The sequence below is a fragment of the Gordonibacter sp. An230 genome (assembly GCF_002159915.1).
Classification (GTDB): Bacteria; Actinomycetota; Coriobacteriia; order Coriobacteriales; family Eggerthellaceae; genus Rubneribacter.
The window spans coordinates 1-57,671 of record NZ_NFJP01000021.1; the positions used below are offsets into that span (position 1 = coordinate 1).

The following is a 57,671-nucleotide window of genomic DNA, read 5'->3' on the forward strand; positions in this document are numbered from 1 at the left end:
GCGGAGATGTGTATAAGAGACAGGGGGGACGGGGTCTTTCGTTCCACGTCATCAGCTCCGAAGGGAAGCGGGGGCCGTCGTCCGTTCTCGGGCGGGCCTTTCCCCCGGTGCGGGTTCCTTTGAAAGCGCATATATGATACTATCGGTGTAGCAATAATGAGGAGAAAGGGCTTTTCGATGGTCGATCGCGCTCTGTTCGCGCTCGAGGGCGTTCGCGCGGTGCTCGCGGCGCTGCTGGGGCTCGCGATTGCGCGCGCATTGCTCGCGGTGGGCCAGGCATGGACGCTTGCGAGCGCGGTCGTGGGCCTGTGGGCGGGTGAGCCGCTCGTCGACCAGGCGACGTTCGTCGCCTTGTTCCTCTTGTGCTTCGTAGGCGGGCAGGGGGTGCGCTGCGCCCAAGACGCCCTCCTTGCCCGCTACGCTCGAAAGCGCGTCGAGGATCTGCGGGACGGCCTTCTGGGGACGGTGTTCGAACAGGGTTCGCGGCTCGTGCAGAAGGAGGGCACCGGCAGCATCGCCGCGCTCGTGCTGGAGGGCGTCGACCAAGTGGAGACGTACTTGCGCCTCATCCTGCCGAAGACCGTGTGCGTGGCGGTCGTGCCGTTCGTCGTGCTCGTGTGCGTGTTCCCCGTCGATTGGGTGTCGGGCATCATCATGCTCGTGATGTATCCGGTCATCGTGTTCTACATGGGGCTCATCGGCTCGACGGCCAAAGCGGCGGCATCGCGGCAGCACGAGGAGTACCAACGGCTGTCCAACCACTTCATCGACTCGATACGCGGCATCGACACGCTCAAGCTGCTCGGCCGGGGCAAGGCCCACGGAGAGCGCATCTTCGAGGTGAGCGAGCGGTTCCGAGAGGCAACGGTGAGGACGCTGCGCATCGCAACGCTTTCCGGCTCGGTGCTCGACCTCATCTCCACGCTGTCGCTGGCCGCTGTGGCCATCATGCTGGGCTTCCGCCTGGTGGACGACTCGATATCCTTTTTCCCGGCGCTGTTCGTGCTCGTGCTCGTGCCCGAGTACTTCAAGCCCATCCGCGAGTTTGCGAGCGACTACCATGCGTCGCTGGACGGAAAGAACGCGCTCGCCTCCATCCAGGCGATCATCGCGTCGGCGCCGTCCGGCGAAAGCGGGCGCGTCTCGCGCGATGTTCCCGCATGGGGCGAGGACGCCGTCCTCGAGCTCGACGGCATCGGTTTCTCGTATCCCGAGCATGAGGCCCTGTCGGGCGTCTCGTTCGCCGTGCGGGGATTCGCGCGCATCGGCGTGATCGGTGCGAGCGGGTCGGGAAAGAGCACGCTCGTGAACCTGCTCGGCGGCTTCTCCGCGCCGAGCGCGGGCACGCTGCGTGCGGCGGGGTGCGAGCTCGGGGATCTGCGCGATCCCTCATGGCAGCGCCAAGTGCTCTACATCCCACAGGACCCCTACCTGTTCCACGGCACCCTGAGGGAGAACATCGTGTTCTACCGTCCGGATGCCGACGACGAGGACGTTGACAGGGCGGTGCGGGTCGTGGGGCTGGAGGAGCTCGTGTCCGAATTGCCCGAGGGCCTAAAGACGCTCGTGGGCGAAGGCGCCCGCGCGCTGTCGGGCGGTGAGAAGCAGCGCATCGCGTTGGCACGCGCGCTGCTCGACCGTTCGCGGCGGATCCTCCTGTTCGACGAGCCCACGGCCCATCTCGACATCGAGACCGAATTGGAGCTGAAGGAGCGCATGCTGCCGCTCATGGAGGGCCGCCTCGTGTTCTTCGCCACGCATCGGATGCACTGGGTGCACGATATGGACGCAGTGGTGGTCATGGAGGGCGGGCGCGCTGTGGAGTTCGGGACGCCGTCCGATCTTGCTGCCCGTGGCGGCGCTTTCGCGCGCTTGGCTGCGCAGGCGGAAGGAGGTTCCCGATGAGCCGCAAAGAGGGCTTGGCGGCCGCGCTGCGCCGCGACACCTGGGTGAGGCCGTTCTTCTTCCGATACCGCAAGGCGCTCGCGTTGGCGCTCCTGCTGGGACTGCTGACCTTCGGATTCGCCTCGGCGCTGATGGTGACTTCGGGATACCTCGTGAGCGCGTCGGCCGTGGTCGAGACCGTCCTGTTCCTGCACCTGCCGCTCATCTTTGTGCGCATCTTCGGCGTGGGAAAGCCCATCCTGCAGTATCTCGAACGTTTGACCAGCCATGACTGGGTTCTCCGCATGACGAGCGGCCTCAGGCTCAAACTGTACGGCGCCCTCGAGCGCGATGCGGTGTTCTTCCGCGCCACGCATCGCACGGGCGACGCGCTGGGACTGCTCGCCGAGGACATCGGCCATATCCAGAACCTGTATCTGCGCACCGTGTTCCCCACGGTGGTGGCATGGCTGCTCTACATTGCGCTTGTCGCGTGCCTGGGCTGGTTTTCGCTCTGGCTGGCGCTGGCGATGCTGCTCGTGCTGGGCGTGGCGGTGTTCCTCGTGCCGCTCGTGTCGGTGCTCGCCAACGCTGCGCGGCAAGCCCGCTGCAAGCAGATGAAGAACGAGCTGTACGCCGAGCTGGCCGACAACGTGCTGGGCGTGTCGGACTGGGTGTTCGCGGGCCGCGGCGACGAGTACCTTGAGCGCCACAAGGGGCGCGAGCGGGAGATGCGCTCGATCCAAGAGCGCATGGAGCGCTTCGGACGCCGCCGCGACCTTGTGCTGCAGGCCCTGTTCGGCGTGTGCGCGGTGCTGCTGCTCGTGTGGGCGGGCGGGCGTTTCGGGCCGGAGGGGGGAGATGCCGCCAACTGGATCGCCGCTTTCGTGATGGGCTTCTTCCCGCTCGTGGACGCGTTCGCGCCGTTGTCTTCGGCAGCGGTGGAGGCCGGTGCCTACCGCGACTCCATCGAGCGCCTGAACGACCTGCCGGCGCCTGCGGAGGACGCTTCGTCGGCGGTCGAGCCGCGCGCGCCCCTCGACGTGCGCGTCGAGCATGCGGCGTACCGGTACCCCGGTTCCGGGCGCGATGTGCTCGTAGACATGAGCCTGACGATCCCCCAGGGCCAGCGCGTCGCCGTGCTTGGCCGCAGCGGCGCGGGAAAGAGCACGCTCGCATCGCTTGTGCGCGGCGATGTGCGCCCGGATTCCGGCATCGTGACGCTCGGCGGCGCGCCGACCGCCGAGCTCGGGGACGGGGCGGCGAGGTGGATCGGGGTGATCCAGCAGCGCACGTACCTGTTCAACATGACGCTCCGCGACAACCTTCGCATCGGTCGCGAGGACGCCTCGGACGAGGAGGTGTGGAACGCGCTCGACAAGGTGGGGCTGAGGCCGTTGGTCGAACGTCTTCCGGATGGCCTCGACACGATGGTGGACGAAGCGGGCCTGCGCTTCTCGGGCGGCGAGCGGCATCGTGTCGCGCTCGCGCGCGTGCTGCTGCAGGACGTCCCCGTGGTCGTCCTCGACGAGCCCACGGTGGGCCTCGACCCCCTCACCGAGCGCGCGTTGCTCGACACCCTGTTCGAGGCGTTGGACGGCAAGACGGTGATCATGATCACCCATCATCTGGCGGGAGTGGGCTCCATGGACCGGGTCGTGTTCGTGGAGGGCGGCCGCATCGCGCTGGACGGCTCGCCGGAGGAGCTTGAGCGCACGAGCGAGCGCTATCGCCGCCTGCTCGCCTTCGACCGGGGCGAGTCGGGGTAGCGTAGCGGGCTGGGAACCGCCGCTGTCGGACGGTCGCGAAAGCGCGCTGGCGGCAGGGAGGTTCGGTGTTTTTCGCGCTTTCGCGCAATGCGGAAGCGTACGTTCGCTATCCTGATCGTCCACGGTTTTCGTCGCGAGAGGCCCCTCATGAAGATCAGCCATGCCATCCTGCACGTCTTCGACTTCGTGTCGTGCGTGAACGTGTATTCGGGCGAGGAGCTCGACCTGTCCGCCAAAAGCGTCAAGCGCTTCGTTCTGGGCCATGCGAGGCGAGTGCTCGGCAGCATCGACGCCAAGCGCGGCGAGTTCGCCGAGGACAGCCTGTTCGCGGGCGAGTTGCGCGCTTATTTCCGCGGAGGGCGCGACTTCGTGGAGCTTTCCGCCCAGATCGCCGAGTATTTGGCCGGAGAGTTGGGGCATGCAGACAAGCCCGTGTCGACCGATCTGCTCGTGGTGGACTTCGAGGACGACCCCGACAGCACGGTGCGCCCCCTGACCGACGAGGAGGCCGATGCCGCTTACGAGGCGCGCGGCAAGCGGTACTTCGCTCTCATGCTTCTGGAGAGCCGGCAAGCTTACATGCACGAGGTGGGCGAAAGCGATTGCGGCGGCGCATGCGTGGGGGTGGCCCGGCACCACGCCATCCTGCCGAGCCCTTCCCAGAAGATCGCTTCGTTCGCGGTTGTGGACGCGGGATCGCTTGCGGTGTCGTTTTGCGACAAGCCGCGCTCCATCGCGGGCGAGGAGCGCTGGCTCATTCCCGACGGTCTGCTCCAATGCTCGACCGAGGCGTCCGGCAAGGAGGTGTTCGACCGGGTGGCGCGCATCGTCGAGGAGGTTGCCGAGGAGTACGGGGCGAACGCGGCCGTTGCGCTTTCGAAGGCGAAGGCGTACGTGAGCGAAGCCGCAGAGGCCTCCGAGGAGCTGGCTCCGTGGGATCTCGGCGAGGAGGTGTTCGAAGACGAGCCTTTGCAGCGCCGGTTCGAAGAGGCGCTCGCCAACGAGGCCGTGCCCGAGCGCGTGGTGGTGGAGCGCGCCGTCGCCAAGCGCGTGGCGAAAAGCCACAAGATCCGCACCGACACCGGCATCGAGGTGACATTTCCGGCCGAGCTCGGGGAGAACCCCGACTTCATCGAATTCTCAAGCGCCCCGAACGGTCTCATCAGCATCGAGCTCAAGAACATCGGCCATATCGAGAACCGCTGAGCGGACGGCGGGGCGTGCTCGACGGACTCGGGGCGAGCCGTACGAGGCTCGTGCGCCTTTTGCCGTCCGCGCGTCCGCATCGGCGGGCCATCGAAGTCGAAACGGGCGAACGAGACGGCGGGCCGTCTCAAGCGCTCGTCGAGGGCCTTGCGAAGCGGGCGCGACGATTTGACGAGAAACCGGGCTATGTGCGAAGGACGTGCTGCGCTTCCTGGTAAAATATGAAACCGTCTGTTTTGGGTCTCGTGCGGCCGTGCTCGAACGGGATCGGCCGCGGCAAGAAGGAGCATCATGCCAGAGTTCATCTACCAAATGCACCAGGCGCGCAAGGCGCACGGCGACAAGGTCATCCTCGACGACGCGACGCTGTCGTTCTATCCCGGCGCGAAGATCGGCGTCGTAGGCCCCAACGGCATGGGGAAGTCCACCCTGCTCAAGATCATGGCGGGCCTTGAAGAGGTGTCCAACGGCGAGGCGCGCCTCACGCCCGGCTTCTCGGTGGGCATCCTTTTGCAGGAGCCGCCGCTTGACGAGGACAAGACCGTCATCGAGAACATCGAGCGGGCGTTCGGCGACGTGCTGGCCAAGATCGACCGGTTCAACAAGATCGGCGAGGAGATGGCCGACCCGGACGCGGACTACGACGCGCTCATGGCCGAGATGGGCGAGCTGCAAGATGCCATCGACGCCGCGAACGGATGGGACTTGGACAGCCAGCTCTCCCAGGCGATGGACGCGCTGCAATGTCCCGACCCCGATGCGCCGGTGAGCGTGCTCTCCGGCGGCGAGCGGCGGCGCGTGGCGCTGTGCAAGCTGCTGCTGGAAGCGCCCGACCTGCTGCTTCTCGACGAGCCGACGAACCATCTCGATGCCGAGAGCGTGCTGTGGCTCGAGCAGTTCCTGCGCCGCTACGAGGGCGCGGTGCTGGCCGTCACGCACGACCGCTACTTCCTCGACAACGTGGCCGAATGGATCTGCGAGGTTGACCGCGGAAGCCTCTACCCTTACAAGGGCAACTACTCCACCTACCTTGAGACGAAGGCCGCGCGCCTCGAGGCCCAGGGCCAGCGCGAGGCGAAGCTCGCCAAGCGCCTGCGCTCGGAGCTCGAGTGGGTGCGCAGCTCTCCGAAGGCGCGCCAGGCCAAGAGCAAGGCGCGCATCGAGCGCTTCGAGCAGATGGCCGCCGAGGCGCGCTCGTTCGAGAAGACGAGCGTGTCCGACATCCAGATACCGGTGCCGCCGCGCTTGGGCGCGAAGGTGATCGAGGCGCGCAACCTGCGCAAATGCTTCGGTGATCGCGTGTTGATCGACAGCTTGTCCTTCACGCTGCCCCAAGGCGGCATCGTAGGCGTGATCGGCCCGAACGGCGTGGGCAAGACCACGCTGTTCAAGGCGATCGTGGGGTTGGAGGAGCTGTCGGGCGGCGAGCTTTCGATGGGCGAGACGGTGAAGGTGTCCTATGTGGACCAGAACCGCGCCGGCATCGATCCGAAGAAGAGCGTGTGGGAGGTCGTCTCCGACGGGCTCGACTACATGAAGGTGGGGGAAAGCGAGATCCCGAGCCGCGCCTACGTGGCGAGCTTTGGCTTCAAGGGCCCCGACCAGCAGAAGCCCGCCGGCGTGCTGTCGGGAGGCGAGCGCAACCGCCTGAACCTTGCGCTCACGCTCAAGCAGGGCGGGAACCTGCTTCTCCTCGACGAGCCGACGAACGACCTCGACGTCGAAACCCTCGAGAGCCTCGAGGAGGCGCTTTTGGGCTTTCCGGGCTGCGTCGTGGTGACAAGCCACGACCGGTGGTTCCTCGACCGCATCGCCACGCACATCTTGGCGTGGGAGGGCACCGACGAGAACCCCGGCGCTTGGCACTGGTTCGAAGGCAACTTCGAAGACTATCAGAAGAACCGCGTCGAGCGCCTCGGCGAGGAGGCCGCCAAGCCCCATCGGATTCATCGCAAGCTTACGCGCGACTAGGCGCGGGACGGGCTCCGCAGAGGCTTCTGCGGAGCCTTTTTTCGGACATGGGGGCAGGTTCGCTATCGGTGCCCGAAGAGGGACGGATCGGATGTGCTTGCGAACCCTGGGTGCGCTGACATGCGTGCTCTTCGTTCGCCGCGGTGCTTATGCGTTCGCGCAAGCTTCGCGGTGCTGTCGCTTGATTTATGCGAACGCATGGATCGAAAGCGAGGCGAACGGTGGAACGCATCGGAAGCGCGAGCGCGCTCGGCGCGCTCATCCGCGAGGAGCGCAGGCGTCGGGGATACACGCAGGTCGAGCTAGCCGGGTTGTGCGGCGTAGGCGTCACCTACCTCTCCCATTTGGAAGGGGGCAAGGAAACCGCCGAGATTGGCAAGGCCCTCCATGTGGTCGCCATGCTGGGCATCGATCTTTTCGCCAAGATGAGGCTTTGTTCGCCTACGATGCGGCCTATCTGGAATCTTCGCGCGCCACTCCTCTTTCGCAATCCCTTCCCTTGCGGGTCGGGCCGTTTTCCACAAGGGAGTTCCGGCCCTATTTCGAAAGGTTGCTGGCAGAGGGGTCGGCCCGGCGCGCGCTCGCTTCCGAGTTGCAGCTGCCCGAGGACGACTAACTGCCGCTTTTGGAGGCGTGCGGACGGGATTGCATCGGCGACGTCGTGATCTCGTGGGCGGGATCGGACGGCGTTCGAGAGCCCGCTTTCCTCGAGAGCCCGCTTTCTACGAGCTGATCGACGGCGATCGGTTCCGCGCCCTGTTCAGCGGCCTTCCCTGGATGGCAGAGGAGAACGCGGCATCGCGTCTTTCGCTTGCGGGCACGCAGGGCAAGATCGGTCTGGCGCATGACCCGTGCCGGTCGATGGACGAGGGCTGGCTGCGTCCGCGCGGCCTTGCGGCCACGACGCATATCCCCAAAACGAGCCATTTGCGGGATATCCCCGAGATAGAGTTCCTTTGCATGAAAGCCGCCGCCCTTTGCGGGTTGGAGGCGGCGCACGTCGGCTTGATCGATGCGGGAGCCTCCGTCCTCGCGGTTGAGCGATTCGACCGAGAGAGCGTTGCGAAGGAGGGGGAGCTGCGCGTGAGGCGACTGCATCAGGAAGATCTCGCGCAAGCGCTCGGCGTGACCCCGGCTTCGAAGTACGCGGAGCTGGAGGGAGGGACGGTGCGCGTCGTCGCGCGCCTCCTCAAAGAGCGCAGCGTCCGGCCTGCGAGGGGCCTCGCCTCGTTCGCCCGCATGCTGTGCTTCGCTTACCTTATCGGGGATTGCGATGCCCACCCGAAGAACTACGCGGTGCTGTATCCCGATGCAGGTCGCGGCGGGTCGGGGCTTTCCCTCGCGCCCGCGTACGACTTCGCGTGCACGACGCGCTATCCTCGGTTCAGCCACGACATGGCCATGGCGCTCGGCGGCGTGCGCGCCATCGACGAGGTGCGGCCCGACACGTTCGGAGTGCTGGCTGGCGAGCTCGGCATCACGAAGGAGGCGTTGCGGACGCTCGCCCGGCCTCTTGTCGAGCGCGCGTCCGAGGCGATGCGGACCGCTGCCGACGGCGGCTGCGGGCCCGTTCTCGCGTCGACCCCTTATATCGCAGCCGACCTTGCAGAGGGCATGGTTCCGCGCCGCGCGGTTCTCAAGGCGTTCTGCGACAAGGGCTGACGGCTGCCGACTCCCTCCGCAGGGCTGCTCAGCGCGAGAGGCAAGAGGTGCGACGCGAGCGTCTTGGCAGGTGATGCAGCGGGTCGGCATCGGCTCTGACGATGGGGAGGTCGAGAGCGGGGCAGCTGCGGGCGGCACGAGCGGGCGAGGCGCGCTCGTGCCGCCCGTCTCTTCCGACGGCGACGCCGAATGGCGTAGAGTCTTTCTGTGGCCAAGTGGGGGGAGGAGCGCGTTCGAGCGCGTCCTGCTTGGCTGTGCTCGATCCATGCTTTCGTGCAAGGTGCTTTCAAAAACTTGGTTTACGTGATCGCATGGATCGGGCACGAGGTAGGCGATGGGGCGCATTGACGATGCTCAAACGATCGGAGGCCTCATTCGTGAAGAGCATGAACAGTAGGGATGCACGCGGATCGACCAGAATCAGATCGGCCTGCTGCATGCAGTCTCGCCTTTACTTTGGAAAGCTCTTTCGCGGGACGAAGCGGCCTTCCGTCTCGCTAGGTCGCAAAAGGGCCAGTTCGAGATTCGACGAAAGCGGGCTCGTGTCGATTTTGGCTTGACCAAGGCTGTTTGTCTTGCCGCTGAGAGCGGACGAGGGTGGATAAGCAATGGAGGTTGGAGGCAGAGCGAACGAGCGGTAAGAAATTTCGACAGGAGCAATCGACATGTAGCGGAGGAGAGCGGGTGTTCAGAACGTGCGGTCGATGTAGCGCGTCGACGTTCCGAGGCTGAATATGCTGAGCTCCACCAGGCTGGGGTCGGCATCCGCGATCCCTTCGGCTCGCTTGTGTTTTCGGTTTCGCTGGCAACTGGAGGGGGTGCACGTTTCGAGCTCGCCCGGCTTCCGGGTCTTTCGGGGGCCGAAAGAGACTGCACCCTTCGGCTCACCTGAGCCCCCGAGTCCACCGTCAGGAGGTGTGGCAGAAGAGGGGGCTCGTCATGCTGGTTACGGTCGAGCAAGCTTGCGGGGTGCTCGCATCTGTGTTTGAGCAGAGGCGTATCATGGCTTAGGGAGCAGCTTACGTCGGGCAGTCCCGGTAGCCGCTTTGTTCGAAGTCGGAGCAAATCTTGAGAGTTTCAAAGAGGGGGCTGATCCGTTAAGGATTTTTTCAGCATAGTCCTCATCCCGGAATCGTACGATTTTGCGCGTTGCGATCCGTTCGATATCGAGAACCGCTCGCGACATCCCATAATGGTTCGTGCCAAGTCTTAATCTTGCTTCGAATGGTTTTATGAATAGAGGAGAGGGCAGGTAAAGCTATTCGAATACCTATTGTCGGATCGATTATTTCGTGAGGACGATATGGACGAGCGCGTCTGAGATGGCCGTGGGGTTCCTTTCGTCGGCGAGCCCTTCTGCCGTTGGGCCGTGCGTGCGCGCCCGCCGCGAAGCAGCAAAGCGCCTCGGCGCATGCGCGGGCGATTGGGGGTATGACGGCATGGGCGCATCGGCGGCTTTCGGATGCGCCGTCCTCCATCGAAGCCGACCACCGTGCGCGCGCTGCAATCATGCGGCTTCGAGACCGTTGCTGCAGACGACGACCGCAACGACCCGGCGATGATCCGCGCGAGCAAGGCGGGGTTCCGGTTCCGCAGCGCCGAGGCCATCAAAGTGGAGAACCCCGACCTACCCGCGTGCGAGGAGTACGGCGCGCTTCCGGTCGTCGTCGAGGAAGCGCTTGCGACTTAGCGCAGGAGCGGCCGTGAGCGCTCCATGCCGATCACAGCGCGAACGCCGAGGAGCGTGAACGCCGCCACGGCTACCGCCCCTGCCGCGCCCCCGGCCATAAGTCCAACTGCGGCGGCGAGGCGGTAGGGGCGCTCGGGGGTTCTTGTCCGCGCCTTTTCCGTCGCGGTGGGCTCGTTATGCCCTTCGCCCTCCGCGCCCACGTCGTCCGCGGATGTCGGATCTTTTGCCTTTTCCGTCGCCATGAGCGACTCGATTCCGCGTCCGAGTCCGCCCGCCTGGCCCGCATCCCGTTCCTTCGCGTTCATGGTTCCTCCTTCGCGTCGTCTGCCTGAGAGGCCGCAGCGTAGCGCGCATGCGGTCGGTTCGTGTGTGGACGGCGCGCTTCGTGAACGCATCGCCGCCCATCCGTTGGCGGCGCGTCAGAGGAAGGCGCGTCCGCGAGGCGTCGGGGCGAGCCGGCGCGAACGGGACGCGCTTTCCGACCGTTCGGTCACAGCCCGAGGTGCTCCTTGACGTACTCGATGGACATCATGCCGCTCGTGAGCGCGTAGCCGCATGTCGCTCCCACGTAGTCGGTGTAGGGGTACGAGAAGTACCCTCCGCTGTCCTGGCCTGCGACGAAGAGCCCTCGCGGGGCGGGGACGTCGTCCTCGCCGATCGCCTGCAAATGGTCGTTCACCTTAATGCCGTTGTAGGTGCCGTCGATGGGCGACACGACCCGCACCGCGTAGAACGGGCCCTCGTCGAGGGGGTGCAGAAGCTCGGGGCGCTTCCCGAACAGCGGATCCTCTCCTGAGGCGATCACCGCCCGATAGTCCTCGACCGTGCGCGCCCATGTCGCGGCATCGAATCCCGCGAGTTCGCCGAGCTCCTCGAGGGTGTCGGCCTTCCATGCCTGGCCGTGCGCGATGGCGGCGTCCATCTCGTCTTGCAGCGTGTGGTAGGAGGGCACGAGGATGCGCTCGCGCATCTTGTACTCGGCGATGAGGTCCTCCCCGAGCACCTCGTGCACGCCGCTTCGCACAAGCTTGTCGAAGTCGGCCTGGGTGAGCACGATGTAGCTCGAGCCGACGCGCCGCATGCCCGACGCTCCGCGCGCGAGCGCGTGCGTGATGCAGTACGCTTCGTTCATGTAGCGGTTGCCCGAAGGGTCGAGCATGAGGAAGCCGCCTTGGTTGAGGAACTTCATGTAGCCGGCGTAGAAGTCGAGCGCATCGTTGCTGCAGAACTCCGCGAGGTGCGGGGACACGTCCGTCGAGAGCACGGCGCCGGCCTCCCTGCAGAGGTTGATGCCGTCCCCGGTGTTCGTGGCGACGCCGTTGAGGTAGAAGTCGGAAGTGCCGAAGAGCTCCTTTTGCATGCCCGGGTTGCCGCCGAAGCCGCCGGTGCAGACGAGCACGGCGCGGGCGTTCACCGTGACCGCGGTCCCGTCCTGCTTGGAGGCGGCGACGCCTGCGACCGCGCCCTCCTCCACGATGAGCTGCTCGGCTTTGGTGTCGAGCAAAAGCGTCGCCCCTCCGGGGACGATGAACGTGTCCCAGAGCACTTGGAACTTCTCGGTTCCCTTCCCGTAGTCGTGCGCGATGCTCGTGCCGCTCGTCGCCTTCGGGGTCGAGAAGCCCTTCTGCCCCGTCTGCTCCCAATGGCTCTGCAGCCAATCGATCATCTCCCCCGAGTGGGAGAGCACGTTGTAGGTGAGGCTCGCATCGGTCCTCCAATAGTAGTAGTCCATCATGGCCGAGAACACCTCGTCCACGGTCACGTGATTCCCCACCTGCTCGTCGAGCTTGCTCCCTACGGCGAGCGCGCCCGTCGCGCACGAGCCCTCTCCCGATATGCGGGCGGTCTTCTCGAGCACCACGACCGAAAGCCCCTCTTCGACGGCCTTGAGCGCGGCGGTCGTGCCAGCCGTTCCCGCGCCGACGATGCAGAGGTCGGCGTCGTACACCTCGCTCGCCTCTTTCTTCGGTGTCGCCTTGGCGAAGGGGGCGAAGCGGGCCTCGGCCTGCGAGAGCGCCTTCGCGCACGCGGCCTGCACGGCCGCCGCGGTGAGCGTGGCTCCCGTCACCGTGTCCACGAGCAGCGATTGCTGCTCGACGATGGCGCGCGGCATGCGCTCTGCGGCGGGCTCGAAGAATCCGGGCGTGTCCGAGCAGGACAGCACGCGCACGTCGAGGATGCTCGTTTCGTCGACGTCGACCTCCACCTGCACCGGTTCGATGACGGCAGGGCAGCCGAAGCGCTCGCCCTCGATGGAGCCCGCCTTCCATTTTCCGTACGCCTCGCCGACGTAGGTGCCCGGCTTCATATGCTGCTCGACGACCGAGGCGTCGAACTCCGGAAGGTCCTTGGGCGAGGCGCCCGCCTGCTCGACGGCGTCCGCGACCGCGCTCAGCACCGCCTGCGACGAGAGGGTGGCGCCGGACACCGTGTCCACGTCGACGGACTGGGATTCCACGATGGCGGCTGGCAGCACGTTCAGGGGCAGATAGCTGATATCCTCCGTCTCCCCGTGCTCGACGACCTTCACCTCCTCGATGCGGCTCTCCGAAAACGACACCTCCACGACGACGGGGCCGTGCTTGCCCTCGCCTGTGGCGGTGTACGTGCCCGGATCGAAGCTGACGGGGCCTCGGGAGGCTTCTTCCGAGGGCGCGCAGCCCGAAAGCGAGAGCGCCTGGGCTCCGAGCAATCCGAGGCCGGCGAGTCCGGCGACCCCTTGCACGAACCCCCTCCTGCTCAGCTGAGGCCCCCCTTCGGCGCGCTTCGTCGAATCGTCCATGTCTCCTCCTTTGATCGTCGGGACGTCCGTGCGCCCATTTTGGCGGAAAAGGTCTCCGCGGTCTCCGTCCGTCGGTGATGAGGCGGTCTTTCGCCCTCATCACTTAGTGGTGAATTTCCCCCGGGGAGGCCCCATCGCTTCGAAGAGGGCCCCCGACCCCCTTGAGAAGGCATCGCTCTTCTCGTAAGATGCGCAGTGAGGAGGGGAGGCGATGGAGGACTCGAACGGCGCGTCCATTTCGCGCATGCTCGTTGGCGATGGGGTCTTGCGCGAAGGCCGGTCGTCGGCGGCCATGGTCGTCGGATTGGCGTTTTATTGGCAGCTCTTCCGCTGGGCGAACATCAGCAACGTCGTCGCCGGTGCGGAGGGGGCGTCGGAAGGAGGCCTCCTTCCGCTGGCGTTCTACGGGTCGGCGCTCGTGATTGCCCTCGTCCTGCTTTCGTTCAAAGGCCTTTCCGCGCGTCTCTTTTCGCCGCGTCTTGCGTTCGTCACGGGCGCGGTCGGCTCCGCCGCCTTGTCGGGCGCGTGGGTTTGCAGGGTCGTGCCGGAGGAAGGCGCCACGGTTCTCGTGACGGCGTCGCTCGTCCTGTCCGCGGGCTCCTTCTCGGTGATCACGCTCGCCTGGGCGCGGCGATGCCGCACGGAGGCGCGTCTATGCGCGAAGCGCGCGGTGCTCCTCGCATGCCTCTCGTCCCTCGCTTCCTTTGTGCTGACCTCGATGAACTCGCTTGTGGCGAACGATCATGCGTTGCTTGCCGCGAGCGCTCCGGTCGCATCGGCCCTTTGCTTGCTCCTTTGCGAAGGATCGTCGGGACGGGAGGGCCTTGGCGAGCAACCGCCTTTCCCTTTCGCGTTCGGCCCCGTCGCAGCCGTGATGGTGTCGCTCCTCGTCCTCATCGTGTGCATGAAAGGGGTGTCCGACTCGTTCTATTCGACAGAATCGGACTCCATGCTGTACCTCAAGCATTTCATAACGGTGGCCGAGCTGACCGCGATCGTCTTCGCGTGCCTGTTCGCGACCGACATGGGCAGGTTCGCCTTCGCGGGCTGGGTCGTGCTCGTGGGCGGCGTGCTCTCGGGGCTCTCCCTTTTGCTCTTCCCAGGCGAACCGTCTGCGGCGTTTCAGTTCGGCTTGGGAACGGTGACCTCCGGCAGGACGTGTCTCGAGCTGTTCGCGTTCATCCTTGCGACGTGCCTGAGCGCTCGCGACGAGCTGCGCTCGATCCTGGCGCTTTTGGTGGTGCCCGAGACGGCAGGGTGCCTGGTCGGCTACGGGGCGCTCCCCTCGGCGCTGCGCTCTGCGGGGATGGCGGACGGCGAGTGGTTCGGCATCCTGTCGCTCGGAGCCTGCGCGATCACGGTCGCTTCCACGCTTCTCGCGATGAGCTTCCTCGCCCTCAAGGGCCTCGACGGAGCGCCGCCTCCGCGTCCGCCCGCCGAGGCCCTTGAGGCTGGCTCCCGCCGCTTCGGCGAGTTCGCGAACCGCTTCTCGCTCACGAAGCGCGAGGAGGAGACGGCGTACCTGTTCTATCGGGGCTACAGCACCAAGCGCATCGCCGAGCTGCACTACGTATCGCTGAACACGACGCAGAGCCACTTGCGCAGCGTCTACCGAAAGACGGGGGTGCACAGCCGCCAACAGCTCATCGACCTCGTCGAATCGGCGGCCGATGCTGGCGGAGGGCCGGACGAAGGAGGTCGTTAGGCCTTTGCCCTTTCGTCGCGCGTTCGCAGGTGGAGTGTGGTAGGATGCTGGGATGATTTTCCGCAGACGATCGCACGAGAGGAGCTCGCCGTGCCGTACAGGGTGGACGAACCGGCAGACGGGAGGCGTCCCGTCATCGATGACGAGCAACTGAAAAGAATGCTTGGCAAGAGCGTGCCCGGGTTCTTCGAGCGCAACCGCTTCCGCATCGTCACGCTCATCCTCATCGCGATCAACGCGGCCGTGTTCGCAGTCGAGGTGCTGTTGTCGGGCATGCGCTTCGACGTCCCTGCGACGACGCTCGTGGACATGGGGGCCATGTACGCGCCGCTCGTGCAGGCGGGCGAGCTGTGGCGGCTCGTCTCGCCGATGTTTCTGCACATGGACCTCATGCATCTCGCGTTCAACATGGCGGCGCTCTACAGCGTGGGCGAAGTGCTCGAGCGCGTGCTGGGACGCGTGGGCTTCGTGCTGCTCTACTTCGTTGCGGGAATCACGGGCAACGCGGTGTCGTATGTTGCGGATGTGCTGGCAGGCGGCGTGCCTTCAGTGAGCGCCGGCGCTTCGACGAGCGTGTTCGGCCTGTTCGTGGCTGTGGCGTTGCTGGGGGTCCTGCACAAGCGCAACCGTAGGATGTTCGCCGAGTACAGCAAGGGCATGATCGGGGTCATCGGAGTGAACGTGGTCTACACGCTGCTCGTGCCGAGCGTTTCCGTGAGCGGGCATTTGGGCGGCGCCCTCGGAGGGCTTCTCGCCATGTTCATGGTCCCTGCGAAGAATCTGAGCGTGCCGAACGCCGTGCGTGTCGCCGTGGCCGTGCTGTGGGTTGCGGCGCTCGGATGGACGATCGCCTCTCGCGGCACGTTCGGTCTGTAGGCTTGGAGATCGAGAAGGGCGAATGTGGGGATGGGCGTTTTCCGCAGACGAGTCGGCGAAGGGGGCGTAGCGAAGGGCGAGGGGCGGAGCGGGGGCTCTCTCGGCCCCGCGCAGCTGCTCGCCGTGGGCGGCATGCTGTTCTCGATGTTCTTCGGGGCGGGCAACCTCATCCTGCCGCCGTTGCTGGGCCTGCAGGCGGGCGAGGCGGCGGTTCCGGCCATGGCGGGCTTCCTTGCGGCTGGCATCGGGCTGCCGGTGCTCGGCATCGTGGCGGCGGCCGCATGCGGAGGCGCACACGAGCTGGCCGGGCGCGTGGGCCCGCGGTTCGCTTCGGCGTTCGTCGCGCTCGTGTACCTCACCATCGGGCCGCTGCTCGCCATCCCGCGCACTTCTTCGACAGCCTTCGAGATGTTGAGGCCGCTTTTGCCCGCGACCGACGCGACCGGCCTCGGCGTCGCGGCGGTCGCGTTCTCGGTCGTCTTCTTCGGCGTGGCGTTCGCTTTGGCGCTCCGCCCCGGGCTTCTCTCGCGCGTGCTCGGCCGGTTCTCCGCTCCGATCCTCATCGCGCTCATCGTGCTCGTCGTGGCCGCATCGGTGTTGGACGGGGCGCCTGCGCCGATGCAGCCGCGCGCGCCTTACGACGAGGGCCCCGCGTCTCATGGCTTCCTCGCAGGCTACCAGACCATGGACCTCTTGGCCGCCCTCTGCTTCGGCATTGTCGTGGCCGCGAACGTGCGCGAGCTGGGCGTGAGCGATCCGAGGCGCGTGGCGGGCTCCATATCGGGTGCGGGCCTCGTCGCCGGAGCGCTCATGGCGGCCATCTACTGCGGGCTGGCGTTCGCTGGCATGGCTATGGGATCCTCGATGCCCGACGCGACCAACGGCGCGTCTATCCTCGCGGCGTCGGCGAGCTTGCATTTCGGCGCCGCTGGCGCGATCATCGTGGCGGCCATCTTCCTGCTCGCGTGCCTCAACGTGTGCACGGGGCTCATCTCGTGCTGCTCTGAGTACTTCTCCGAGGCGTTCCCGCGCATTCCGCTGCCGGCGTGGGCGGCGGTGTTCGCAGCGTTCAGCTGCGGGGTGTCCCTTGCGGGGCTCGATGCCATCCTCGCGTTCTCATCGCCGCTTTTGGGCGCGCTCTACCCGCCGGCCATCGTGCTCGTGGCAATGGGGCTTGTGCACGCGCTCTGCGATCGACTGAGGCGTATGTGGCCTGCCGCCGTTCTGACGACGGCGGTCTGCAGCGTGTGCGTTGCGCTGCGCGATGCGCTCGCGCCGGGGCTCTGGCTGCCCCTCGACGCCCTCCCGTTCGCCGACGCCGGGCTCGGATGGCTGCTGCCCGCCGCAGCGGGAGCCGTCGTCGGAGCCGCATGGTCGTTTGCGGAGCGAAGGCGCCTCGGGAAAAAGGCGTAAGCGCGGGGCCGATCGGGGGGGGGTCGGCGTTGCTCCGGACGTCCGCCGTCCGCCGTCCGATTTCCCGGATCGAGGCGGATTCCCCGTCCGAACCCGCTGTGCGTTCTCCGCGCCGCTTTCCACATCGAATGCGAACCGGCGGATTCCCCGTCCGAACCCGCTGTGCGTCCCGGCTTCAAGGGCTTCGCGGCTCAGGAGTTCTCTAGCTTGGCGAAGCACGCGGGGGGTGAAGAGGCCTTGAGAGCTTCGGCTCGAACGCGCCCGCCGCGAAACAGGGCCTTCTCCTCCGCGAGTGCCCCGAGGTTCGGTCCGCGTGGCGCTCTCGGTCGGTTGTGGGGCCGGGGGGGGGGGCTTGCCTTCGCTGCGGATCGCCGCGTCCCGGTCCCTTTACAACCCCAGGCCCTTTGCCACGTTCGCGATGAAGTCCTGCACGTTCGTCACGATGCCGCGCGATGCTAGCGAGCCGCGGTCGATGAGCTTGTTCACCGCGAACTCGGCGATGTCCACGCAGTAGAAGTACACCTGGCGCACGGTTCCGTCTTCGAGCACGCGGTACGATGGCGTCATATTGCCCGTGGCGATGGTGTGCAGCATGGTGGCCATGCACACGACGGTGGTGGCCTTTCGCAGGTGGGCGCGCATGGCGTCCTGCGCTTCGTAGGCGTTGCCGACGACGCTGGGCAAAGGGCCGTCGTCGCGGATGGAGCCGGCCAGCACGTAGGGCACGCCCTTCTTCTCGAGCGCGTGCATGATGCCGCCGCACACCTGCTCCTCGTCGATGAACCGGCCGATGGAGCCGTGCAGCCGCACGCGGTTGATGGTGTCGAGGTGGTTGTAGTGGCCGAGCGGGCGGTTCTCCTGCGTCTCGATGTCCTGGCCGAGCGCCGTGTGGAAGTACGATCCCTCCAGATCGTGCGTGGCCAGCGCATTGCCTGCGAACACTGCGTCGGCGTAGCCCGCCTCGATGATCTTCGCGAACGCCGTGCGCGAGAATCCGTTGAACGAGAACGCCGGGCCCATGACCCACACGACGTAACCGTGGTCGCGCTCGTAGCGCAGAAGCTCGTAGAGCTCGTCGTACTCGCGGGAGAACGCCGTTTCGCGGGAACGGCCAAGGCGGAAGGCGAAGTTGTCGGCGTGCCGGCCCGACTCGGCAAGCTCGCCATCGCCGTCGGGGGCTGCGTCGAAGCCGCGGGTGTGGACGTAGATGCCCTGCGCGCCCGTTTCGGTGCGACCGCAGACGACGGCGTCCCCGGCATGGACGTGCCTGAACTCGCGCACGAAGATGCGCCCGTCCTCGTAGACGGGAACGCAGTCCATGCGGCTGTCCTCCGCGAGAAGCCAGGTGCCGCCTATCTTGAAGTACTCCGGGTAGATGCTCATAGCGTGGTAGCCCTCGGGGGCCACGCCGTCACGGGGTGCGGGCGCCAGCCTCGCGTCGGGAGCGCTTGCCAGCGGCTCGCGGTCGAAGTCGGGCGGAGTGTAGGGGTTCAGGGAAAAGCTCATGGGCACCTTCTTCCGGTTCGTCTCTCGGTGGGCGATTATAGCAGGAGAGCGAGCGCGCAGGACGCGCAGTGCGCGCCTTCCGGAAAAGGCGCAGCGGAGCGTGAAGGGAGCCGCGCGGCGGCATGCGAAGGCGCGGTTGCCGTCCCTCCATTCTTCATCATCTTCTTCTCTGCGGATGCGAGGCAGCCGATATGGAGGGTGATTCCGAAGGGGGCGGCGGGAGGATCGTGGCATCGCGAGCCTCGTGCCGACGGGGCGGCGAGCCGAGGGGGAGGCCATTGCGGGCGGGACGCCCCTTGCGGGCGACAGCCGGCGGATGGCGAAGGGTGCAGATGGGCGCCGACGTGGGGTTTGCGGGGGGTCCGAAGAAAGAGGAGGGTGGCGCGCTCTGTCGGTCGCCCCTCGTGCAAGGAAAACGTCGATTTCTGGCCACCAAACCGCGTTCTGGCGCGTTCCGTGCTCCTTTTGCGTGCTTTGTCTGTGCCGATGAGGCCGCTGGTTCCCTCACGAAGGAAGGTGCGGCGTCCCGCGTCGCGGAAGTGCCCGCGTCGCGGAAGCCGCGTCCCGCTGCGCATGTCTTCGGCCTCTGGTAGAATGCTTCCCCGACGCCCATCCCCGACCCACGGAGGCCCCTTCATGGTCGAACACGCCCACAACGCGACGGACGCGCCCGCAGCCCCGGGGGTCGGAAGCGATGCCTTCTCGCATGGTTCGCTCGGCCGCCTGGCTCCCACCTGGTGGGAACCCGAGGAGGGCGAGCCCGCGCCCGAGCCGTGGCTCGATGCCGATGAGGCGCTCGACCGCTTCCTCGGCTGGACGGCCGCGCGCGGCATCGAGCTGTGGCCCCACCAGGAGGAGGCCCTCATGGCCCTCATGATGGGCGACCATGTGATCCTCGGCACGCCCACCGGCTCGGGCAAGTCCCTCGTGGCCCTGGGTCTTTCCTTCATGGCCATGGCCACGGGGCGGCGCTCGTACTACACCGCGCCCATCAAGGCGCTCGTGAGCGAGAAGTTCTTCGACCTCGTGGACGTCCTCGGCCGCGAGAACGTGGGCATGGTCACGGGGGACGCGCACATCAACGCGGGCGCGCCCGTGGTGTGCTGCACGGCCGAGATCCTCGCGAACCAGGCGCTGCGCGAGGGCGAGGGCGCCGACGTGGGGTGCGTCGCCATGGACGAGTTCCACTTCTTCGGCGACTACGACCGCGGCTGGGCGTGGCAGGTGCCGCTGCTCACGCTGCCGAAGGCGCAGTTTCTGCTGATGAGCGCGACCCTCGGAGACATGAGCGCCGTAGTGGGCGCGCTTGAGGAGCGCACGGGAGCGGATGTGGACGTGATCGCGGACGCGCCGCGCCCGGTGCCTTTGTCCTACGAGTACGCCGAGACACCCCTTGAGGCCACGGTGGAGCTGGCCCTGCGGAAAGGGGAGGCGCCGTTGTACCTCGTGCACTTCTCCCAAGACGCGGCATTGGCCTCGGCGCAAGCGCTCTCAAGCTACGGCGTGGCCACGAAAGGCGAGCGCGACCAGGTGAAGGAGGCTCTTCGCGGCGCCCGCTTCACCACGGCATTCGGCAAAACACTCAAGCGCCTCCTGCAAAGCGGAGTCGGCGTGCACCATGCGGGGATGCTTCCGCGCTATCGGCTGCTTGTGGAGAAGCTGGCCCAGCAGGGGCTTCTGCCCGTCATCTGCGGCACGGACACGCTCGGCGTGGGCATCAACGTGCCCATCCACACCGTGGTGCTCACCGCGCTCTCGAAGTTCGATGGCCGCAGGATGCGCCGCTTGCGCGTCCGCGAGTTCCATCAGATCGCGGGACGGGCGGGCAGAAGCGGCTTCGACACCGAGGGCGTGGTGGTGGCCCTCGCGCCCGAGCACGACATCGAGAACGCGAAGCTCGTCGCGAAGGCGGGGGGAGATCCGAAGAAGCTGCGCAAGATCAAGAAGAGGCAGCCCCCCGAGGGGTTCGTCACGTGGAACGAGCAGACGTACCGGCGCCTGATAGAGGCTGCCCCCGAGACGCTCAAGCCGCGCATGCGCGTCACGCATTCGATGGTGCTTTCCGAGGTGGCCCAAGGCGGCGACGCCTACGCGCGCGTGCGACGGCTCGTCGCCGACTCGTTGCAAACCGACGAGGAGAAGGCGGCGCTCGTCGCGCGCGCCGACGAGGTCTTCCGAACGCTCATCGAGACGGGCGTGGTGGAGCGCTCTGTGGGAGAGGACGGTTCGACGTCGTACGCGACCACCGTGGACGTGCCGGAGGACTTCGCTCTCGACCAACCCCTTTCGCCGTTCTTGTTGGCGGCCCTCGACCTTCTCGACCCAGAGGACGAAAGCTACGCGCTCGACGTCGTCTCGCTCGCGGAGGCCACGTTGGAGGATCCGCGCCAGGTGCTGCGGGCGCAGGAGCGCGCCGCCCGCGAGAAGGCGATGGCCGAGATGAAGGCCGACGGCGTCGAGTACGAGGAGCGGATGGAGCGCCTTTCCGACATCACGTACCCCCGGCCCTTGGAGGACATGCTGGCCGTCGCGTTCGAGCGTTACTGCGAGGGCGTCCCGTGGGCGCGCGACTTCGAGCTGTCGCCGAAGTCGGTGGTGCGCGATATGGTGGAGACGGCGTCGGATTTCAAGACCTACGTGCAGCGCTACAAGATCGCGCGCTCGGAAGGGACGCTTCTGCGCTATCTGGCCGACGCCTATCGTGTGCTCGACCGCACGGTGCCTACGGGAAGGCGCGACGAGCGGTTGGAGGACATCGTGTCGTGGCTTGGCTTCCTCGTGCGGTCGGTGGACTCGAGCCTCGTGGACGAATGGGAGGGCGCGGGCGCCGTCGCGGACGCTGCGCCGCCCGCGCCCGCGGACGCCGTGGTGGCCGACCGCCGCGGGCTTGCGGTGCTCGTGCGAAACGCGCTTTTCCTGCGCGTGCGGCTGGCTTCGCGCGGGCAGGTCGAGGAGCTGGGCCGCCTCGACGAGGAAGGGGGCTTCGGAAGTGCGCGCTGGCGTCGGGCGCTGGAGGCGTACTTCGAGGCGCACGAGGAGGTGCTCCTTGACGCCGACGCGCGCTCGTCGGCCTATCTCGACATCGACGAGTCCGACGAGCGGACGGATCACGTGTGGCACGTGCGCCAGGTGTTCAGCGATCCGGAGGGCGACCACGACTTCGCCATCGTCGCCGACGTCGACCTCGATGCTACCCAGGAGGAGGGGGAGGCCGTGTTCAAGGGCCTGCGCGCGGGGTTCTTCGAAGATCTGTAGAGAAGGGGCGTCCCCTAGAGCCTTGATGCGGGCGGGCGCCTTGGCGGCTCGCGCCGTTCTTGGCATGCCGCGTGAAAACGAAGCGGCCCGAAGCGCTTCGACGCGGGCTCGCGTTCGACCGCCTTCGGCGCAGGATGGGATCCACGGTAGACGAAAGGTTTTCCGCATTTCGCCGCCAGGCGCGGTCTTGCCCTGCTTCCTCGCCGCCTCGGATCACGCCGACGCGGCGCGGTCGGTCCCTTCTTGCTCCGGGCCTGTCGTCCTCTGTCGGAAACTTGCGTTTGGTGAACGGTTTTGGGGGATTTACGGATGCGTCGAAGAGGTGTGAAAGCAAAGGCCCAGGTGGCGTCATTCCATTCGTCCGGGGTGGAGTTCGAGGCGCCGCCGACGGCGGTAAAACCGTTCACCAAACGCAAGTTTCCGACAGAAAAGGACGGGCGGCGAGGCGGAGGGGGTTTCCGTTCTGCGCGATGCGAGGCTTTGGTCGGGCTTTCTCTTTCGGCGAGCGCTCTCTTTCTGACGGAAGGGCCGAGCGGCGCGAGGAGGCTTGGAGGGCCGCCTCGGTGCCGCCGCCCGCCGCGCCGTGGTCGCCGCGGTTGGTCGAAGGTCCGCTGGCGAGGGTTGCGATCGCTTTCGATTCGCGTTCCTATCCGAGGGGCCGCGTCGCGGGCGGGTTGACCGCTCTCGGCGGCGCCTTTCCGGGAGGACGGTTTTTTGGATGTTTCGAAAAAGCGCGAACCGGAGCGGGGGCGGGCGCTACTAACAAGGTGACGGCGATGGCGAAGGAGGACGACTGCATGGACGAACGGGAGGCGGCAGCGGCGCTCGCGCGCGTAGCGCGCGGCGACGAGGCCGCGCTCGAAGAGCTGTACTGCGCCTTCGCTCCGGCTGTGCTGGCGTTCGCCCTCGCGCGTATGGACAGCCGCGAGGCGGCTGAGGAGGTGGCTGCGGACACGTGGCTGGGATGCTGGCGTTCGGCGCGTGCGTTCCGAGGCGACAGCCGGGTGCTCACATGGCTTCTGGGCATCGCGAAGCGTCAGGCATGCATGAGGTCGCGCCGCATGCGGCTGGCGGAATGCCCGCTCGACGAGGAGGCATTCGAGATGGCGGTCGATGAGGGTGCCGACGGCGATCCGACGGGCGCGCTCATGGAGGAGGCAGGGGTGGCCGAGATATGCGCCGCCCTCGATGCGCTGCCGGAGGAGCTGTCGGAGACAGTGCGGCTGGCGTGGCTCCACGAACTGCCGTATGCGGAGATCGCCGTCGTGACGGAGGTGCCGGTGGGCACGGTGAAGTCGCGCGTGTCCCGCGCGCGGAGATTGGTTCGGAGCATGTTGAGGAGGCGGTTATGAGCGAGCGAGGCGGATGGACGATGGGGCCGTACGGAAAAGGGCGCGCAGGCGTTTCGCGGCTCGAGGGCGGCGCTGCGGGCGAGGTTGAGCGGACGTGCGCGGTCGAGCTTGCGCCTGATCGCCCGTCCGCGTCCGCGAACCTGCGCACCGCGCTGCGACGGCAGGAGGCGGTTCGTGCAGGCGACGTGCCCGACTTCGCGCGCATAGCGGCGCGCGTGGCGGCGGCACCTTCCTCGCTCGACGTCCCGCGCCGGCCGGTCGCCGAGGCCGTATGCCTCGCTGGGACGTTGGCCGTCGCGCAGTTTCGGGTCGTTCCGCATGCCGTGCTGTCCGCTGCGCTTACGGTGGCTGCGGCAGCTGTGGGCGCGGCGTGCCTGATCGGCGTCGCTTCCGCTGCTGCGTCTGCCGCCAGCTGGTGGTTCGCGGCGCTCCTTCTGTTCGGCACGGCCCTCACCACCACGCTGGCGATGTCGCGGGGTCGTGCGGATGCGCTCTCGCTCGCCACGCCGCTCGGTCCGCAAGCCGTTGCGCTGGCGCGGCTTTCGCTTGTGCTGGGCGTGGACGCGCTCGCGGGCATAGCCGCGTCGGCCCTGTTCGCATGGTTGGCGTCCGGATCCGGCCTTGACGTGGGCGCGGTCGCGGAATCATGGCTCGCGCCGCTTTCCCTCGTGGCCGGCATTGCGGCGCTTGCGACCGTGTGGTCGGAAGCTTCGTGGGCGGGCGCGTTGGCGGGCGCGGCGGTCGTTCCCCTCGTGCTGCCCGCGGCGGAGGTGGCCCCGGCAAGCGGCATTGCGGCGCTTGCCGGCAGCGTGCAGAATGCGCTCGGTTCCGTCGGCATGCTCGCAGTCGGTGTGGCGCTGCTTGCGGCGGTCGTGTGCTCGTCGCGTCGCGTGGCGCTCGCGCGCTTGCGCGCATTGTGACGATGGCGTGGGAACCGCAACCGCGATGAGGAAGGTATCGATGAAGGAGGTTTCGATGAGCAGGATGCTCCCCCGCATGGCGCTGGCCCTTGCGACCGTTCAGCTGACGCGCGTCCGTGGCGCCGGGGTGGCGCTCCCCGTGGCGATCGGGGTGCTGATCGCCTGTGTAGGCGCATCGGCGTCGGCTATCGCGGGCGTGCCGTGGGCGAGGGTCGCCTCGGTCGCGTTCGTGCCGCTTCACTCCCTGGCCGTCGGCATAGGCGCGCTTTCCGTCCTCTCGGGCGACGCGCTTGTCGAGCTGCACGGTTCGACGCCTTTCGGCGTGCGCGCCGTCCAAACGGCGCGCGGTGCGTTGCTCGCCCTTGCTGGGACGGTGGGCGCGCTCGCCATGTTCGCGCCGCTCCATGCGCTCGGCGTCGTCTATGGCGATATCGGCTGGGCGAGCGCCCTTTCGCCCGTCTGCGGCGCGGTCGTGCTCGCGTTGACGGCTTATGCGGTCGTTGCGATCATGGAGAGCCCGCGCGCGGCGGCTTTCTTCGTCGTGCTCGCGTGGGTGGTCCTGTCGTTTTTCTGGGATCCCAATCTCGCCGGAGACCCGGTGTTGCAGCGCGCCGTTCCGATGGCTCTCGCATTGGCCGCCGCCGCCGGGGCATGGCTTTCGCTGGGCAGTCCGGAGCGGGCGTGCGCCAAGGCGGTGGGGGCGCGATGAGGTTTTTGCGGATGGCGCTCGCGCATGCCCGCATCGCAGCTCGGCAGCGCGCGCTGTGGGCGGCGTCGGCGGCGCTGTGCTTGCTCTCGCTTGCGGTCATGGTGAACGGAAACATGCCGTACGAATCAGGAGACGTGATCGACCTGGCGTTTTTCGCGCAGATGCTGGCTATGCTTCCGCCTGTCGCCTACGCCGCCGCGTGCGTAGACCTCGCTTCGTCGCCTGTGAGGCTCGGCATCGGTGAAGTGGAGGAGGCGGCCCCCGTCGCTCCGGCCGTTCTCGCCGCGGCGCGCGTGGCAGGCGCGCTCGCCGTCGTCTTGCTGCCGTCGCTCGCGCTTTTGCTTTGCTGCGGGTTCGGGCAGCTTGCGCATGGCAACTTCCTCGGCCCGCTCCAAGCGCTGGTCATGTTCGCACTGGTCGTCGCGCCGGCGGCGCTGCTCGCGGCGGCTTTCTCGGCGTTTGCGGGCGCGGCGTTGCCCCGGGCGTTCGCGCGCTTCGCCTCCGTGGCCGCGTGGCTCGCTGCGCTCGCGCTCACCTCGTTTGTCGGAGTGCCGACGCCTGGAGGCGGCATGCGTTTCGAGATCGCGTCCGACCCTGCGCTCCAAACGCTGTTCGGGCTCCCTCCCGTGCTCAACGAGAACGCCGCCTGGGCGGCGGTCCCGGCTTCGCCCTTGGCCGCTTTCGCATCCGTGGCGGGAAGGGTCGCGATCGCCGTCGCCTTGCTCGCCGCCGCGGGCTCGCTTTCCCGTGCGCGCGGAGGCCGACGCTGACGCGCTGTCCTCGACGAGGCTTTGGTACCCTGCCGATCGCCACCCTTCCCAACGCCCTCCCAGGAACTCTTTCCAAGAAAGGAGCTACCGTGTTCATCTCCCTCGAGCATCTGGGCAAGGACTTCCGCAAGAAGCCGCGCGCCCTCGACGACCTCACGCTCGACCTGCCCTCGGGCATGATCGGCCTCGTGGGGCCGAACGGCGCGGGCAAGACCACGCTCATGCGCATCCTCTGCGGCATCGCGGCCCCCACACGCGGACGCGTGCTGGCAGACGGGCACGATCTGTCCGACGCGCGCACGCGCCGCGCGCTCAAGCGGACGCTCGGCTACCTGCCGCAGGACATCGAGCCGTACCCCAATCTCACGCCGCTTGAGTTTTTGGAGTATATGGGAGTTCTCAAGGGCATGGACGATGCGCGCGAGCGCCGCCGCCAGGCGGGCGAGCTTTTGGAGCGCGTGGGGCTGTCCGACGTGTCGCGGCGGCGCATCGGCGGGTTCTCCGGCGGCATGCGGCGGCGCGTGGGCATCGCGCAGGCCCTCATGGGCGATCCACGGCTGCTCGTGGTGGACGAGCCCACCGCGGGCCTCGACCCCGAGGAGCGCATGCGCTTCCGCGCGCTTCTGGCGTCGCTCGGCGGCGAGCGCACGGTGATCCTCTCCACGCACATCTTGGACGATGTGGCCCAGACCTGCCCCTACGTGTGCGTGCTGCGCGGCGGGCGCCTCTGCTACGACGGCGCTGTGGCCGGCCTCGTCAACGCGGCACGCGGTCGCACATGGGTCACACCTCCGCTTCCCGCCCCGCCTGCGGGGGCCGTCGTGGCCAACGCCGCCGCCACCCCCGAAGGCACCCGCTACCGCGTGGTGGCCGACGTCCCGCCCGCCGGCGCGCAGCCGGCGGAGCCCACGCTGGAGGACGGGTACCTGGCGCTCGTCGCGCGCTAGGGACCCCTGACGGTGCGAATGGGCTGCGGAGCCGCGATGCCTCTGGCTTTTCGCCCTTGACGCATATGGCATAATCGGGAGCGTGCCAAGAGAAGGGAACCTCCGCATGCCTCACAACGACAAAGCGCGCAGCGGCGTCGCATCCGCGCGCGCAGCCTCCACCACGCGACGGACGCTGCATTACTTCTGGCTGGTCACGCGCAGGCACTTCGGGCTGTTCGCAGGACTGATGCTGGCGACGTTCTGCTTCACGGCGCTGCTGTCGTACGGCAACCCCTACGTGATGAGCCTCGTGGTGGACCGCGTGAGCGCCGAGCCGGTGGCGGCCGACCAGGTGTTCGAGGTGTTCGGTCCCTACATCGCGGCGCTCATCGTCATCAACGTGGCCGGCCAGACAGCCAGCAAGCTGCAGGACTACACCATGTACAAGCTGGAGATCGCCGCGGCGTACGATCTTGCCACCATGAGCTTCGACGCGCTGTGCAACCAGTCGATGTCGTTTCATTCCAACCGCTTCGGCGGCACGCTCGTCTCCCAGACCACGAAGTTCATGAGCGCCTACCAGCTGCTTTTGGAAACCATCACGTTCCCGTTTCTGCCGGTCATCTGCTCGGTCGTTTTCACATGCGCCATCTTGGCGCCGCGCGTGCCGGTGTACGTCGTCATCCTCATGGCGCTGCTGGCGGTGTACGCGGGCGTGTCGTACTACATGTACAAGCGCATCCTGCATCTGAACGAGAAGGCCGCAAGCGCGCAGAACCAGCTTTCGGGCGAGCTGTCCGATTCGGTGGCGAACATCCTCGCCGTGAAAACCTACGGGCGCGAGGATTACGAGCGCAGCCTGTTCGACCAGGCTAACCGCGAAGTGGTGGCGCGCGACAGCAAGCGCATGTGGGCATCGCTCGCACGCGGCATCATCACGGCGTGCATCACGGTGACCATCATGGCGGTGGTGACGGTGTTCATCGCGGGCGGCAACGCGTGGTACGGCATCACGCCGGGCACGCTCGTGGTGATGTTCACCTACACCTACACGGTGACGAACCAGTTCAACTTCATCAACAACGGCCTGCAGCGCTTCAACCGCGCCTTCGGCGACGCGAGCGGCATGACCGTCATCTTGGACGAGCCGCGCCTCGTGGCCGACAAGCCGGGCGCGCCGCCGCTTCGGGTGCGCGAGGGCGCCATCGATTTTCAGGACATCGGCTTCTGGTACACCGACGGCGATGTTCGCACGCAGGTGTTCGACGGCTTCAACCTGCATATCCCCGCCGGCCAGCGCGTGGGGCTCGTGGGCATGAGCGGGGCGGGCAAGACCACGCTCACGAAGCTTCTCCTGCGCCTGTCCGACATCCAGGAGGGGCGCATCCTCGTGGACGGGCAGAACGTGGCCGACACCACGCAGCAGAGCCTGCGCCGGCAGATAGCCTACGTGCCGCAGGAGTCGCTCCTGTTCCACCGCACCATCGCGGAGAACATCGCCTACGGGCGGCCCGACGCCACGATGGAGCAGATCCGTGCTGCCGCGCGGCGGGCGAACGCGCTCGAGTTCATCGAGCGGCTGCCGCAGGGCTTCGACACGATCACCGGCGAGCGCGGCGTGAAGCTCTCGGGTGGGCAGCGCCAGCGCATCGCAATCGCGCGGGCGCTTCTGGCCGATTGCCCGGTGCTCGTGCTCGACGAGGCCACGAGCGCGCTCGATTCGGAGAGCGAGCATTTGGTGCAAGACGCGCTCGCCACGCTCATGAAGGGCCGTACGGCCATCGTGGTGGCGCACCGCCTCTCCACGGTGGCCAGCTTGGACCGCATCGTGGTGCTGGCGGACGGCAAAGTGGTGGAGGACGGCCCCCACGCCCAGCTCATCGAGGCCGGCGGCGAGTACGCCCGCCTTTGGAGCCGCCAGACGGGCGCGTACTTGGAGTAGGGAGGGCGGTGGGCAGGCCGGGAGAGGCTTGCGCCGCTCGCGCGCGGCTGATCCGGGGCGATCCGGAAAGGGGAGGAGGGCCTTGGAACCGGGCGGTTCGGGAGATAGGGCCGGCCTACCCGCTGTAGGCGGTGCAGGCGACGTCCGCAGCGGCGAAGGCCCGTGCGACGCGCTCCATGCGCCCCTCGTCGTAGCCGAGACGGTCGAGCTCGGCGATGTCGGCAAGGTCTTTGGGGCGGCCGCTCGCGACCTTGGCGGCGCGGCAGGCCTCTAGCGTGGCGAGGCCGACGCGTCCGCAACCGGGAAGCTCGCGCACCTCCACGAAATCGGTTTCGACAAGTCCGGGAACGGTCGCTTCGAACAGCGCGTCGTATCCGGCGAAGGCCCTCTGCTCGGCATTTCGCTGCACAAGCGCCCCGTCGCGAAAGAAGAAGGGACAGAAGCTCGCGAGGACGCCGTCGATGCGGGCGTGCGCGCCGTGATCCTCTCCATCGACGTTGCAGGGCGCGTGGCGCGAATCAAGCGCGAGATCGTGCAGACCCTCCCGTACGAGCCATGCGCGCACGTCGGGCATGTTTTCGAGCCGCACGGAGAAGTCGATGTCGCCGTGCAGACGGCCCGAATCCCTTCCGCTTAGAACCCAGGGGACCAGCCCTCCTTCGAGGAACACCTTGCCGACGAGCTCTGGCGCACGAAGCACGCGCAATGCCGCCGCTGTCGCCTCGGCGCAGGAAACGCCCTTTGCCGTTTCCCCATGGTCCATCGTTTCGGATTCGTCCATGCCCGCTCCTTTCGCCTGCACGTCGTTGCGATGCGGTCCGCGGAACCGGTTGCGGCGCTTTCGTTAAAGTGACGTTAACAAGAGCGCGAATCGCTGCACCCTAGGGTATCATACAAGGACGAGAGTACGGCATCCGGGCGAACACGGAGGATCCCATGACGAAGATACAAATGACCACGCCTTTGGTGGAGATGGACGGCGACGAGATGACGCGCATCATCTGGCAGATGATCAAGGACGAGCTGATCTGCCCGCACGTCGATCTCAAGACCGAGTACTACGACCTGGGACTCGAGCACCGCAACGCCACCGACGACCAGGTGACCGTGGATTCCGCCGAGGCAACCCGCCGCCTGGGCGTGGCCGTGAAGTGCGCCACCATCACGCCGAACGCCGCGCGCATGGACGAGTACGACCTGAAGCAGATGTGGAAGAGCCCCAACGGCACCATTCGCGCCATGCTCGACGGCACCGTGTTCCGCACGCCCATCACCGTGGCGGGCATCGAGCCGTGCGTGCGCAACTGGACGAAGCCCATCACCATCGCCCGCCACGCCTACGGCGACGTGTACAAGAACACGGAGCTGCGCGTTCCCGGCCCCGGCACGGTGGAGCTCGTGTACACCGCGGCCGACGGCACCGAGACGCGCGAGCTCGTGCATGAGTTCGACGGCCCGGGCATCGCGCAGGGCATGCACAACCTCGACGCGTCCATCGAGAGCTTCGCGCGCAGCTGCTTCGAGTACGCCCTCGACATCAAGCAGGACATCTGGTTCGCCACGAAGGACACCATCTCGAAGAAGTACGACCACCGCTTCAAGGACGTCTTCCAGGAGATCTACGACGCCGAGTACGCCGCGCGCTTCGAGGAGGCCGGCATCGAGTACTTCTACACGCTCATCGACGACGCGGTGGCACGCGTGATGAAGGACAGCGGCGGCTTCATCTGGGCGTGCAAGAACTACGACGGCGACGTGATGAGCGACATGGTGTCGAGCGCCTTCGGGTCGCTGGCCATGATGACGTCGGTGCTGGTGAGCCCGCAGGGCATTTTCGAGTACGAGGCCGCGCACGGTACCGTGCAGCGCCACTACTACAAGCACCTCAAGGGCGAGGAGACGTCCACGAACTCCGTGGCCACCATCTTCGCGTGGTCGGGGGCGCTGCGTAAGCGCGGCGAGCTGGACGGCCTGGACGAGCTGGTGGACTTCGCGAACCGCCTGGAGCGCGCCACGCTCGACACCATCGAGGCCGGCGAGATGACGGGCGACCTGGCGCGCATCACCACGCTGCCGAATCCCACGACGCTCTCCACCCGGGACTTCATCCTCGCCATCGCGAGGCGCCTCGCCGCATAGTGGAGGTTGTGCATTCCGAGCTTTTCGCGGCGCTTGGGGCGTAACCCGGGCGCCGCTGCTTTCTGCGCGAGGGGCTTGTCAATATGGGGCTCGGCTTCGCTGCGCGCTGCAGCATGGCCGCCTGCTCTGACGAGCTTGAAAACAGCTTTGAGAAGTTCGGTCGTTCGCCGTCTCGAGCGCAGGCTCGCTTTTCACCGAGTCGGCTCATGCGCACTTTTCTAAGCGTCGACGATTCTGCCCGCTTTGCCTAGCGTCCTGTACTTGGATGCCGGGGTCAGGGGTGCGCTCAGTTGGGCGCAGCGCATCGATGGTCGGGCGATCTCGCTTAAACCATTTGCTGGGCAGTTGAGCGGAACCTTGTGTTGGTTTCTGTTATCCAAGCTGGGAAGGAGCAGGTGGACATCCTATTCTGCGAAAGGCCGTTTGGTCCATGCGCCGGCGCTGTGCAATGAGCTTATCGCTGCCGCGCTGCGACCATCGAAGGGGATCGTAGTTTTCCTGGGCGAGATCGCTTCGAGCGTCCCAAACCTTGTCAATGCGGAATGATGTGTGGCGAAGGGAGCGCTGGCATTTGGAGCGTTATGCGTCGGATGATTCTCGCATGCCCTTTTTGCAGAGCGACGAGAGCCCCTTGCTTTCGGGATGTTTCGGCAAATTCGATCGCTCACGTGCGCGAAACCGTTCGGCAAAGCGCGGCAAACGCGCTCTGGCGGGCCGCCTTCATAGTGGCGGGCCGAGGTACCCTGATGCCTGATCGTTCCTCTTGAAGACGAAAGGGCTCGGCATGACCTCTCTTTGGGAAGCTACCGCCGTGCGGCCGCAGGGCTACGCGAAGGCGCTCGAAGGCGACCGTTCCGCCGACGTGCTGGTGATAGGCGGCGGCATGGCAGGCGTGCTCTGCGCGTATTTGCTGGCGGAGGCGGGATGCCGCTGCGTGCTGGTTGAGGGCGGCCGGGTGGGCGCCGGCGTGACGGCGAACACGACCGCGAAGGTGACGGCCCAGCACGGCCTTGTGTACGACCGGCTGATCAAGAAGAGGGGCGCCGATGCCGCGCGCCTCTACTTCGAGGCGAACCAGGCGGCGGTGGCGGGGCTGCGCCAGCTGGCCGATGCCGTTCCCTGCGACTTCGAGGAGAAGACGGCCTACGTGTACGCCACGGGCTCCACGGCGGGTATCGAGCGTGAGCTTGCCGCCTACGAGCAGCTGGGCATCCCGCACCATGTGCTGCCGAGCGCGCCGGTGCCGGTGGCGAACCGGGGTGCGCTGGGCATGGAGCGCCAGGCGCAGTTCAACCCGCTGAAGCTGTTGTTCGGGCTGCTCGGGCTCATGCCGTCCGTCGACGTGTACGAGCACGCGTTCGTGAGGGACGTGAGCGGGAGCACGGCGCGCACGGACCGCGGCTCCGTGACCGCCGGCCATATCGTGTTCGCATCGCACTATCCCCTGGTCAACGTGCCGGGGTTGTATTTCATGAAGGAGCATCAGGAGCGCTCCTATGCGCTGGCGTTGGAAGGTGCCCCGCTTGTCGACGGCATGTTCATAGGCGACGCGGGCGGTTTCTCGTTCCGCACATACGGCGATTTCCTGCTGGTGGGAGGCGGCGGGCACCGCACGGGGCAGGGGCCGAAGCCCACGGAGGGCTATGCCAAGATACGGGCGTTCGCCGACGAGGCGTACCGGGGCGCGCGGGAGCGCTACGCGTGGGCGACGCAGGATTGCATGAGCCTGGACCACGTGCCCTATATCGGCGTGCATCGGCGCAGCCGCCCGAACCAGTACGTGGCCACGGGGTTCAGCAAATGGGGCATGACGGGCGCGCTCGTGGCCGCGCGCGCCATCGCCGATCTCGTGGTGCATGGCCGGAGCCCGGTGGAGGCCGTGTTCTCGCCGCAGCGCTCGATGCTCGCTCCCAGCCTGCTCTCGAATGCGGGCGTGTCGGCGGCGAACCTGGTGAAGCCGGGGCGGCGCTGCTCGCATTTGGGCTGCTGCCTGGCGCACAACGACGTGGAGGACTCGTGGGACTGCCCCTGCCACGGCTCGCGCTTCGCCGCCGACGGTTCGGTGCTGGAAGGGCCGGCCAAGCGCCCGATCGCACCCGAACGCCGGTAGGCGCGGCGCCGCGCCGCGCAAACCCGGGCGCGCGGGACATCGCGCCCATCTCCGGGGGCCGTTGCGAATGCCGATGACCCTTCGGTGTGAAAGCGCTATACTGTACGAACAAACGTTTTGGTTAGGGTAGCGCGAGGGGGCGAGCGGTGGCGGAAGGGCGCACGTACGTGTGCATCGACTTGAAGAGCTTCTACGCGAGCGTGGAGTGCGTCGACCGCGGGCTCGACCCGCTGACGGCGAACCTCGTGGTGGCCGATCCCGACCGCACGGAGAAGACCATCTGCCTGGCCATCTCGCCGTCGATGAAGGCGCTCGGCCTGCCCGGCCGCTGCCGCGTGTTCGAGATCCCCGAGGGCGTGCGCTACGTCATGGCGCGCCCGCGCATGCGGCGCTACATGGAGGTGTCGGCCGACATCTACTCGATCTACCTGCGCTACGTGTCGCCCGAGGACATCCACGCCTACTCCATCGACGAATGCTTCATCGACGCGACGCCGTACCTTTCGCTGTACCGGATGGGGCCTAAGGAGTTCGCCGTCATGCTCATGGACGCGGTGCTGGCCGAGACGGGCGTGTGCGCCACGGCGGGCATCGGGCCGAACCTGTTCCTCGCCAAGGTGGCGCTCGACATCACGGCGAAACATGCCGAGGACCATATCGGCTGCCTCGATCAGGCCGAATTCGAGCGCTCGATCCAGACCCACCGGCCCATCACCGACATCTGGAACATCGGGCCCGGCATCGCGAAGCGCCTGGCGAAGTACGGCGTGCGCGACCTGCGCGGCGTGTGCGAGATGAGCGAGGCTGTGCTCTACCGCGAGTTCGGGGTGAACGCCGAGTACCTGATCGACCACGCCCACGGCGAGGAGCCCTGTACCATCGCCGACATCCACGCCTACGAGCCGAGCGCGCATTCGCTGGGGAACGGCCAGGTGCTGCCCTGCGACTACTCCTTCGACGAGGCGCGCGACGTGCTGAAGGAGATGGTGGACCAGCTCGTGCTCGACCTGGTGGAGAAGGGCCTCGTGGCCGGGTCGATCTCGCTGTACGTGGGCTACGCGAAGGGGCGCGGGGGCGGCGGGGCCGGGGCGCAAGGTGGCGGCATAGCAGGCGATGACGGCTGCGTGGGCGGCGTGGCGGGCGATGACGGCACGGACGGCGAATACTTCGACGGCGGCCACGGCAGGCGTCCCGCAAGCGGGCGGCGCGCGTTCCCGCACACCGGCGGCACGCGCAGGCAGCCGGACCGCACGAACCTCTGCTCGAGGCTCATGCCGCGGTTCCTCGACCTGTTCGACGAGACCACGCGCAAAGACGCGCCCATCCGCCGCATCAACGTGGGCTTCGGCGGCGTGCTGCCCGAGGAGTTCGCCACCATGGACCTGTTCGTCGACGCGGAGGCGGAGGCCGAGGAGCGCAGGTTGCAGCAGGCGGTGCTGGCGGTGAAGGGCCGCTTCGGGAAGAACGCGCTTCTGCGCGGCACCAGCCTCAAGGAGAAGGCCACGGCGCGCGAGCGCAACGAGCAGATCGGGGGCCACCATGCCTGAGCGCCGTCCTCGCGCCGACCGGGCGCAGCAGTTCATGCCCTTCGCCGCGCTCAAAGGCTACTACGACCTCATCCGCGAGCGCGAGCGCGTGGCGGAGCCGCGGCGCGAGCTGCCCGACGAGCAGGCGCTCGAGCTGTCGCAGCGCCTCGCGGGCTTGGAGCGCCGCGAGATGGCGAGCATCGTCCACTACGACGGCGAGGCGTACGTCACGACGCGCGGCCTGGTGAGCGACATCGACCTTGCCGGCCGCACCATCACCGTCGTCCGCACCCGCATTCCCTTCGACGACATCTGGGAGATCGACGACGAAGCGCCTGGCTGAAATCGTGGAGGCAGTGGATCCGTTAGGCGTCGCCGAGGAGGAGTTTGCATGAGAGCAGTATCCTGAACACGAGGAGCGGGTCCTCGATAGGCGCGGAAAGGTCGATGCCGTAACGCTCTTGGACGTGCTTCAAGCGGTAGGCGACCGTGTTGCGATGGATGGACATCCGCTGCGCCGTGGCGTTGAGGTTGAACCCGGTTTCGATATAGGCTTTGACAGTGGACGCGTTCTCGGAGCCCGCAGCGCGATCGTCGGCGAACATGTGGCTCGCGCGCGCATCGATGATCAGGCTGCGGTTGCCTTTCAGGTCGCACCATTCGACGAAAAAAGGGAACCAACACTCCTCGAAGCGCATGACGTCCTGCGATCCGCTTTCGAACGCGAAGCGGGCGGAGAATCTGGCATGCTCGTACGCTTCGTGCAAAGATCCGATGCCGTCCATGATCTCGCTGGCACCGACGCAAGCCCGTTCGCCGACCTTCTCAAGAAGCGCCGCCACATCCTCGAGCGCTTTCTTTCGGGGAGTCAGGCGCTCATTGGCCACCACAACCGGCATCTCTCCCATTTGCTGGTTGACCGAGTCCGGCAAAACCAGGTGAAGCATACGCACGATATGGTCGAGGTACAGCCTGCTGTCGTTTTGGGCTTTGGGGGAGTAGATCGCGAGGACGTACATACCGTCCCCTGCGTTCCAGCGAAGCGCCGAAAGCCAGCTCGCCGTGATATCTTCCTGCGTGGGGCGGCCTTTAAGGTGCCCTTGGATGAACCCGTCCTCTTCGAGCGAGTAGGGGGAGGCAGCAAGGATGTCTGCCGCCTGCTCGAGCAGGACCATCTCTCCATCGCTCACCGGCTTGTTCACTTCGAACAGCTCGATGTAACCCCGGAACTCACCTTCGGCAACGATGTTGCAGGCGGCTGTCAATTGTCGCTGCGTGTAGTCGGAGATGCGCCGTGCGCCCTTGCGGAGGAACACGGCTTCGCCTTCTTTGCGCTTCCAGTCCGGAACCGTGCGCATGACGAAATCGTAGTCGGCGCGCTCGGAACCGAACATATTGAGCGCGACGTCCTTCGGTATGCATGATTGGGCGGCGGGAAGGAGCGAGGCGTCGTACGCGACGACGGGATTGCCGGCGAAGTCGGACAGCGCCTGGCAAAGAGCTGGCAAATCGCGGCGTCCATAGTAGCTTTCCCTCATGTCGTCCAAGCATTTTTCGAGCCGTGAGCAATAGCGAAGCAACGAGTTGGCCACCTGCATGGCCGATGCTCCGACAACACAGGGGCACGCGTGTGATTCGATCGGGAAAGGCGAGGCTATGACGAAGTTGCCGCGAGATGCGCTCGGAGTCTGTGGGGAGTCCGTCACGTAAAGCACGCCTTCCTCCACGGGTTGCCCTATGAACAGCTCAATGCCCGAAAAAGCAGCATCCTTCCAGGGTGATTTAGATGGCGCTCGAAGCTCATAGTCATGTAGGGCGTCTATCACCTGCGTAGACATGATTCTCATAGCAACCCTTTCGATTGTGCATAATGCACAAATTGTAGGGCATTTTGTTTTCCGTTGCAGCTAAAGACTCCGCAGCCGCATGACCTCACAATGCACCCATTGCGAATATCTGCGAGTTTTTCGGACGAGAGGAGCGTTATGGGGATCATCGATCATGCGATCAGCCGAAAGGACTTTTTGCGCGCATCGACCGCGGCTGCTGCCGTGATCGCGGCAGCCGGCGTTTCGGGATGCAGCCCAAGGGAGAGGACGGCGGACGAGCCGGCCAGCGGCAAGCCAAGGGCGACCATCTGCGAGAACGACCAGCTGGTCCTAGAGGGCAAGGGCGAGTGGAAGCCCGCCATCTGCTGGAGCGGCGCCGGTTGCGGCGGCATGTGCCTGAACAAGGCCTACGTGGTGGACGGCGTGGTCGTGCGCAGCGGCACTGACAACGACCATGACGACACAGAGGCCAACCCGCAATGGCGCGCCTGTCCGCGAGGGCGCTCCAAGCGGCAGAACGTCTACGGAGTCGAGCGGCTCAAGTACCCCATCAAGCGCAAGCATTGGCAACCGGGCGGCGGCGAGAACTCCAACGGGCACCTGCGCGGCGTCGACGAGTGGGAGCGCATCACCTGGGACGAGGCCATCGACCTCGTGGGGTCGGAGATCAAGCGCATCTACGACGAGTACGGCCCACGCTCCGTGCTGGGGCAGTTCGCCTTCGACGCGTCCGCCTACAGCTTCTTCTCCAAGCTGGGCGGGTTCATGCAGATGAACGACACGGTGTCGTACGGCAGCTACACGCCGTTCGTGGGCCCGCTGGGCTTCGGCTACATGGGCGAGCCCGGGTTGCCGGCCATGAACGACCGCCTCGACCTGAAGAACGCCGACTACATCGTGCTCGACGGCTGCAATCCCGCCTGGGCATCGGCGGGCAACCCGATGTTCTACTTCCAGCAGGCGCGCGACGCGGGCACGCAGTACGCTTATATCGGGCCGTCGTACAACCTGACCGCCGCCGCGCTCGACGCGAAATGGATTCCGCTTCGAAACGGAACCGACACGCCGTTCCTGCTTGGCGTGGCTTACGAGATGCTGCGCCTCGAAGAGGAGGAGGGCGGCATCGTCGACTGGGAATTCCTGGGCAAGTACTGTGTCGGCTTTGATCTTGAGCATATGCCGGACGACGCCACGCTCGACGAGTGCTTCAAGGACTACGTGTTGGGCGCCTACGACGGCGTACCGAAGACGCCTGAGTGGGCATCGCAGTTCTGCGGCACGCCGGTGGAGGACTTCACCTGGCTTGCTCGGGTCATGGGCAAGCAGAACAAGACCATGTTCCTGTTCTCGTTCGCGGGCTTCCGCACCAACGGGTCGGAGAACCTGGCGCAGCTCATCATGACAGTCGCGTGCATGGGAGGGCACGCCGGCAAGAGCGGCCATGGCTTCGGGCCGGGTGCGTACGGCCCCTTCGCGGCCAACGGTGGAGAGATGCTCGTCTCGCCGGGGCTCGGCCGCATCGGCGATATTCCGAACCCTCTCGAGGAGTGCGGCATTCCCACCATCGTCGGATGGCAGGCTATCGTTGACGGGAAGTACACCTCCTATGACGAGGGCGTGCTCACGGGCGACTGCTCGGTGTTCCATGAGCCGGTCGAGCACGAGCTCAATATCAAGATGATCTATGCCCTTCAGCAGAACCCGCTGCATTCCCGCGGCAACGGCCAGCTGAAAGGCGTCGAGGCCTTCCGCAAAGTCGAGTTCGTGTGCACGCAGGACGTGTTCGTGTCCGACACGGCCATGTTCTCGGACATCGTGCTGCCCATCGTCAGCCAGTGGGAGGGAAACTGGGAGCCGAGCGAAGGGGACCTCGTCTGGCCAGTGGGCCTCATCCCACTGCGCGGCGACGTGAACGGCAACCGAAATAAGGAGATCCTTCCTGTTGAGCATCCGGTGATCAAGCCCCTGTTCGAGGCGAAGTCCGATTACTGGGTGCAGGAGCGCTTGTGCGAAAAGGTGGGCATCGACCCTGAGGAGCTGTTCCCGGTCAGCCAGGTTCAGTTTTACTTCGACATCATGGCGGGGGCCACGTACCGCGCTCCCGACGGCGAGTACAAGCGGCTGTTCAGCATTCGCCAGGAGACCGCCGACAAGTACCATGTGGACAACAAGCCCCAGGACGGCGGCGTCATGGACTTGGAAGAGTACTTCGAGCGGGGCGTGTTCAGCGTGCCGCGCGACGACGGCTACGTTTTCATCAAGTACGGCGACTTTATCGAGGATCCGGAGGGCCATCCGCTCGAGACCGCAAGCGGCAAGTTCGAGATCTACTGCCAGGCGAAGGCCGACGGCTTGAACCGGTGCCAGCTGAGTGAAGAGCCCATCAAGCCCTATGCCAACTACTTCACGCCCAACAGCGGCTACGTCTCCTCGTTCGAGGACTGGGAGGGCAAAGTGCCCGGCAAGTACCCGTATCTGCTGTACCAGCCGCACTATATCCGCCGTGCCCACACCCAGAACGACGGTTCCACGTGGCTGCGCGAGGCGCTTGAGAACCCGATCTTCATCAGCGCGGTCGACGCGGAGGCTAAGGGCGTCAAAACCGGCGACACGGTGCGGGTGTTCAACGACTACGGCCAGGTGCTGCGCCAGGCATCCGTCATGGCCTCAATCATGCCCGGTTGCGTGGGATTGCCGCACGGCGCACACTTCGACCTGGACGAGAGCGATCCCGAGAACCCCATCGACCTTGCCGGCTCCGAGAACATGTTACAAGGCCCCGACCACAGCAACTACCTGTACTCCCTCTCGCCTTACAACACCACGCTCGTAGACTTCGAGAGGTACGACGGCGGGGACATCCCGCGCGACTGCGAGCGCGACATCGCCCACATCGACTTCCCCGAAGCGTAAGGAGGACGCGTCATGAGCTACGGCTTCTACTACAATATGCAGCGCTGCATCGGGTGCGGCGCCTGCCAGATCGCCTGCAAGGACAAGTTCGACATCCAGCAGGCCGGGCCGCGTCCTCGGCGCGTGGACACGTTTGAATCGGGGTCGTTCCCCTCGGCATGCACGTTTTCGACGTCACTGGGGTGCAATCACTGCGAGCGGCCAGCGTGCGTCGCGGCGTGCCCGACGGGCGCCATGTTCAAGGACGACGACGGATTGGTGCTCCACGACGACGAGGCGTGCATCGGCTGTCAGTCCTGCGTCGCGGCGTGCCCCTACGGCGCTCCGCAGCACCTCGAGGAGAGGGGCATCGTGATCAAGTGCGACGCGTGCCGCGTCCTGCGCGAGGCGGGAGGCGGCAACCCCGTCTGCGTCGACGCATGCGCCATGCGCGCCCTCGACTTCGGCGATGTCGACGAGCTGCGCGCCAAGTACGGCGAGGGCCTGGTTTCCGAGTGCGTCGCGATGGAGGATGCTGAGACCACCGAGCCCAACATCCTCATCAAGCCGCGGCCGGCGGCTCTGGCGGACGCGTGCCGCCAGGTGTTCCTGTAGGGGGGCGCCATGACCGAGGAACTGCTGTCCCTCGAGGCGCTTCTGCTGGCCCGCGCCTGGCTCTACGAGCTGTTCCACAAGGCGCTCGGCGGCGCGCCTACGGCTGAGCTGCTGGAGCTCGCGTCCTCGCAGGCCACCGAGGACGCGGCAGACGAGTACGCCCGCCCTGGCAACGGCATGGCGGAGCTCGCCGCGCTCGCCCGGGGCCTGCGCGGCCGCCTGGGCAGGGAGGAACTCGTCGAGCGCTGCGCGGGCGAGTATAACCGTCTGCTCGTGGGGCTCGGCCGGCCGGGTGCGCCTCTGTGGGAGTCGGCCTACTCGGGGGAGGGCGCGCTGTTCGGCGACGGCGTGTTCTCCGTTCGGAAGGCGCTCGCGGCGCGGGGCCTGCGCCCCAAAAGGCGCGGGTCGGTGCCAGAGGACCACGCGTCGCTCCTCGCGGGCTTCATGGCCGACTCGGCGCGCAGGTGCCTGTCCGCCCTTGACTGCGAGCGCGCCGAAGAGGTGGCTCGGCTGCTCGAGGAGGACGCCACCTTCGCCTCCGAGCACCTTGGAGGTTGGCTGTGCGAGGCCGCGTCGCTTGCGGGCGATGGCGTCTTCTACCCGCAGATGATCGCCGGCTTGGCGAGCCTCGCCTCGGCCGACGTGACGTTTGCTCGCGAGGGCGCTGCCTGGTTGCGCGAGGCGGCCGACGGAGGCCGCGTCCTCGACGGAGAGCTGCCGGACGAGGCGCGGGAGGCGTTCGGATCCCTGCGCCGCGAACTCGACCGCCTCGCTGCGCTCCGGCTGCCCTTCTTGGACGAGATGGAGCTGGAGCCGATTTCGGCGAATGCGATACCCTGACCGGCATGGGCCCGCTTGGGCCCATGCCGCGTTCATCGCATGCTGTGGCTGGAGCAACCACAGCATGGATTCACGATGCCGGACCTTCGCGCCTCACGTGCTCGATGAAGCGCGCGCTCTGCTCCGACAATCCTCGATGCGCCTTCCATGCGAGCACGGTCGTCGTGCGCAAGGGGGGTTCGAAGGGGACGAACGCCAGGCCTTCGAAGCGGCAGTCTGGCTCGGCGCACACGGCGACCCCAAGCCCAGAGCTCACGAGTGCGGCCGCGTTGGCGAGCAGATTGTAGTGGGCGACGGCGGTCATTCGCACAGCGTCTCGTCCAGACCAGCTGGTCAACGCGTCATGCATGACGTCGTCGCAGATCGTGACCAAGGGCCTGCCCGCTAGATCGGCTGATCGCACCGCCGTCCGTCCGCCCAGTTCGTCGTCGCACCGCGCCAGGACGCCCCATTGCCTGCCGCTGGGCATCTGCATGCTGGCGAGGCCCTCGGTTCCCACCGGCTCGGAAAGCAGTCCCATATCGACCACGCAGCTCTCGAGCTGGGCGCGCACCTCCACGTTGTCGCCGGAGAGCAGCGTGAACCTGACGAAGGGGTGCTCCAGGCGAAACGAGGCCATCGCGCTCGCGAGCCGTCCGATGCTCGCCGCGTCGCCGCATCCGACGACCACCTCGCCTTCCAGACCCGATTCCGGCCGCGTCGCCTCCTCGCACGCCCTCCGCGTCAGGCCGACGATCTCCTGCGCGCGCTGCCTGAAGCGCGCCCCCTGGGGCGTGAGACGCACGCGATGGCGCTCGCGGGCGAAAAGGTCTGAGCCCACCTCGGCCTCGAGTTGCCGTATCTGCCTGGACAGGGTCGGCTGCGTGAGGTTGAGCTGCTCGGCCGCGCGCGTCACGTTCTCCTCGCGGGCGACCACGAGGAAGTACTCGAGGATCCTGGTGTCCACGGCGCACCCGCCTTTCTCGGAAACGATGCAATATTTGAATTAATACATATGCATGATAAGCATTTTACATGATTGGCGGCAAGAGCGAGAATCGAGGTGTCGCGAGAACCTTTCAAGAAGGAGGCAAGGCATGGAGAAGACGGTCGTCATCGTCGGAGCGGGGCCGGGGATAGGCAGCGCGGTCGCGCGGGAGTTCGCCGCGCACGGATTCCTCCCGGTGCTCATGGCCCGCAGCGCCGAGCGCCTGGCGCGCTACCAGCGGGAGTTTCGCGAGGAGGGCATCGAGGTGGTCACCAAGGTGGTCGACGCGGCGCGTCCGGAGACGCTGCAGACGGCCATCGCCGAAATCGGCGAGGAGCTGGGCTGCCCCGATGCGCTCGTGTACAACGTGGGCGTCACCGAGCCCGACGGCGACCGCGAGATCACGGGCGATCTGTTGGTGGAGCGTTTCCGCGTGGACGTGGCAAGCGCCTGGGACGCTGCGCGCTTCATGGCCACCGACGAGTTCGCGGCCAAGGGCGGCGCCATCCTCCTCACGGGCGGGGGATTCGCCTGGTCGTTCTCGCCCATCCCGTTCCTCGTGCCGTTGTGCATCGACAAGGCGGCGCTCAACGCCCTGAACATCATGCTGCACGACCGGCTTGCGCCGCGCGGCGTGTTCGTGGGAAGCGTGCTGGTGAGCGGCGTGGTCGAACCCGGCGATGAAAGGTACGATCCGGCCCTGGTGGCCAAGCAGTATTGGAAGATGTACGAGGAGCGCGACGAGTGGCAGGTGCGCTACTGACAGCGTTCGGGTCGCCCTCTTCTTCAGGGCTTGGCGAGGGCGACCGCCTCCTCGGTCAGAAGCCTCAGAACCTCCTGGAGGAAGGCGGAATCGCGGCTTTTGCGGTAGGCAGCGCACACGGTGACGGGGATATGTTCCTCCAGAGGCACCTGCACCACGCCGAAACCCAGGGTGCCGTTCGGCTCGCCGCCGAATATGGGGGCGAAGTCCCTCGGCCCCAGCTGGTAGAGCGCGTCGGCGGCCTCGCCCAGTATGGGGCGCGAGGTATGAACTGTCCAGCTGAAAAGCTGCGCTCTCGTCTACCGCGCCGACACCATCGAGGAGCTTGCCCGGCGCAGGCGGCGAAGTAAGGCTTAGAGGTACCTTCCCGTGACGCTGTCCGGATCGGCGGCCACCTGCTCGGGGGTGCCGGCGGCGACGATGCGGCCGCCGGAGGCGCCGCCGCCGGGGCCCATGTCGATCACGTAGTCGGCGTTCGCGATGACGTCCAGGTCGTGCTCGATCACCACCACGGTGGCGCCCTGCGTCACCAGGCGGTCGAACACCTCCAAGAGCTGCGCCACGTCGAGCGGGTGCAGGCCGATGGTGGGCTCGTCGAACACGAACACGGCGTCGTCCTGCGTACGCTTCATCTCGCTCGCCAGCTTCAGGCGCTGCGCCTCGCCGCCGGAGAGCGCCGGCGTGGCCTCGCCGAGGGTGAGGTAGCCGAGCCCCAGGTCGCAGAGGGTCTGCAGCTTCGCGGCCACCCGCTTGAGGTCGGACGTGGCGGCCAGCGCCTCGCTCGCGTCCATGGCCATGAGGTCGGGCAGCGACACGAGGTCGACCGGGTCGTCCGCGTGCGGTCGGCGGATGCGGTCGGCCTCCGGCGCGTAGCGCGAGCCGCGGCAGGCGGGGCAGGTGATGTCCACGTCGGGCAGGAACTGCACGTCCAGGCTGATGGAACCCGTGCCGTCGCACACTGGGCAGCGGAGCTTCCCCGTGTTGTACGAGAAGTCGCCCGCCTTGAGGCCGGCGGCCTTCGCCTCGGGGGTGCGGGCGAAGGCGCGGCGCAGCTCGTCGTGCACGCCCGCGTAGGTGGCCACGGTCGAGCGCACGTTGATGCCGATGGGGGAGGCGTCGATGAGGTTCGCCCGCTCGATGCCCGCGGCCTCGAGGACGCGCACGTGGGCGGGCGGCTTCTCGCCGACGGCCGCCGCCTTGAGCGCGGGCGCGAGGCTCTCCAGCACGAGCGTGGTCTTGCCGGAGCCCGACACGCCCGTGACGGCGGTGAGCCGCCCGCGCGGGACGTCCACGGCAAGGGGCTTCACGGTGTGGAGCGCGTCCGTCTCCAGATGGATGCGGCCGAGGTCGAACACGTGGGCGGCGTCGGCTCGGGCGCGCACGTGCACGGTGCGCGCTCCTGACAAAAACGGCCCGATGAGCGAGTCTGGGTCGGCCTCGATCTCGGGTACGCTGCCCTGGGCGATCACGCGCCCGCCCGCGGCGCCGGCGCCCGGGCCTATCTCCACGATATGGTCGGTCTCGCCCAGGATGCGCGCGTCGTGGTCCACCATCACCACCGAGTTGCCGTCGGCCAGAAGGTCGCGCATGACCTCCACCAGGCCGTCGACGTTCACCGGGTGCAGCCCGATGGACGGCTCGTCCAGCACGTAGAGCACGCCCGTGGTGCGGTTGCGCACGGCGCGGGCCAGCTGCACGCGCTGCCGCTCGCCGGTGGAGAGCGTCGAGCCCGCACGGTCGAGCGAGAGGTAGCCCAGCCCCAGGTCGACGAGTCGGCGCGCCGTGTGCTGGAACGACTCGCAGATGTTTTTCGCCATCGGGCGCATCTCGGTCGGCAGGCCGCCCGGCACGGCGTCCACCCAGCCCGTGAGGCCGGCGAGCGTCTTCTCGGTGGCCTCGGCCAGGTTGATGCCCGCCACCTGCGGCTTCAGCGCGTCGGCCGACAGGCGCGTGCCGTGGCACACGGGGCAGGTGCCCTGCTTGAGGAAGCGGGCCACGCGCGCGAGGCCCTTCTCGTCCTTCACCTTCGCCAGCGCGTTCTCCACGGTGTAGACGGCGTTGTAGTAGGTGAAGTCCAGCTCGGCGAAGGTGTCGGACTTCTTCGCCTTGTACAGGATGTGCTTCTTCTCGGCGGGGCCGGAAAACACGATGTCGCGCTCCTTGGGCGTGAGCTGGTTGAACGGCACGTCGGTGCGCACGCCCATCTCGCGTGCGACCTGCTTCATGAGATCCCACATGAGCGTGCCCCACGGCGCCACCGCGCCCTCGTCGATGGTGAGCGACTCGTCGGGCACGAGCGCGTCTGTGTCCACGGTGCGCACGACGCCGGTGCCGTCGCATTCGGGGCACGCGCCGTCGCCGTTGAAGGCCAGCTCCTCGGCGCTCGGGCCGAAGAACTCCACGCCGCAGACGGGGCACGTGATGGGCCGCTCGGCGGCGACGTTGAGCGTGGGCGGAACGCGGTGGCCGTTGGGGCACACATGGCTGCCGACGCGCGAGAACAGGAGGCGCAGGCTGTTCAAGAGCTCGGTGGAGGTGCCGAACGTGCTGCGCACGCCGGGGACGGCGGGCCGCTGGTGCAGCGCGAGGGCGGCGGGCACGTGCAGCACCTCGTCCACGTCGGCGCGCCCCGCCTGCGTGAGGCGGCGGCGCGTGTAGGTGGAGAGCGCCTCGAGGTAGCGGCGCGAGCCCTCCGCGTACAGCACGCCGAGGGCGAGCGACGATTTGCCCGACCCCGACACGCCCGCGATGCCCACGAGGCGGCCGAGCGGGATGTCGACGTCGAGGTCCTTCAGGTTGTGCACATGCGCGCCGCGCACCTGGATGCGGTCGGGTTCTGAACAGGCTCGTGTTTCCATGCTGGTCGTGTCTCCTGCTTTCTTGGCTCAAGTGCTCGCTCGATGCTTATGGTAGCGCATCCGCCCCCGCAACCGTCGATCTGCGACAAGATGCCGATAAAATGAACTTGCCTCGTTATGCTTGCACCGTGCACCGTTCTCTGGTTCAATAAGTTCAATTTATTGAACTGAGAAATTGAACTTTGGAGCGCTTATGAGCATGCAGTATGAATCGTTCGCCGATCGCCTCGTCCGGGCTATGGCGGCCCAGGGCTTCAAGCAGGCCGATCTTATCAGGCTGGCGGGCAAACGGGGGATGAGGCTTGGAAAAAGCCAGGTCAGTCAGTATGCGAACGGTAAAACCGTTCCCCGCAGGCCCGTTGGCGAAGTGTTGGCCGCCGTATTGGACGTGCCCACCGCCTGGCTGATGGAGGGCAAGGAAATTGAACCTGCCGTTCATGAGGATGCGCCTGCGAGCGAGCCTCCCTGCATCGAAGCCGAAACCAGGGCAGCATCCGCAACCATTGAATCGAGGAGTACTCCCATGCGCGAGATCAAGAAGTCGGCAAAATTGGACAACGTGCTGTACGACGTGCGCGGCCCGGTGGTGGAGGAGGCCGAGCGCATGGAGGCGGCCGGTGCGCGCGTCCTGAAACTCAACATCGGCAACCCGGCACCGTTCGACTTCCGCGCTCCCGAGGAGATGGTGTTCGACATGAGCCGCCAACTCGTCGACTGCGAGGGCTATTCGTCGGCGAAGGGCCTGTTCTCGGCGCGCAAGGCCATCATGCAGTATGCGCAGCTCAAGCACATCCAGGGTGTCGACGTCGACGACGTGTACACCGGCAACGGCGTGAGCGAGCTCATCAACCTCAGCATGCTCGCGCTGCTCGACAACGGCGACGAGGTGCTTGTGCCCTCGCCGGACTACCCGCTGTGGACGGCGTGCGTCACGCTCGCCGGCGGCACGCCCGTCCATTACGTGTGCGACGAGCAGGCGGAATGGTACCCCGACATGGACGATATCCGCAAAAAGGTGACGAGTCGCACGAAGGCCCTCGTCATCATCAACCCGAACAACCCCACCGGCTCGCTCTACCCGCGCGAGGTGCTGCAGGAGCTCGTCGACATCGCGCGCGAGCACAACCTCATCATCTTCTCCGACGAGATCTACGACCGCATCGTCATGGACGGGCTCGAGCACGTCTCCATCGCCTCGATGGCCCCCGACGTGTTCTGCGTCACGTTCAGCGGCCTGTCGAAGTCGCATATGGTGGCCGGCTACCGCATCGGCTGGATGGTGCTGTCGGGCGACAAGGCGCGGGCGCACGACTACATCCTCGGTGTCAACATGCTGTGCAACATGCGCATGTGCTCGAACGTGCCCGCGCAGTCCATCGTGCAGACGGCGCTCGGCGGCCACCAGAGCGTGCAAGGCTACATCGTGCCGGGCGGTCGCGTGTACGAGCAACGCGAGTACGTGTACAACGCGCTCAACGACATCCCCGGCGTCACCGCGGTGAAGCCCAAGGCGGGCTTCTACATCTTCCCGAAGCTCGACGTGAAGAAGTTCAACATCACGGACGACGAGAAGTTCACGCTCGACCTGCTGCACGAGAAGCGCCTGCTCGTGGTGCACGGCGGCGGCTTCAACTGGAAGAAGCCCGACCACTTCCGCGTGGTGTACCTGCCGCGCATCGAGGTGCTCGGCGAGGCGATGCGGGATCTCGGCGATTTTCTCAGCCGCTACCGCCAAGCGTAGGGGTCGGCGGGGCAAGCTGTAGCTCGGAAGAGCTTCCCGAGTCTACAGTTTCCCCTTCACCATGGTCAGCGAGATCTTGCCGCGGTCCTTGTCGACGCCGGCCACCCAGACGGTGACGGTGTCGCCCACGGACACGACCTCGCTCGGGTGGCGCACGAAGCGGTCGGCCAGCTTGGAGACGTGCACGAGGCCGTCCTGTTTCACGCCGATGTCCACGAACGCGCCGAAGTCCACCACGTTGCGCACGGTGCCGGTGAGCTCCATGCCGGGCGCGAGGTCGTCGAAGTCGCGGATGCCCTTGCTGAACACGACCGCCGGCGCGCTGTCGCGGGGGTCGCGGCCCGGCTTCTCCAGTTCGGCCACGATGTCGCGCAGGGTGGGCAGGCCCACGCCCAGCTCGGCCGCGAGGGCGGGCAGGTCGCCGAGGCGGCTCGCGATGTCGGGGACGCCGCCGCGCGCGAGCGCCTCCGGCTTCACCTTCGCGCGTTTCAGCAGCTCGCGCGCCACGGGGTAGCTCTCGGGGTGGACGCTCGTGGCATCGAGCGGGTTCGCGCCGCCGGCCACGCGCAAAAAGCCCGCGCAGTTCTGGTAGGCCTTGGCGCCGAGCTTGGGTACCTTCTTGAGCTCGCGGCGGTCGGCGAACCTTCCGTGCTCCTCGCGGTAGGCCACGATGTTCCTGGCCACGGCGGTGCTCACGCCCGATACGTAGCCCAGCAGGCTCGCGCTGGCCGTGTTGAGGTCGACGCCCACGCGGTTCACGACGCGCTCCACCACGCCCGCGAGCGCGCGGCCGAGCTCTGCCTGGTTGAGGTCGTGCTGGTACTGGCCCACTCCGATGGACTGCGGCGGTATCTTCACCAGCTCGGCGAGCGGGTCCTGCAGGCGGCGGTCCAGGCTCATGGCGCCGCGCGTGGTGACGTCGAGGTCGGGGTACTCCTCGCTCGCCAGCTGGGACGCGGAGTACACCGACGCGCCCGCCTCGTTCACGATGGTGTAGCGCAGGGGCGCGTCCGTCTTGGCGATGAGGTCGGCCACGACCTCCTCCGTCTCGCTGCTGCCCGTGCCGTTGCCGATGACGATGGTGTTGGCGCGGTGGCGCTTCACGTATTCGGCCAGCTTGTCCTGCGTCTTGCGCACCTCGCTGCGCGGCGGGGTGGGGTAGACGGTGGTGAAGTCGAGCAGCTTGCCGTACTCGTCGAGCACCGCCACCTTGCAGCCCGTGCGGTAGCCCGGGTCGATGGCGATGACGCGCGCGCCGCGCACGGGACGCTGCGAAAGCAGGCTCTCGGTGTTCTTCGCGAACACCTTGATTGCGTCGGTCTGCGCGCGCTCGGTGAGGAGGCTGCGCATCTCGCGGTCGAGGGAGGGGGCCATCAGGCGTTTGTAGCCGTCGGAGATGGCTTCGCGCAGCTCGGGGGCGAAGGGGCTTGCCGGGTTCCTGACCACACGATGCTCCAGCTGCCCGATGGCGGCGTCCGCGTCTACGCGCACCTTGGCGCGCAACTTCCCCTCCTTCTCGCCGCGGTTGACGGCGAGCACGCGGTGGTTGGGGATGCGCGAGAGCGGCTCGGAGAAGTCGTAGTACGCCTCGTAGACGGTCTTCTCCTGCGGGTCGACCGCTTCCACGGCCAGCGCGCCGGTGCGCTTGGTGAACGTGCGCAGGGCCTCGGTGTGCTCGGCGTCGTCGGCGATGGCCTCGGCCACGATGTCGCGGGCGCCCTGCAGCGCGGTCTCCGGCGTGGGGAAGCCGGTTTCGGCGTTCACGAGCCCGGCCGCCAGGGCGAGGGGGCTCTTGTCGCTGCGGCCCTGCGCCAAGATGAGCAGCGCAAGGGGCTCGAGGCCTGCATCGCGTGCCTTCGACGCGCGGGTGGCGCGCTTCTTCTTGTACGGCTTGTACAGGTCCTCCACGCGCTGCATGACCTCGGCCGCCTCGATCTTCGCGCGCAGCTCGCCCGTGAGCTTGCCCTGCTCGTCGATGGCGCGCAGCACCTCGGTCTTGCGAGCCTCGAGGTTGCGCAGGTAGGCGAGGCGCTCGTCGAAGGCGCGCAGCTGGGCGTCGTCCATGCCGCCGGTGGCCTCCTTGCGGTAGCGAGCGATGAACGGGATGGTGTTGCCCTCGTCGACAAGGGCGATGACGGCCGCGACCTGCGCCGCAGATAAGTTGAGCTCGCGCGCGAGCGTGGTGTGGATGGATGACATGGAGCAGACTCCTGTGGCTTCGAACGGCTGATTCGTAGGCATTTCATTATAACGTTGCTCTCCCCGCCACCTCCTCGCGGGATTCGACAAGCTTGCCTGCGCATGTCAGGCGCCCCCCCCCGCGCAGGGTCCTTCGCGGATTCGCGGGCTTCCGGTCACAGTTTTGGCCGCTCTGAAGCTTTTTGGCGGCACGCAGGCGCTTGGCGCAATTCGCGACCTGCGCAAACACGTAGATAACGGCCGTTCGGCCATCGAAACCGAGCTCCGAGCCCATGAAAAGGCTTCAGAGCGGCCAAAACTGTGACTTCGACGCTTGTATCGCCGTCAAGGCAAGATCGACATACCGTCATCCCAAGCGAACGGAGCGACCGTGGCAGCTATCCTAATCGAGAGGGTCGTGCTTCGTTCCCCACTCGCACATGGCCTCCATCAGGGGGTAGAGCGACTTGCCCTTCTCGGAGAGGCGGTACTCCACCTTGGGCGGGATCTGCGGGTACTCGGTGCGCACGATAAGCCCGTCGGCCTCCAGGTCCTTCAGCTGGCGGCTGAGCGTCTTGTCGGTGATGTTCCCGATCTTTCGCTTAAGCTCGTTGAACCTCATGATCTCGCACTCCACGAGCCAGTACATGATGACGAGTCGCCACTTCCCGCCGATCATCGACAGCGTGTAGCCGAACGGCGTGTCGGCGAGCGACGAGAGGCTTCCCTCGTAGGGCTCCATGCTCATAGGCGCTTCCCTTCAGGATAGTACCTGTTCTGAATGATCGTACTTCCACAACGGCTTGCCCTGCATTATAACGTGAGGCAGGAATGATCGAACGACAAGAGCGAAAGGGAACCGTCATGGCCATGAGCAAAGTGAGGATCACGGTGCTGAAGACCACGCTCGACGAGGAGTTGGCCGCGGAGTACGGCGTCGAAGGGCTGCAAGCATGCCCGATGATGCGTGCTGGACAGGGGTTCTACGCCGACTACGCCAAGCCCGAGGGCTTCTGCGATGAGGCGTGGAAGGCGATCTACCAGTATGTGTTCGCGCTCGCCCACGGCGGCGAGGGCTTCACGTTCTACTTCGACGACTGGATGCGCGAACCTGGCAAGGCCATCGTCAGCTGCAACGACGGCCTGCGTCCCGTCATCATGAAGCTGGAGGCCACCGACATCCCCAGCGAGCTGAGCTACGAGCCGGTGCGCTAGAGACGTCGAGGCTTGCCGACGCCGATACCGCGCTGCACCCGTCCTCCAATACGCCTTGATGCGCTTCGTCCCCGCTTTCGACAAACGGCTCGAGGCCAATGCGAAAAACCGACTGCGTGCCTGACCGATTGCAAGAGGCGGTTGCGTTTCGAGTTTTCGGGCGTTTCGTGCGTCCCGCCTGCGCTCCCGAATGAAGCGAGGGCTTGTTAAACGCTGAGGAAACGCCCTTGCCTTTTCGATTCCCGTAAGCGGCGCCGATCACGTGTTTCCCAGTGGGCAACTGCTCGATCTCGAGATTTTCGAGAGCCGCATTGCAGGCTTTGGGTTTCTCGGCGAGCGCAACGACAAAGCATCGCTCGACAAGCGCTTGTCGTCGGTGCGGGTTGCGCCTTCGAAACCTGCGATCGCTTTCGCTAGAACCGAATTAGGTACGCCAGCGCCCGCTTAACCTCGTCGCGAAAATGGCGTTCGTCTTGCGAAGAAGTAAGGATGTCGTAAGCGGCAGGCAAGCGCGCCGCAAAGGATCTGATTCATACTGAAGGCGGACGACGTTGTGGGAAAGGCGGGTGGCGGTGGGCTACATAGGACAGTTCCTCGGACGGTTCAGCGAGAGCTTCGCGGCGGCGGTGGCGCTATGGCCGCTTGCATCTCTGCTGCTCACGCTGCCTATCCTTGCCTACCTGTACCACCGTGACGGACGGTTGCGCGCGGCATCGGCGGTGTCGGCCTACCTCGCCGTGCTCTACGTGCTGGGGCTTGGGTGCTTCACGCTCTATCCGTTGCCCGACGGCACGTCCGGCCCCGGCATCACCTACGGCATCGAGCCGCGGTTCAACCCGCTCGGCTTCTTGGACGACCTCGCGAAGGACGGCGTGCGCGCCCTGCCGGACATGGTGGCGAACGTGGCGTTCTTCGTGCCGCTCGGCTTCATTGCGGGGCGCCTGCTGCGCTGGCGGTTCGCAATGACGCTCGTGGCGGGGTTCGGCACCTCGCTTTTGATCGAGACGGCGCAGCTCACCGGCTTGTTCGGCCTGTATCCCTATGCGTACCGGATGTTCGACGTTCTGGACCTGTTCTGCAACACGGCGGGCGCTGCCGTCGGGTGGGGCGCCGCCGTGCTCGCCGGGCGCCTGTTGCCGCCGGGCGAGTTGGCACGGGAAGGTCGCGTGACCGACCGGCCCGGCTTCGTGCGCCGTGTCGTCGCGCTCTGGATCGACCTGTCCGTCATGGGGGTCGTCCTGGTCGTCCTGCTTGCCGTGGCGAGCGTCGCGCTGCATGCGGCGGGCGATTCCTCGTGGACCGACGGCAGCTGGTGGGAGCGCGCGGTTGCGGCTGCGGTGTTCGTCGCGTTCGAGGGCGTTGTCCCGTGGCTCCGGCAGGGCCGCACGCTCGGCGGCGGCTTCGTGCGCATGACGTGCGAGACGCGCCCTCGCGCAGGTTGGCGGCGGCTCGCCTTCTACGTGGCTCGAGCGCTGACGCTGGCCGCCGCCGTGGCGCTTCTCCCGCTCTCCATCATCCCGCTGCTGCTGTTCTACGCTTTCGCCCGCCGCATGCCCTACGACTACCTGTGACGGAAGCGGGCGGGCAGGGGAAGGTCGACGGAGATCTCGCCGCCTCGCGCGATTCCTTTGCCGGAGAGGGATCGTCCCGAGCCGAAGGGAAGCCCGCACCGCGTGTCGTCGGATGCGTCGCGCCTTCGTTGAGCTTTCGCCGCCGAGGCGTCCCGCAACGTCTAGAGGGGCGTCCGCTTCCGCGAAGGAAAGCCTGACGGCAGTTCGCAGCGCTCGCATGGCGCGCCGTCAGCCGGCTTGTTCCCGGTCGGGCCTTTCCGTTCCGTAGATGAGGTCGAGCAGCTCTTGCCGGCTGTGGATGCCGAGCTTCTGGTACAGGCGGTGGCTGTAGGTGTTCACGGTGCCACGCGAGATGTAAAGTTCCTGTTCGATGCGCGCAGCCGAGCGTCCTTGCGCGAGCAGCAGCATGACTTCGCGCATCCGTCCCGACACCCCGACGCGGTCGGCGACGATCCCCACCCGTTCCTCCAAAGAGAGCGCCTCCGGCTCGCGCTCGAGCCGCGGCTCGAGCGCGATGCTCGCGTCCGGGATGGCGGAAGGCTTTTTCCCCTGTCGCTCGCGGCACCTCATCGAGTGACGGTGCACGCGGGCGATGTCACGCTCGGTGAGCGTGAGGGTGTAGGTCACCACCACGGCGAACACCATCAAACACGAGACGGCGAACCGGAGTTGCCAGGAGAACTCGACGGAGCTTGCGAGCAGCGAGCTCGAGAGCGATCCCAGAAGCACGCCTCCCGACACCGCGCAGCGACCGAAGCCGTAGGCGCGCAAGGGCGGCACGGCGAATCGGAGGCTCATGTCGGCGAGCATCACCCAGCTGATGATCTCGAAGCAGAAATAGCCCGTTTGGACGAACACGTAGGCCAGAAAGTGGTTCAAAAACGCGTTGGCCTCGAAAAACGGGGTCAGAAGGCATCCTGCCGCCGTGAAGATGAGGACGGTCTTGTAGGAGAACGCGAGGTCGAGCCTTCTGCTGAACAGCAGGATGCCCAGCATGATGCAGCTGACGAGCAGAGCCGCCAGCGGAAAGGTGAAGATGGAGTACGCCTCGGTTCCCGAGGGCGCTTCGTAGGAGGTGTAGAGCGACTGCATCATGCTGATGCAGCAACCGAAGACGATGGAGCCCACGGAGAACTTGACGAGCATCCCCACGTAGTCGGAAGGAGGCCTCCCTTCTGCGGCGATCAAGTCCGCGCCTTCCTGCAAAGGCTCGTTCTTGAGACCGTGCTCGAGGCTCATGCGGTCGAGCTCCCTCACCATGAGCACGCTCGATGCGATGGGCAGAACCGCCACGACGGTCATCTGCAAGGAAAGCGGCAGCATGCCGTAGAGGGGCATGAGGGATGCCGCCAGCACGTAGGCCACCGACACCTCCGCGGCCGTGCACGGACCTCCTTCCAGACTGTAGATCTTCCCCCAGAAGAGGGTGAGCAGCCCCGACCCCACGCCCGTCGCCATGGAGGCGATGACGAGCATGGCCGCCCCGATCCCTTCGCTGAGCTGGGCGAAGGGCTCGACGGACGTGCCGACGATGCACAGCAGCGCCGGCAAAGAGCGCTCGATCGGGCCACGAAGCAGCCGCTCGCAGCGATCGTCGAGCGCCCCGCAAACGAACAGGGTGAGCACGAGCGCGATCAAGGAGCCTTGGTAGATGCTCGTGGTCGCAAGCCGCTCTGCGGGCGATGCGGGCGCGACGGCGCCGTTGAAGAACACGAGGAAAACCCAAGCCCGGCTGAAGGTGAACCCGATCATGCGTTTGGTGAACGCCTCGTTGGAGAACTTCCTCAGGCGGTCGGCGAACACGCTCCGGTACGTCTCTTTGCCTGTATCCCCCATGCCGCGCGACCCCCTTTCGCTCGTGACGGAGCGCCGAGCGTCCGAAACCCGGCGCGATGCGCCCGCAGACGGGCGCGCCCCTCGCCGCAATTATAGACTGTGCGCGTCCTCCGATGACGCGGCGAGGCGGCTTGGGGACGGGATCGCCTCCGTGCACACGCGGGGGTTTTCGAAAAACATAAACTGTTTATGACAGCTTCGAGAGCATCGTGACAAGGGCATAAATTCTCTCCGATGCGAAAGACGGCGCAGGGCGCTAACGTGGCGCATGGACGAAGGGGCGGTAAGGGACGACGGGCCGCGCTTCGGCCTTCGTCGAAAACGTCCCTGTCGTACGGGCCGTGCTAGAGAGGAGAGCCGATGGAAAAGCTGAGCGTGTCCCGTCGCGGCTTCCTGAAGATGGCGATGGCCACGGCGGGAGCCGCGGCGCTGTCGTCGTCGGGAAGCCCGCTCGTCGCGCTGGCCGATGCCGACGGGAGCCCTGCGGCAGCCGAGGGGGAGGTGAGGCGCATCCGCACGGTCTGCCGAGGGTGCGGGAAGATGGAATGCGGCGTGTGGGTGACCGTGCAGGACGGCAGAGCCGTCCGCGTGGAAGGCGATCAGTCATGCTTCACGAGCCGGGGAAACTGCTGCACGAAGTCTCAATCCTCGATACAGGCGTGCTACCATCCCGACCGCCTGCGCTATCCCATGAAGCGCACCCGTCCCAAGGGCGAGGATCCGGGATGGGAGCGCATCACGTGGGACGAGGCCATGCGGATCAGCGCGGAGAAGTTCGCCGAGATCAAAGAGAAGTACACCGGCACGGGCATCTTCACCATGAACGGCACGAGCCGCATGTGGGCCATGGGCGGCTATTCGACGCTGTCCATCCTGACGGGGGCGGTGAACCACCATGTGGCCTCCTGCATCTGCAAGGGCCCGCGCTTCCTCACGACCGCGACCACCGACCAGTACGGCAGCAACTGGATGACGTCGGCCGAAGAGCCGCGCGTGTACGTGGAGTGGGGCGGCAACATCGAGTACTCCAACTACGACGACAGCTGCCGCAACCTGGTGAACGCGATCAACAAGGCCGAGACGTTCATCATCATCGACCCGCGCATGACCGGTGCGGGCAAGGAGGCCGACTACTGGCTCAACGTCCGTCCCGGCACCGACCAGGCCATCGCGCTTGCCTGGGCGAAGATCATCTACGAAAACGACCTCATGGACGAGCTGTACATGAAGCGATGGAGCAACGCCCCGTTCCTTGTGGTGGAGGACATGGAGCCCACGGGCGGTTGGATGATCGACAACGGCGGCGCGCACGATATGAAAACGCGCCTTCTGAAGGAGTGCGACGTCGTGGAAGGGGGCTCGTACCAGCGGTTCTATGTGCACGACGCGGCGAAGGCGAAGGAGGGCAAGACGGGCAATGAGGCCCTTTCCTTCTTCGACGTCGAAGTCACGCAATGGGACGGCGAGCACATCACCACCGACGCCGCGATGACGAATGGGCGCGTCGCCAAGGAGGGCACCCCCTTCGAGGGATGGCTTCCCGAGCCCACGCGCTTCGAGAGCATCGATCCCGACCTCGTGGGGGAGTACGAGGTCACGCTCAAAGACGGGCGCACGGTGAAGGCCAAGACCGTCTGGCAGTACTACGTGGAGATGCTTGCCGACAAGACGCCCGAATGGGCCGAGGAGGTCACCGGCGTCAAGGCCGACCTCATCCGCGACGCGTGCCTCGCCTGGGCGACGCGGCCCGAAGGCCAAGACCACGGCAACGGCGGCATCCACATCAGCCTCGCCATGGACCAGAACGGCAACAACTACCAGACCATCCGCAGCATCATGATGCTCTCGCACATGACCGGCAACATGGACGTCCCCGGCGGCAACCGCGGGCCCACCCATGCCTACTACAACGACGAGTGCTGGCTACCCTACGCGTTTCTGGGCGGGACGTTCGACGCGAGCCCCGAGGCGGGCAACAAGTTCGATTCGAACTCTCAGATCGTGGGCGGCGACGATTGGCCCATCACCAAGTGGTACGGCCAGTGGTCCGAGCCGAACAGCATCTGGAAGGCCGTCCTCGAGGGCGACCCGTACCCCATCGTGGCCGGCGCGAACGATTCGGGCTCGTTCATGAACCACGGCACGTCGGGCCCTGCGTGGGAGGCGATGAACAAGCTGGACTTCTGGCTGGAGGCGAACCTCTGGCACCATCCCACGGCCGAGTGCGCCGACATCCTCGTGCCCGTGTACCATTGGCTCGAGATGCGTTTCCCGCGCATCAGCCAAGGCCCTCACTGCGGCCTCGCCATGAACGTGCCCTGCGTGGAGGCCCCCGGCGACTGCAAGGACGATCCCATGTTCATGAAGGCGCTCGCCCAGGCCATGGACTTCCCGTGGAGCACGGACCCCGAGATGCCCGACCCCACGACGGCTGACGCGTGCGAGCGCATGTTCCAGCTGGCGCAGCAGCATTCGATCGAGCAGAACGGCGAGCGGCTTCCCTTCGACAGCTACGCCGAGTTCGAGGAGGACTTCCAGAAAAACGGCTGGCAGAACGCCAAGAAGGTCTATCCCAAGGAGATGGGCACCTATCGGCGCTGGGAGACGGGCTACATGACCATCAAGCCCGGCGTCGGACGCGCGGAAGGGGTCGTGGGCTTGGAGGTTCCCGGCTGCGACAAGACGCGCCGCTTCGGCTACATCACGCCTACGTCGAAGTACGAGTTGTGGCCGACGGTCATCGAACGCTACGGCATGGGCGGCAAGGCGAACGTCGACCTGTCCTGGCTCGTGCCCGACTACCGCGAGCCCATGGAGAGCCCGGTGAGCGATCCGGAGCTGTTCGAGGAGTACCCTCTCATCGCCACCACGGGACGGCGCATCCCGGTGCACTTCCATTCCGAGCATCGTCAGCTGCCCTGGTGCCGCGAGCAGTGGCCCGTGCCGCGCATCGAGATCAACCCTGCCGACGCTGCGAAGCTTGGCATCGAGCAAGGCGACTGGGTGTGGGTGGAGACGAGGCACGGGAAGATCCGCCAATGCGCCGATCTCTACCACGGCATCGGGGAAGGAGTGGTGAACCTCGAGCACGCCTGGTGGTTCCCCGAGCTTTCCGCACCGAACCACGGCGAGGAGCTGTGCAACTGCAACCGCCTTCTGAATCCCGAGAACGTCGATCCCATCATGGCGTCGCCGTGCATGCGCGGCTTCGCGGTGAAGGTGTACAAGGCCACGCCGGAGAACAGCCCGTTCGGAAATCCCGTTCCCTGCGATTCCGACGGCACCGAGATCATTCACGATGCGGCGGATCCGCGCCTGAGGGAATGGCTGCCCGACTTCTCGCTGAACGGAGGCGATGACCGATGAGAAACGCCATAGTGACCGATCTGAACAGGTGCGTGGGGTGTCTGAGCTGCAGCGTGGCCTGCAAAGCCGCAAACGGCGTGCCGGTGGGCTCTTTCTGGAACAAGGTGCTGCGCATAGGCCCCAACCCCAAAGCCGAAGGGTCCGTGTTCCCGGACGTGGAGATGTACTTCCTGCCCACGGGCTGCCAGCACTGCTCCGCGCCCGAGTGCGTGAAGGTGTGTCCCACGCAGGCTTCCTACAAAGCCGCCGACGGCACCGTCCAGATCGACAAGTCCAAGTGCATCGGATGCCAGTTCTGCGTGATGGCCTGCCCCTATGGCGTGCGCTACCTCAACGAGGAGGAGCGCGTGGTCGAGAAATGCACGCTCTGCGAGCAGAAGACCGCCCAAGGTGAGCTGCCGCAATGCGTCGAGCAGTGTTGCGCCCGCGCGCGTTTCTTCGGCGACATCGATCAGGGCGTCGAGAACCTCGAGGCTCCGGGCGAGCCGGCCTCCTTCGGCGACGACTCGTCCTACGAGACCATGAAGAGGACGCGCGTGAAGCTGGGCGAATATGCGCTTCCCTTCACCGACGACCAGGTGCACCGTCTTCCCGACGTGGGCAACAAGCCGTCGTTCGCGTACATCCTGCGCGATCGGCAGTGGCGCGGAGAGGAGTAGACCATGGAATTGCAATGGCCCTTGATCCTGTTCACGACGCTCGTCGGAGCGAGCGCCGGGCTGTTCGCCGCGCAGGGGGTCTACGCGCTTGCGGGCAGGGGCGCGAAGGCCCAGGCCCCTGCGCTTGCGGCTAGCGCGATCCTCCTGGTCGTGGGGGGTGTTGCGGTGTTTCTCCACCTCGAGCACTGGGAGCGCATCTTCAACGGGTTCGGCCACCTCTCGTCC

43 protein-coding genes and 1 pseudogene (1 of these 44 running past the window's edge) are annotated in these 57,671 nt (G+C 66.5%); 32 read left to right on the forward strand and 12 right to left on the reverse strand.

Annotated features, from left to right (window positions below; genetic code table 11):
* Positions 1-177 precede the first annotated feature (177 nt).
* The 8 genes and pseudogenes from cydD to B5F40_RS10915 all read left to right on the forward strand — a co-directional run bounded on the left by cydD (position 178) and on the right by B5F40_RS10915 (position 10,182).
* Entirely contained in the window at positions 178-1,905 is a 1,728-nt protein-coding gene (gene cydD / locus B5F40_RS10885) for a thiol reductant ABC exporter subunit CydD (protein WP_087194366.1), read from the forward strand.
* Positions 1,902-3,653, forward strand: a complete 1,752-nt coding sequence (gene cydC, locus B5F40_RS10890; RefSeq protein ID WP_087194367.1) for a thiol reductant ABC exporter subunit CydC — start codon at positions 1,902-1,904, stop codon at positions 3,651-3,653. The genes cydD and cydC overlap by 4 nt, the downstream gene beginning before the upstream one ends.
* A gap of 147 nt (positions 3,654-3,800) precedes the next feature.
* Positions 3,801-4,859 (forward strand): nucleoid-associated protein, encoded by a 1,059-nt coding sequence (locus B5F40_RS10895; RefSeq protein WP_087194368.1) that lies wholly within the window; start codon positions 3,801-3,803, stop codon positions 4,857-4,859.
* A 291-nt stretch (positions 4,860-5,150) separates the two neighbouring features.
* Entirely contained in the window at positions 5,151-6,830 is a 1,680-nt protein-coding gene (gene ettA / locus B5F40_RS10900) for an energy-dependent translational throttle protein EttA (RefSeq protein WP_087194369.1), read from the forward strand.
* 188 nt (positions 6,831-7,018) lie between these two features.
* Positions 7,019-7,183: pseudogene (locus B5F40_RS16965) on the forward strand (helix-turn-helix domain-containing protein); the annotation flags it as partial.
* On the forward strand, positions 7,144-7,446 hold the full coding sequence (locus tag B5F40_RS16970) for a HipA N-terminal domain-containing protein (protein WP_162610963.1): 303 nt from the start codon (positions 7,144-7,146) through the stop codon (positions 7,444-7,446). The pseudogene B5F40_RS16965 and the gene B5F40_RS16970, both read left to right, overlap by 40 nt.
* A 161-nt stretch (positions 7,447-7,607) precedes the next feature.
* The gene (locus B5F40_RS10910; RefSeq protein ID WP_140396490.1) at positions 7,608-8,492 is read left to right on the forward strand and encodes a HipA domain-containing protein; all 885 of its coding nucleotides are present in this window, start codon (positions 7,608-7,610) and stop codon (positions 8,490-8,492) included.
* Between the two features lie 1,492 nt (positions 8,493-9,984).
* Entirely contained in the window at positions 9,985-10,182 is a 198-nt protein-coding gene (locus B5F40_RS10915; RefSeq protein WP_140396491.1) for a hypothetical protein, read from the forward strand.
* On the opposite strand, the gene B5F40_RS10920 is transcribed toward B5F40_RS10915, so the two are convergent.
* Together B5F40_RS10920 and B5F40_RS10925 are read right to left on the reverse strand one after the other, a co-directional pair.
* The gene (locus tag B5F40_RS10920) at positions 10,179-10,487 is read right to left on the reverse strand and encodes a hypothetical protein (RefSeq protein WP_087194373.1); all 309 of its coding nucleotides are present in this window, start codon (positions 10,485-10,487) and stop codon (positions 10,179-10,181) included. The genes B5F40_RS10915 and B5F40_RS10920 overlap by 4 nt on opposite strands.
* A gap of 185 nt (positions 10,488-10,672) precedes the next feature.
* Positions 10,673-12,964 carry an FAD-dependent oxidoreductase gene (locus B5F40_RS10925; protein WP_087194374.1) on the reverse strand — a complete coding sequence of 764 codons (2,292 nt, stop codon included), beginning with the start codon at positions 12,962-12,964 and terminating at the stop codon, positions 10,673-10,675.
* 211 nt (positions 12,965-13,175) lie between these two features.
* On the opposite strand from B5F40_RS10925, the gene B5F40_RS10930 reads away from it, so the two are divergent.
* From B5F40_RS10930 to brnQ, 3 genes are all read left to right on the forward strand, one after another.
* Positions 13,176-14,669 (forward strand): helix-turn-helix transcriptional regulator, encoded by a 1,494-nt coding sequence (locus B5F40_RS10930; protein WP_087194375.1) that lies wholly within the window; start codon positions 13,176-13,178, stop codon positions 14,667-14,669.
* Between the two features lie 90 nt (positions 14,670-14,759).
* Positions 14,760-15,545 carry a rhomboid family intramembrane serine protease gene (locus B5F40_RS10935; protein ID WP_087194376.1) on the forward strand — a complete coding sequence of 262 codons (786 nt, stop codon included), beginning with the start codon at positions 14,760-14,762 and terminating at the stop codon, positions 15,543-15,545.
* 30 nt (positions 15,546-15,575) lie between these two features.
* Positions 15,576-16,958, forward strand: coding sequence for a branched-chain amino acid transport system II carrier protein (gene brnQ / locus B5F40_RS10940; RefSeq protein ID WP_087194377.1), 1,383 nt, complete (start codon positions 15,576-15,578; stop codon positions 16,956-16,958).
* Positions 16,959-17,345: 387 nt separating this feature from the next.
* Here the strand turns inward: brnQ and B5F40_RS10945 are convergent, their stop codons facing one another.
* Positions 17,346-18,464: an ornithine cyclodeaminase family domain gene (locus B5F40_RS10945; protein ID WP_087194378.1), complete on the reverse strand. Its 1,119-nt coding sequence runs from the start codon at positions 18,462-18,464 to the stop codon at positions 17,346-17,348.
* Between the two features lie 636 nt (positions 18,465-19,100).
* Here B5F40_RS10945 and B5F40_RS10955 point away from each other — a divergent pair.
* The 7 genes from B5F40_RS10955 to B5F40_RS10985 all read left to right on the forward strand — a co-directional run bounded on the left by B5F40_RS10955 (position 19,101) and on the right by B5F40_RS10985 (position 28,341).
* Positions 19,101-21,719 (forward strand): DEAD/DEAH box helicase, encoded by a 2,619-nt coding sequence (locus B5F40_RS10955; RefSeq protein WP_087194380.1) that lies wholly within the window; start codon positions 19,101-19,103, stop codon positions 21,717-21,719.
* 776 nt (positions 21,720-22,495) lie between these two features.
* On the forward strand, positions 22,496-23,071 hold the full coding sequence (locus B5F40_RS10960; protein ID WP_087194413.1) for an RNA polymerase sigma factor: 576 nt from the start codon (positions 22,496-22,498) through the stop codon (positions 23,069-23,071).
* Positions 23,068-23,991, forward strand: coding sequence for a hypothetical protein (locus B5F40_RS10965; protein ID WP_239443024.1), 924 nt, complete (start codon positions 23,068-23,070; stop codon positions 23,989-23,991). Before B5F40_RS10960 ends, B5F40_RS10965 begins: the two co-directional genes overlap by 4 nt.
* Before the next feature lie 55 nt (positions 23,992-24,046).
* On the forward strand, positions 24,047-24,700 hold the full coding sequence (locus tag B5F40_RS10970) for a hypothetical protein (RefSeq protein WP_087194381.1): 654 nt from the start codon (positions 24,047-24,049) through the stop codon (positions 24,698-24,700).
* The gene (locus tag B5F40_RS10975; protein ID WP_087194382.1) at positions 24,697-25,470 is read left to right on the forward strand and encodes a hypothetical protein; all 774 of its coding nucleotides are present in this window, start codon (positions 24,697-24,699) and stop codon (positions 25,468-25,470) included. The genes B5F40_RS10970 and B5F40_RS10975 overlap by 4 nt, the downstream gene beginning before the upstream one ends.
* An 89-nt stretch (positions 25,471-25,559) precedes the next feature.
* Positions 25,560-26,417 carry an ABC transporter ATP-binding protein gene (locus B5F40_RS10980; protein WP_087194383.1) on the forward strand — a complete coding sequence of 286 codons (858 nt, stop codon included), beginning with the start codon at positions 25,560-25,562 and terminating at the stop codon, positions 26,415-26,417.
* A gap of 106 nt (positions 26,418-26,523) precedes the next feature.
* Entirely contained in the window at positions 26,524-28,341 is a 1,818-nt protein-coding gene (locus B5F40_RS10985) for an ABC transporter ATP-binding protein (RefSeq protein ID WP_087194384.1), read from the forward strand.
* Positions 28,342-28,456: 115 nt separating this feature from the next.
* Here B5F40_RS10985 and B5F40_RS10990 read toward each other — a convergent pair whose 3' ends face one another.
* Positions 28,457-29,122: a hypothetical protein gene (locus tag B5F40_RS10990; RefSeq protein WP_087194385.1), complete on the reverse strand. Its 666-nt coding sequence runs from the start codon at positions 29,120-29,122 to the stop codon at positions 28,457-28,459.
* A 155-nt stretch (positions 29,123-29,277) separates the two neighbouring features.
* On the opposite strand from B5F40_RS10990, the gene B5F40_RS10995 reads away from it, so the two are divergent.
* From B5F40_RS10995 to B5F40_RS11010, 4 genes are all read left to right on the forward strand, one after another.
* On the forward strand, positions 29,278-30,480 hold the full coding sequence (locus tag B5F40_RS10995) for an NADP-dependent isocitrate dehydrogenase (protein WP_087194386.1): 1,203 nt from the start codon (positions 29,278-29,280) through the stop codon (positions 30,478-30,480).
* Positions 30,481-31,264: 784 nt separating this feature from the next.
* The gene (locus B5F40_RS11000; protein WP_087194387.1) at positions 31,265-32,590 is read left to right on the forward strand and encodes an FAD-dependent oxidoreductase; all 1,326 of its coding nucleotides are present in this window, start codon (positions 31,265-31,267) and stop codon (positions 32,588-32,590) included.
* A 146-nt stretch (positions 32,591-32,736) separates the two neighbouring features.
* Positions 32,737-34,137: a Y-family DNA polymerase gene (locus B5F40_RS11005; RefSeq protein WP_087194388.1), complete on the forward strand. Its 1,401-nt coding sequence runs from the start codon at positions 32,737-32,739 to the stop codon at positions 34,135-34,137.
* Entirely contained in the window at positions 34,130-34,459 is a 330-nt protein-coding gene (locus B5F40_RS11010) for a hypothetical protein (protein ID WP_087194389.1), read from the forward strand. The genes B5F40_RS11005 and B5F40_RS11010 overlap by 8 nt, the downstream gene beginning before the upstream one ends.
* A 22-nt stretch (positions 34,460-34,481) precedes the next feature.
* Here the strand turns inward: B5F40_RS11010 and B5F40_RS11015 are convergent, their stop codons facing one another.
* Positions 34,482-35,654, reverse strand: coding sequence for a PucR family transcriptional regulator (locus tag B5F40_RS11015; RefSeq protein ID WP_162610964.1), 1,173 nt, complete (start codon positions 35,652-35,654; stop codon positions 34,482-34,484).
* A gap of 447 nt (positions 35,655-36,101) precedes the next feature.
* Here B5F40_RS11015 and B5F40_RS11020 point away from each other — a divergent pair, with 447 nt between their 5' ends.
* From B5F40_RS11020 to B5F40_RS11030, 3 genes are read left to right on the forward strand one after another with little or no spacing between them, the layout of a single operon-like run.
* A complete protein-coding gene (locus B5F40_RS11020) occupies positions 36,102-38,858 on the forward strand; it encodes a molybdopterin-dependent oxidoreductase (protein ID WP_162610965.1) in 2,757 nt (918 codons plus the stop codon).
* Positions 38,859-38,870: 12 nt separating this feature from the next.
* Positions 38,871-39,452, forward strand: coding sequence for a 4Fe-4S dicluster domain-containing protein (locus B5F40_RS11025; RefSeq protein WP_087194392.1), 582 nt, complete (start codon positions 38,871-38,873; stop codon positions 39,450-39,452).
* Positions 39,453-39,461: 9 nt separating this feature from the next.
* On the forward strand, positions 39,462-40,292 hold the full coding sequence (locus tag B5F40_RS11030; RefSeq protein WP_087194393.1) for a TorD/DmsD family molecular chaperone: 831 nt from the start codon (positions 39,462-39,464) through the stop codon (positions 40,290-40,292).
* 70 nt (positions 40,293-40,362) lie between these two features.
* Here B5F40_RS11030 and B5F40_RS11035 read toward each other — a convergent pair whose 3' ends face one another.
* A complete protein-coding gene (locus tag B5F40_RS11035; RefSeq protein ID WP_087194394.1) occupies positions 40,363-41,238 on the reverse strand; it encodes a LysR family transcriptional regulator in 876 nt (291 codons plus the stop codon).
* Positions 41,239-41,368: 130 nt separating this feature from the next.
* On the opposite strand from B5F40_RS11035, the gene B5F40_RS11040 reads away from it, so the two are divergent.
* The gene (locus tag B5F40_RS11040; protein WP_087194395.1) at positions 41,369-42,022 is read left to right on the forward strand and encodes an SDR family NAD(P)-dependent oxidoreductase; all 654 of its coding nucleotides are present in this window, start codon (positions 41,369-41,371) and stop codon (positions 42,020-42,022) included.
* A 23-nt stretch (positions 42,023-42,045) separates the two neighbouring features.
* On the opposite strand, the gene B5F40_RS16835 is transcribed toward B5F40_RS11040, so the two are convergent.
* From B5F40_RS16835 to B5F40_RS16415, 3 genes are all read right to left on the reverse strand, one after another.
* Entirely contained in the window at positions 42,046-42,180 is a 135-nt protein-coding gene (locus tag B5F40_RS16835) for a hypothetical protein (RefSeq protein WP_255396417.1), read from the reverse strand.
* Between the two features lie 195 nt (positions 42,181-42,375).
* Positions 42,376-44,880 (reverse strand): excinuclease ABC subunit A, encoded by a 2,505-nt coding sequence (locus B5F40_RS11045; RefSeq protein WP_087194396.1) that lies wholly within the window; start codon positions 44,878-44,880, stop codon positions 42,376-42,378.
* 154 nt (positions 44,881-45,034) lie between these two features.
* Positions 45,035-45,319, reverse strand: coding sequence for a hypothetical protein (locus B5F40_RS16415; protein WP_204217382.1), 285 nt, complete (start codon positions 45,317-45,319; stop codon positions 45,035-45,037).
* Between the two features lie 84 nt (positions 45,320-45,403).
* On the opposite strand from B5F40_RS16415, the gene B5F40_RS11050 reads away from it, so the two are divergent.
* The gene (locus tag B5F40_RS11050; protein ID WP_204217384.1) at positions 45,404-46,621 is read left to right on the forward strand and encodes an aminotransferase class I/II-fold pyridoxal phosphate-dependent enzyme; all 1,218 of its coding nucleotides are present in this window, start codon (positions 45,404-45,406) and stop codon (positions 46,619-46,621) included.
* 42 nt (positions 46,622-46,663) lie between these two features.
* Here B5F40_RS11050 and B5F40_RS11055 read toward each other — a convergent pair whose 3' ends face one another.
* Positions 46,664-48,820: a Tex family protein gene (locus tag B5F40_RS11055; protein WP_087194398.1), complete on the reverse strand. Its 2,157-nt coding sequence runs from the start codon at positions 48,818-48,820 to the stop codon at positions 46,664-46,666.
* Positions 48,821-49,202: 382 nt separating this feature from the next.
* On the reverse strand, positions 49,203-49,547 hold the full coding sequence (locus tag B5F40_RS11065) for a winged helix-turn-helix transcriptional regulator (RefSeq protein ID WP_087194400.1): 345 nt from the start codon (positions 49,545-49,547) through the stop codon (positions 49,203-49,205).
* Between the two features lie 116 nt (positions 49,548-49,663).
* Between B5F40_RS11065 and B5F40_RS11070 the strand changes: the two genes are divergently transcribed.
* Entirely contained in the window at positions 49,664-50,014 is a 351-nt protein-coding gene (locus tag B5F40_RS11070; protein WP_239443025.1) for a TIGR04076 family protein, read from the forward strand.
* A 572-nt stretch (positions 50,015-50,586) separates the two neighbouring features.
* Complete coding sequence (locus B5F40_RS11075) at positions 50,587-51,585, forward strand: VanZ family protein (RefSeq protein WP_087194401.1); 999 nt, start codon at positions 50,587-50,589, stop codon at positions 51,583-51,585.
* A gap of 228 nt (positions 51,586-51,813) precedes the next feature.
* Here the strand turns inward: B5F40_RS11075 and B5F40_RS11080 are convergent, their stop codons facing one another.
* Positions 51,814-53,421 (reverse strand): helix-turn-helix domain-containing protein, encoded by a 1,608-nt coding sequence (locus B5F40_RS11080; RefSeq protein ID WP_087194402.1) that lies wholly within the window; start codon positions 53,419-53,421, stop codon positions 51,814-51,816.
* Between the two features lie 360 nt (positions 53,422-53,781).
* Between B5F40_RS11080 and B5F40_RS11085 the strand changes: the two genes are divergently transcribed.
* The 3 genes in view from B5F40_RS11085 to B5F40_RS11095 are tightly spaced (at most 3 nt apart) and all read left to right on the forward strand, a layout consistent with a single transcriptional unit that may run on beyond the window.
* Entirely contained in the window at positions 53,782-56,787 is a 3,006-nt protein-coding gene (locus tag B5F40_RS11085; RefSeq protein ID WP_087194403.1) for a molybdopterin-containing oxidoreductase family protein, read from the forward strand.
* Positions 56,784-57,446, forward strand: a complete 663-nt coding sequence (locus B5F40_RS11090) for a 4Fe-4S dicluster domain-containing protein (RefSeq protein ID WP_087194404.1) — start codon at positions 56,784-56,786, stop codon at positions 57,444-57,446. The genes B5F40_RS11085 and B5F40_RS11090 overlap by 4 nt, the downstream gene beginning before the upstream one ends.
* A 3-nt stretch (positions 57,447-57,449) precedes the next feature.
* A protein-coding gene (locus B5F40_RS11095; RefSeq protein WP_087194405.1) for a DmsC/YnfH family molybdoenzyme membrane anchor subunit crosses the window boundary here: on the forward strand, positions 57,450-57,671 show its beginning. The gene runs 639 nt beyond the window's last position; 222 of the gene's 861 nt are visible here — the first part of the coding sequence; it begins with the start codon at positions 57,450-57,452; its stop codon lies beyond the right edge, outside the window.

Bases quoted from the DNA above. Each gene is read 5' to 3' on its own strand.
- B5F40_RS10920 (WP_087194373.1), bottom strand. From the start codon at position 10,487: ATGAACGCGAAGGAACGGGATGCGGGCCAGGCGGGCGGACTCGGACGC.
- B5F40_RS10995 (WP_087194386.1), top strand. From the start codon at position 29,278: ATGACGAAGATACAAATGACCACGCCTTTGGTGGAGATGGACGGCGAC.
- B5F40_RS11050 (WP_204217384.1), top strand. From the start codon at position 45,404: ATGCGCGAGATCAAGAAGTCGGCAAAATTGGACAACGTGCTGTACGAC.
- B5F40_RS10930 (WP_087194375.1), top strand. From the start codon at position 13,176: ATGGAGGACTCGAACGGCGCGTCCATTTCGCGCATGCTCGTTGGCGAT.
- ettA (WP_087194369.1), top strand. From the start codon at position 5,151: ATGCCAGAGTTCATCTACCAAATGCACCAGGCGCGCAAGGCGCACGGC.
- cydD (WP_087194366.1), top strand. From the start codon at position 178: ATGGTCGATCGCGCTCTGTTCGCGCTCGAGGGCGTTCGCGCGGTGCTC.
- B5F40_RS10965 (WP_239443024.1), top strand. From the start codon at position 23,068: ATGAGCGAGCGAGGCGGATGGACGATGGGGCCGTACGGAAAAGGGCGC.
- B5F40_RS16415 (WP_204217382.1), bottom strand. From the start codon at position 45,319: ATGAACGGCAGGTTCAATTTCCTTGCCCTCCATCAGCCAGGCGGTGGG.
- B5F40_RS10960 (WP_087194413.1), top strand. From the start codon at position 22,496: ATGGCGAAGGAGGACGACTGCATGGACGAACGGGAGGCGGCAGCGGCG.
- B5F40_RS10970 (WP_087194381.1), top strand. From the start codon at position 24,047: ATGAGCAGGATGCTCCCCCGCATGGCGCTGGCCCTTGCGACCGTTCAG.
- B5F40_RS11040 (WP_087194395.1), top strand. From the start codon at position 41,369: ATGGAGAAGACGGTCGTCATCGTCGGAGCGGGGCCGGGGATAGGCAGC.
- B5F40_RS10975 (WP_087194382.1), top strand. From the start codon at position 24,697: ATGAGGTTTTTGCGGATGGCGCTCGCGCATGCCCGCATCGCAGCTCGG.
- B5F40_RS11070 (WP_239443025.1), top strand. From the start codon at position 49,664: ATGGCCATGAGCAAAGTGAGGATCACGGTGCTGAAGACCACGCTCGAC.
- B5F40_RS11045 (WP_087194396.1), bottom strand. From the start codon at position 44,880: ATGGAAACACGAGCCTGTTCAGAACCCGACCGCATCCAGGTGCGCGGC.
- B5F40_RS11000 (WP_087194387.1), top strand. From the start codon at position 31,265: ATGACCTCTCTTTGGGAAGCTACCGCCGTGCGGCCGCAGGGCTACGCG.
- B5F40_RS11020 (WP_162610965.1), top strand. From the start codon at position 36,102: ATGGGGATCATCGATCATGCGATCAGCCGAAAGGACTTTTTGCGCGCA.
- B5F40_RS11065 (WP_087194400.1), bottom strand. From the start codon at position 49,547: ATGAGCATGGAGCCCTACGAGGGAAGCCTCTCGTCGCTCGCCGACACG.
- B5F40_RS11080 (WP_087194402.1), bottom strand. From the start codon at position 53,421: ATGGGGGATACAGGCAAAGAGACGTACCGGAGCGTGTTCGCCGACCGC.
- B5F40_RS11085 (WP_087194403.1), top strand. From the start codon at position 53,782: ATGGAAAAGCTGAGCGTGTCCCGTCGCGGCTTCCTGAAGATGGCGATG.
- B5F40_RS11015 (WP_162610964.1), bottom strand. From the start codon at position 35,654: ATGAGGGAAAGCTACTATGGACGCCGCGATTTGCCAGCTCTTTGCCAG.
- B5F40_RS10945 (WP_087194378.1), bottom strand. From the start codon at position 18,464: ATGAGCTTTTCCCTGAACCCCTACACTCCGCCCGACTTCGACCGCGAG.
- B5F40_RS10985 (WP_087194384.1), top strand. From the start codon at position 26,524: ATGCCTCACAACGACAAAGCGCGCAGCGGCGTCGCATCCGCGCGCGCA.
- brnQ (WP_087194377.1), top strand. From the start codon at position 15,576: ATGGGCGTTTTCCGCAGACGAGTCGGCGAAGGGGGCGTAGCGAAGGGC.
- B5F40_RS10925 (WP_087194374.1), bottom strand. From the start codon at position 12,964: ATGGACGATTCGACGAAGCGCGCCGAAGGGGGGCCTCAGCTGAGCAGG.
- B5F40_RS10955 (WP_087194380.1), top strand. From the start codon at position 19,101: ATGGTCGAACACGCCCACAACGCGACGGACGCGCCCGCAGCCCCGGGG.
- cydC (WP_087194367.1), top strand. From the start codon at position 1,902: ATGAGCCGCAAAGAGGGCTTGGCGGCCGCGCTGCGCCGCGACACCTGG.
- B5F40_RS10990 (WP_087194385.1), bottom strand. From the start codon at position 29,122: ATGGACGAATCCGAAACGATGGACCATGGGGAAACGGCAAAGGGCGTT.
- B5F40_RS10910 (WP_140396490.1), top strand. From the start codon at position 7,608: ATGGCAGAGGAGAACGCGGCATCGCGTCTTTCGCTTGCGGGCACGCAG.
- B5F40_RS11025 (WP_087194392.1), top strand. From the start codon at position 38,871: ATGAGCTACGGCTTCTACTACAATATGCAGCGCTGCATCGGGTGCGGC.
- B5F40_RS11010 (WP_087194389.1), top strand. From the start codon at position 34,130: ATGCCTGAGCGCCGTCCTCGCGCCGACCGGGCGCAGCAGTTCATGCCC.
- B5F40_RS10895 (WP_087194368.1), top strand. From the start codon at position 3,801: ATGAAGATCAGCCATGCCATCCTGCACGTCTTCGACTTCGTGTCGTGC.
- B5F40_RS11030 (WP_087194393.1), top strand. From the start codon at position 39,462: ATGACCGAGGAACTGCTGTCCCTCGAGGCGCTTCTGCTGGCCCGCGCC.
- B5F40_RS11090 (WP_087194404.1), top strand. From the start codon at position 56,784: ATGAGAAACGCCATAGTGACCGATCTGAACAGGTGCGTGGGGTGTCTG.
- B5F40_RS11055 (WP_087194398.1), bottom strand. From the start codon at position 48,820: ATGTCATCCATCCACACCACGCTCGCGCGCGAGCTCAACTTATCTGCG.